We start from the raw sequence: 57,671 nt of genomic DNA on the forward strand, positions 1-57,671 counted from the left end.
CTCGCGACCTGGACCGGCGCATGCCCGACCTGCCACCAAACCGTGAAACCGCTACACCGCAACAACTATCGACAAACCTAACAAAGCACTACTAGAGCGGATCCGGCGGAACTGCGTGGATCATGCCCTCGGCCCTGCCTCGACCAGAATCCGGAATGGCTTCCGTGGTTCGAGAACGGCAGCTCGGGCCTTGTGCACTGGTCGACGACGCGACGCCCGCGGGCCAAGGTCGGGTGACAGCGCGGCAAGTCACTAGAATGGCGCGCGTCCGACCCGAGGGTGGCCGAAGCCCTCCAAGGAACGTTCGACGAACTCGAACTTTGACATTCCAGTGTTCCACAGGCCTGTGAGGTAGAGCCGCTGTGTCGGAAGCGTTGACCTGTTACGCGTACTGGGGCGCACGCCGCGAGACGGCGGAGCAGATCGCCGATCGGCTGCGACGATTCCTCCGCGGGATGACCGCGGTGAATCCCACGATGTTCGACACGTGGTACGTCGACGACCCGGGCGTGGTGGATGACCGGCCGCTCCGGCTCGACCTCGACTCGGCCGACTTCGTCGAACTGGTCGAGGCGGGCCGGAACCGTGACGGGGCGGCGGTGTTCGAGGAGCTCGGGTTCCAGTTGGTCAGCTGGGGCGCGGGCGCCGGCCCTCGCGCAACCCACTTCCGAGCGGTCGTCGGTAACCACAGCCCTGGTGGTGGGCCGAATGCGCTGGTGTTGCGGCTGGGGACCGCCGGGGCCGGCGCCGACCCCGGCTTCCGGGGTTCGGTCGTCGACGTGCTCGGCCGCGTGGCGGAGTGCTGGGAGCCCGATTGGGGGTTCGTCGGGAACCCGGGGTTGAGGTCGCTGCAACGCCCTGCTCCTCCCGGCACGGTGTACGTGGGGTACGCCCAGTACCTGTCTTCGGGACGTGCGGAGCTCGTGGCAGGTGGGGACGTCGGCGCGTCGTCGCGCACCACTTCGGGTGGAGGGCTGGTCCTGTCCCTGCTGGATCCGGACCGGGATGGCGTGCCGTCGGACTCGGAGGTGCTGGAGCTCAGGAAGCGCCTCGAACGGACAGGAGCCTTGCGATCCATCGGCAAGGAGCGTGCGGTCTTCTGACTCCGATCCAGGGGCCGATGGTGCGGTGTCGTCGTCATCCTGCGCGTCAGCCCTTCACGGCCCCCGCGGTGAGGCCCTCGGTCAGGAACCGCTGCCCGAACGCGTACATGACCGCCACCGGGATGCTGATCAGCAGTGACGCCGCGGCCAGCTGCCCCTGCGGCACGACGTCACCGAAGATCATCGACTGCATGCCGACGGGCAGCGTCTTGTAGTCGTCCTTGGTGATGAACACGAAGGCGAACAGGAACTCGTTCCACGCGTTGGTGAGCGTGAACAGCGCGACCGCCAGCAGGCCCGGCTTGGCCAGCGGCAGCACGATCCGGATGAACGCCCCGAACCGCGTGCAGCCGTCGACCAGCGCGGCCTCCTCGAGGTCGGCCGGGATCGACTTGAAGTAGCCGACGAGCAGCCACGTCGCGAACGGCAGGGTGAACGTGGGGTAGGCGAGCACCAGCGACCACAACGAGTCGTTGAGCCCGATCCCGCTCATCATCTGGTACAGCGGGATGAACAGCAGCGCGCCCGGCATCACGTAGGTGAGCAGGATCGTCACCGTGAAGCTCTCCGAACCCCGGAACTTCAGCCGCGCCAGCGCGTAGCCGGCCAGCGCCGCGCAGACCAGGGCGATCACGGTGGACGCCACCGACACCAGGATCGTGTTGACGTACCAGGTGCCGAACGCCCTGCCCGTGAACAGGTTGGTGAACTGCTCGGTGCTCCACGGGGTCGGCCAGAGGTCGTCGGTGCGCGCGACGATCTGGTCGTCGGACTTGAAGGCCGTGACCGTCATCCAGTACAGCGGGACGAGCACGAAGCCCAGCAGGCCCACGAGCGCGATCCCCGTGCCGCCGCCGCCGACCAGGCGCGCGGCCCGCCGGTTGCCCCGCGCGGTGAGCACGGAGACGACCCGTCCGACGGCGGCCGCGAGCACCACGAACACGCCCAGCACCAGCGCGGCCTTCCACACGATCCCCGGCGACGCCCAGACCAGCACGAGCACCGAGAAACCGACGACCACCCAGGGCAGCGCTCGGCGCTGAGCGGGCGTCAGCCGCCTGCGCCCCAGGTCGCCCGTGCCCGGCGAGTCGCCGCGTCGCATCATCCGCACGAGGATCACCACGAGGACGGCGATGACCGGCAGCATCACCAGCGTGACCGCGGCGCCTGCACCCAGTTGCAGCTGCTGGATGGCCTTCGAGTAGGCCACCATCACGTACGGGGCGGTGGCGTCGCCCGGTCCGCCCTGGGTCATCAGCCAGATCAGGTCGAAGTTGTTGAACGTCCAGATCGACGACAGCAGCACCGTCACGATCATGATGCTGCGCAGTCCCGGCAGCGTGATGTGCACGAAGCGCTGCCACGGCGACGCGCCGTCCACCACCGCCGCCTCGTAGAGACCGCCGTCGATGGCCTTGAGCCCGGCGAGGAACGTCACCGTGAAGAACGGGACGCCCTTCCAGACGTTGACCAGGATGACCGCGGGCATCGCGAGCGCGGGATCGGACAGCCACTGCGCGGGCCAGGAGTCGACGAGCCCGATCGCGGCGAGGGCGGGCCCGATGCCCGAGTCGGTGAGCAGGACGTTCACGCTGCCGAAGATCGGGTCGAACAAGGACCGCCAGGTGAACGCCGTGACGACCGTCGGCACCACCCACGGCAGCAGGATCACCCCGGCGAGGATCGTCCGGCCGCGGCGCATGTGGTGCAGCATCAACGCCGCGATGAGACCGAGCGTCACCTTGAAGATCTCGGCGTACGCGGTGAAGACGAACGAGTTGAGCACGCCCTTGTGGAACACGGCGTCGTCGATGAGGTCGAGGTAGTTGCCCAGCCCGACGAAGACCGTCTCCGCACCGTGGCGCTCCGTGGTGCTGGTGACGACCGAGCCCGCGATCGGGTACAGGATCAGGCCCGCGACCAGCACCAGCGTCGGCCCGATGAACACCGCGGCGAGGCGCCAGTCGCGCCCGAGCAGGCGCTGCGACGCGGTGAGCGAGGACGACGCGCCCGGCGCCGGACGGACCGGCGCCGGGCGCGGACGCAGCACCGTCACTGCGGGTAGCCCTGCTGCTCGAAGACCTGGACGATCCGGGCGTGGGTCGAGGCGACGGCCTCGGCCGGCCGGGTGCCCTGGATGACCGACTGCATCATGTCGGTCAGCAGGTAGGCGGCGGTCGCGGCTTGCTCGCCGGGGCTCGGGGCCTGGGGGAACGCGTAGCCGGTCTTGGTGGTCAGGGGGAGCGGCACGCGGGTCTGCTCCCGCAGCGCGGGGAAGGCCGGGTCACCGCTGGTGTAGTACGGGTCGGAGTCCCACACCTTGTCCCACGCGGGGTTGACCAGGCACGGTGCCCCCTTCGCGACACCGAGCAGCGCGCTCCCGCCGACCATGAACTTCGCCACCAGCTTGGCGAGGTCGGGGTTCTTCGCACCCTTGAACACGACGAACGAGTTGGACTCGCCGAACGCGAGCGGCCGGTCGATCGCCGGCCCGGTGGCGCCGTTGAACGGGTGCGTGTTGGCGTAGACCGGGTTGTTCTTGGTCTTCGAGTCGGCGTAGACGCTGAACTGGTTGAGCGTGAGCCCCAGGATCTGGGCCAGCCAGTTCTCGTTGTTGCTCGAGTCGGTCCAGCTCCCGATCCCGGGTGGCAGCATCGGCGCGTACTTCGGGTTCGTGTAGATGTCGCCGATGAACGTGACGGCGGCGACGGTCTCCGGCGAGTTGAACACCACCTTCGTGCCGGTGTTGTCCGCGATCGCGCCGCCGTAGCAGTTGATGACGTTGGTGATGAAGCCGTTGGCGTCGCCGGAGCGGTTCACGGTGAGGCCCCAGCCGAACCGCCGCTTCGCCGGGTCGGAGACCTCCAACGCGTTGTCGCGCAGCTCCTCCCACGTGTAGTGGGGCTTGAGCGGGAGACCCTTCTCCTCGTACCAGTCCTTGCGCAGGTACATCGCGGTCGCGATGAAGTGGTAGGGGATCGCGAACCAGCGCCCGTCGAACACGCAGAAGTTGGTCGCCTCCGTCGCGGGCTCACCGTAGAGCGCGCGCATCTCCTCGACCACGTCGGTGACGTCGGTGAGGTGGCCGAGGTTGTGGAGCTGGCCGACGAACCGCCGGTCGCTCAGGAAGGCCAGATCGCGGCTGGTGCCCGCTCGCACCTCGGCGTCCATCTTCGCGACCATGTCGCCGGCGTCGCCGGAGACCAGGTCGTTGTGGATCGTGGTGCCGGTGGCCTGCGCGAAGGCCTGCAGCGACTTGTCCAGGGCCTGGTTGGCGGTCTCCGAGTACAGCTTCTGCGAGAGCATGCCCACCGACCCGCCGCGGAGCGCGGCCGCCTGGTCGAGCAGGGCTTGGGGGACTTGGACGTCGACCTGCGGCGCGGTGGGGCCGCTCCCGCAGCCGGCGAGACCGAGCACGCCCAGCGCGCTCATCCCGAGGAACGCGCGCCTCGATAAGTCCGTTTTCTCTGCCATGACCACTCCTCTCGCGTCCGGTCGGGCGGACGCGTACCGACGGGGCGACGTTGCGACCGGCGGGACAGCGGGGCGAGCGCCGCGCTGCGGGGCGTTTCACGCGGCGAACGAGGCCGATCTCCTGATGACCACGTGCCGATCGGCGAGCCTGTGCACCGCCGGCCGGTGCGGCGTGGGTCCGGCGCCGATCAGCCCCGGCCGGATCGGCGGGATCGCAGGTTCTGCCATGCCTCGTCCGTCCTCGTCATCGGTTCCGGATCTCGGTCGTGCAGTGCGCTAGCGCGGCGGGGCGGCCCGCTTGGTCCGCTGCTCCCTCTCCGCGAGGAGCGTGGAGTTGTTGCTCAGGTGCCTGCGCATCGCCGCGCGGGCACCTGCCGGGTCGCGCGCCACGAGCGCCTCGTAGATCTCCGTGTGGTCGGCGGTGGCGCTGCGCAGCGCGGCCGGCGCCTCGTTGGTGATGCGTCGGCTGGCCGTGCCGAGCCAGCGGGCGGAGTACATGATCCGGTCGAGGATCCGGTTGTCGGCCGCCCGGCAGATCTCCATGTGGAACTCGTGGTCGACCTCGAGGTAGGCGTCGGGGTCCGCCTCGAGCGCCGACATGCGGTCGATCCCGTCCCTGAGCCGGTTCAGCGTCCCGTCGGTGATGCCGGCCGCGGCCATCGCGGCGAGTTCGGGCTCGAGCAGCATGCGCAACTGGTGCAGCTCCTGGAGCAGCTCGCCGACGATCTCCGCGGGCAGCCACTCGACCAGCAACGGGCTCAGGTAGTCCCACTCCGCGACGGGGCGCACGACGACGCGGCGGCCCTGCGAGACGGTGACGATGTCGAGCGAGGCGAGGATCTTGAGCGTCTCCCGCGCCACCACGCGGGACACCCCGAACTCGCGGGAGATGTCGAGCTCCGACGGGGCCCGGCCGTCATCGAGGTCGCCGCTGACGATGCGCCGGGTCAGGTGTGCCGCCACCTGCACCGGGAGAGTCCGGACCCTGACAGCTTCCGGAGACTCTTGTCCCCTTTGCATGTCATCAGCTTATAGGACAAGTTGGACACCGCGACAGTCCGTTCACCTGCACTACCCGGCGGCGGGAGAGAAATGCGGATCGTGAACGTCACGACGGCGGTGGTGGCCTACCACGGTGAGGCCACGCTGGTGCGGATCGACACCGACGAGGGCCTCAGCGGGTTCGGCGAGGCCAATCCCGATGCGGGCGCGGGCGCCGTCGTCGGGATGATCGACTTCCTGACGCCCCTCCTGATCGGCGAGGACCCGCGCAACGTCGAGCGGTGCTGGGAGAAGCTGCGGCGCAGCAGGGTCTTCGCGGGCGCCCAGGGCGGGGTGTCCGTGATCGCCCTCTCCGGGATCGAGATCGCGCTGTGGGACCTCGCGGGCAAGGCCGCGGGCCAGCCGGTCCACCGGCTGCTCGGCGGGAAGTTCCGCGACCGGATCCGCCTCTACGCCGACTGCGGCGACGGCGACGACCCGGCGGGTTCGATCGCGGGGTGCGTCGACCGGGCCCAGCGGATGGTGGCCGAGGGCTTCACCGCCATCAAGTTCGACGTCGACGACCTGCACCACCCCGCCAAGTTCGACGCCTTCAACCACACGATCAACGCCGCCGAGCTGCGATCGATGGTGGCGCGCGTAGCGGCCGTGCGGGAGGCGATCGGGCCGGACGTCGACCTGGCCATCGACCTGCACGCCCGCTACGACGTGCCGAGCGCGTGCCGGATCTCGTGGGAACTGGAGCCGTTCGACCTGATGTGGCTCGAGGAGCCGCTGCCGGCGGAGAACGTCGACGCGCTGGTGCGGGTGCGCGCGCAGACCCGCACGCCCATCTGCGCGGGCGAGAACCTGTACCTGCGGTGGGGATTCCGCGAGCTGCTCGAACGCGGCGCCGTGGACGTCATCGAACCGGACGTGCCGAAGTGCGGTGGCCTTGCCGAGGCCAAGAAGATCGCCAACCTGGCGGAGCTCCACTACGTTCCCTTCGCGCCGCACCTGGTCTCGACGCCGCTGGGCACGATGGCCACGTCGCACCAGTGCGCGGCGATCCCCAACTTCTTCGTCCAGGAATGGCACGCCCTCGAGGAGCGCGCGGTGTGGGACAGCTACGTCCACGCCCCCGACGGAAGCGGCTCGATCGTCAAGGACGGCTACATCACGATTCCCGACACCCCCGGCATCGGCGTGGAGCTCGACATGGACGGCGTCCGGGCACACGCCGTCGCGGGCTACGGGGTGTTCGAGTAGCGGAGCCGATCACCGAGTCCCGCGGGGTGGTGTCCGAATTCTGCGGATCACTGCTGTGCTCGCGGGGATTAACGAGCCGTTGCGGCAGGTCGGGAGCTTCTTCATCGATTTCGCAACCTATTCCTGGTGGTGGTGACTGCTCGTCGTGGATTCACTCGGTCGGCTGTGTCTCCGGTTGCCGGGTTTCCGCTTCAATGGCACCGCACCGCTGTGCCGGCGGTGGGGTGATCGTTCTGACATCCGGGGGGATGTCCATGCTGTTCGGTTGGGAATCTCTGACGTTGTAGTCGTTGGCGTGGGCGACAACGGCTCGTCCGGGTGGCTCCAGGGTCTTTTTCCTGTGGTCGCGTCCTGGCATGTGTCGGCTGATTCGACGTGCCACGTCGGTTTCGGCTGGTTCCTTCATGTCCGGCTTCGCAGTGCGCGCGATTCGCGTATCGATCGAATTCAGGATGTGGGGGAGCGGTGACGGAACCGGGCACGATTCGGATGGGCCGGACTCGCTGGTTGGCTTCGGCGTGCGCCTTGCTGGTGGCGGCGAGCCTGCTGCAACCGGTGACGTGGGCGCGTGCGGCGGCGGGCGAGGTGCCCGGGGTGACGGCGGGGGCGGGACCGGTCGACAGGCCGGCGCCTTCGTCCGCACGTCCGGACGAGGCGGTGCCGCCCGAGAAGTGGCCGCCGGTCGTGCCCGCGGGCGTCAAGGCCGGTGGTGAGCCCGTGCGACTGTCCACTGAGGACTGGGGGCGCGTGCGCAAGCCGGGCCAGGCCGCCGCGGACAACGCCGAGGAGGTGTTCGCCGGAGTCCTGACGCGACCGGGGTTCGCGCTGGGTGACACCTCGCTGGTCGCCTACTTCGACGTGCGGGAGGACGACCGGGCGTGGTCGTCGTGGCGGGCGCGGGTGTTCGACGCGGCCACGGGCGCCGAGCAGTCCTCGACGGTGCTGCCGCGCTCGGAGTTGCAGACCCCGTGCGGCGCGGTGCGCCAGTTCTGCCGCACGTTCGGCGCGGGCGAGGGCTGGGTTCTCGATCCGGGCAAGGAGTACTTCGTCACGCTGGCGGCCATCCTGGACGAGGGCGGCGAGCTCGTGTCCGCGCCGGGGCCGAACACGCGTCCGCGCACGACGGTCGTGCCACCGGAGATCCCGGTCGAGCAGACGTCCGGTTGTGGCTGCGGGTCGGCGTTGAGCACGACCGCCGCGCGGCAGGCGTTCCGCGGTGACGGCGTCAACACGGCGACCGGCGCGTTCACCCGGATCGAGCCCGATCTGGTGATGGCGTCGTTCGGCGTCCCGTTCTCCTCCACGCGCGTGTACTCCTCGACGTTGACCGCTCCGGGGCTGTTCGGGCCGGGGTGGGCGTGGTCGTACGGCATGCGCGTGACGCAGACCGACGAGGGCGCGATCGTGCTGGCCGACGACGGCGCGAGCGTGCTGTACCGGCTGGTCGACGGCGGCTACCGGCGTCCGCCCGGTGTGCGTTCGACGTTGCGCAAGACCGACGCCGGCTGGGAACTGGTCACGGTGGGCCAGCAGGTGTACGGGTTCGACGCGCAGGGTCGCCTGGTGTCGATCCGCACGCCGCGCGGCGTGGGCGTGACCCTCGCGTACGGCGAGCAGGAGATCACGGTCACCGACCCGTCCGGTCGGGTGGTGCGCGCGCGGGTCGAGGGCGGTCTGATCCGCTCGATCACGCTGCCCGACCACCGCAAGGTCCAGTACGAGTACGACGAGGCCGGCAGGTTGGCGGTCTACAAGGACGCCCGCGCCGGCCAGTGGCGCTACGGCTACTCCGCCGAGGGTCGACTGGTCGACGTGACGGACCCGCAGCCGCACCGGACCACGTTGGTGCGCAACGAGTACGACGCGTCCGGGCGGATGGCGCGGCAGCTCGACGCCGTCGGCAACGCCACCGCGTTCGCCTGGAACGCGGACGAGCAGGAGGCGACCACGACCGACGCGGACGGTGTGATAGTCCGCGACGGCTATCGCGGCAACGTGCTGCTCTACACCAGGCGCGGGGCCGGTGACACCGACAACCACCGCTACGACGGCTCGCTCAACCGCAACCTGCTCGTCAACGGCAGCCACAACCAGCACGAGTCGCAGCACGACGCCATCGGCAACCCGACTCAGCGCACCGCACCGCAGGGCTTCGACGAGAAGACGAAGTACGACGAGCGCAACAACCCGATCGAGTTCGTCGACGCCAAGGGCAACGTCTGGAAGAACACCTACAACGAGTTCAACGAGCTGATCCGCAGCACCGACGCCGAGAACCACTCGATCAACCACGCCTACGACGAACGTGGCCTGCGGACCACCACGACCGACCAGCGCGGCAAGGTCACCCGCTATGAGCACATCCCGCCCGGCCAAGCCAACTCCGGGCTGCTCGCGGCCGTGACGTCACCGGAGGGGCGGCGCACCGAGGCGAAGTACGACACCACCGGTCGCCGGATCGCCTCGACCGACCCGCGCGGGACGGTGCCGGGCGCCGACCGTCGGGCGTTCACCACCGAGTACCGCTTCGACGCGCAGGACCGCGTAGTGGAGGTGTCCGAACCGGGCAAGCACCACTCGTGGCGCACGAACTACGACGAGGTCGGCCGGGTCACCAGCACCGTCAACCCCGAGCACGTGAAGGTCGAGTACCACTACCTCGCCAACGGGCGGCTGGCGAAGGTCGCCGATCCGCGCAAGACCACCTCGATCACCTACACCAACGCCGGGCGTCGAGCCGCGGTGCGGATCGAGATGGGGCGCGGTGAGCAGGACATCGTCACCGCCTACCGGTACAACGCCAAGGGCCTGCTGCACCAGACGATCTCACCGCGCGGCAACGTGCCCGGCGCGGTCGAAGCGGACTTCACCACCACGTACCGCTACGACGCCAACGACAACCTCGTGCGCATCTCCCGCCCGTACCCCGGCGGTCAGGTCGTCCACAAGGACATCAAGGTCGACGAGCTGGACCGCACCACGTCCACAGTGGACGAGTTCAACAAGCCGTCGGAGTTCCAGCGCGACAACACCGGCCAGGTCACCGAGAGCAAGGACGCGCTGGGCCGCAGCCTGACCATGGGCTACGACCGCAACGGCCGCCAGACCGCGAACACCGACGCCGGGCGCAACACCACGAAGACCACCTACGACGAGGCCGGCAACAAGATCCGCCAGGAGAACGCCACCGGCGGCGTCACCACGTGGACCTACACCGACGACGGCCTGCTCGCCGGCGTCACCGAACCGCGCGGCAACGTCGAGGGCGCCGACCGCGAGCGGTTCACCACGCACTTCGAGTACGACCTGGCGGGCAACCGCACCAAGGTCGTCGACCCCCTCGACCACACCACGGTCTCGACCTACGACGCCAACAACCGGCTCACCTCGGTCACCGACGCCAACGACCACACCACCCACTACCGGTACCGCGAGGACAACCAGATCGAGAGCGTCCACGCCCCCGACGCCCGGTTCCACCCGCACGCGCCGCACGTCGACGCCACCGTCTACAGCTACCACGCGGACGGCCTGCTCGCGGCGATCCGCGACCCCAACCACCACGTCCGGCGCATCGACTACGACCGGGCCGGACGTCCCACCAGCACCACCGACCCGCTGGGCCGCCGCGTCGAGGCCACCTACGACGTGGAGAACAACCTCGTCGCCGCGCTCACCCGCGGCGAGCACGAGTGGATCAGCGACGCCGAACGGGCCAAGCGCACCATCGTCGACACCTACGACATCGTCGGCCGCCGCACCGAGCGGGCTCTGGGCAACAGCGGACCGAAGTACACGTGGGCCTACGACGCCAAGGACCGCGTCACCGGCTACGGCGACCCGCTCGGCGTGCGCAAGGTGTCCTACGACGACGAGGACCAGATCACTCGCGTCACCCGCGAGGAGGCGGCGGGGCGCAGCGAGACGTTCGACTACGACTACGACGTGCGCGGCAACATCACCGCCCGCGCCTACCCCGACGGCACCCGCGTCACCAGCGGCTACGACGCCGACAGCCGGCTGTCCGAGCTGACCGTCAGCGGCGGCGCCGCGGGCCCGGACGCGGCCACGTGGCGGTTCGGCTACGACGTCGCGGGCCGTCGCACCAGCACCACCCTGCCCCAGGGCACCGGCCTGGTGGAGCGGCGAACCTACGACGACGCCGGCCGGCTGACCGGCATCGGCACCGATCGCACCCCGGGCACCGGACCACCGGTCGACGTGCAGGACCCGATCTCGGCCTACCGGCTCGACCTGGACCCCGTGGGCAACCCGATCAAGGTCACCACGACCCGCGGCGGGGTGTCCGAGGCCGTCGCCTACGCCTACGACCCGGCCGACCGCGTCACCTCCGCCTGCTACGCCGCCACCAGCTGCGACCGGCACGCCGAGGCCGCCGGGCGCATCGACTACAGCTACGACCTCGTCGGCAACCGCCTGACCCAGAAGCGCACCGGCACCGCCGGCAGCGACACCACCCGTTACCTCTACGACGCCGCCGACCAGTTGCGCAAGCGCATCGTCACGCCGCAGCACACCGGCAACCGCCCCGACGGCGAGGCGAGCGGTTGGCCCAGCACGGTCACCGACTTCGACTACGACCTCAACGGCAACCAGACCAAAGCAGGTCGGGACACGTTCGCCTACCACCTCGACAACACCCTGGCCAGTGCCACCACCGGGGGCCGGACCACCGCGTTCGCCTACGACGCCACCGGCCTGCGCCTGACCGCCACGTCCGGTGAAGGCCAAGCGGCCACCACCCAGCGCTGGAGCTGGGACGTCAACGGCACGCTGCCCCAGATCGCCCTGGACACCACCAGCAACGCCGCTGGTGCGGTCACGGAGCGCCGCGGCTTCACCTACGGCCCCGACGACGAGCCACTGGCCCTGCTCGACCCCACCACCGGCGCGCACGCCTACACGCACGACTGGCTCGGCGGCGTGGCCAACATGCTCAGCCCCAACGGCGTCCCCGAGGCGGGCTACGACTACGACCCGTTCGGCAACCCCCGCGAGGGCGACACCCTCAAGCCCGGTGATCCCTCCGGTCCCGCGAACCCGCTGAAGTACACCGGCGCCTACCAGGACTCCACCTCGGGCGAGGGCAACTACTACCTCCGCGCCCGCAACTACAACCCCGACACCGGCCGCTTCACCAGCACCGACCCCATGCCCCAACCAGGGCCGGCCATCTCCGCCTACGCCTACGCCGAGAACAACCCGCTGTCCTACACCGACCCGACCGGCGCGGTGGTCGACGCGGGCGGCGGCAGCGGCTCACCGTCCGAGACCGGAGCCGCCCAGCCCACCGGACCCAGCCCTGAGGACGTCGCCAAGGCGCAGCAGATCCAGAGCAAGAGCCTGCTCGACGTCATCCTGGAGGCGGGCGGCCAGATCCTCATGGAGTTCCTGGGGATCAACGACATCATCAACTGCCTCAAGGGCGACATCGGCGCCTGCGTCTCCATGGTCATCGGCGCCCTGCCCTGGGGCAAGATCTTCAAGGCCAAGAAGATCGCCGAAGCCATCTTCCGCGCCGGCAAGGCCGTGGTCACCTTCTTCCAGGAGATCAAGTGGGCCCGCGCCATCATCCAGGGCGCGGAAAAGGCCGCCGAAGCCGCCAAGGCCGCCGCCGCTGCCGCCGCGAAGGCCGCCGCCGAGAAAGCCGCCAAGGCGCGCGCGGCAGCGGAGGCGGCCGCCAAGAAGGCCGCGGCGCAGGCGGCGGAACGGGCCAAGGCACTGGCCGCCAAGGCTAAAGCGGCGACGAAGAAGAAAGCGCCCGAATCCTGCCCGGTGCGGCGCAAGCACAGCTTTACGGCCGGCACGCGCGTTCTCATGGCCGACGGCACGACCAAGACGATCGAGTCGGTCACGCCGGGTGACGCGGTGCGCGTCACCGACCCCGCCACCGGACGTACCGAGAACCGACAGGTGACCCGTGCGATCCGCACCGACCACGACAAGGAGTACGTCGACCTCGTGGTCCAAGGTGGCGGGGCGGAGCACAAGATCACGACGACCGCCAACCACCCGTTCTGGTCCGTGGCACCGGGCCGCTGGACCGACGCGGGCGACCTGCGCGCGGGCGACCTGCTTCGCACCGCGACCGGCGCCCGTGCCCGGGTCGGCGCCGTCCGCGCCCACAGCACCGCGCAGCGGACCTTCGACCTGACGGTCGACGACGTCCACACCTACTACGTGCTGGCCGGCCCCATCTCCCTCCTGGTGCACAACGTCGACGAGTCGCGGCTCTGCGACCTGACGCTCGGTCCGGGGCCGAACGCCAGGGAGGGTGTCGCGCTGCCGGGTGGTGACAAGGACGCGCCGGGCGTGCAGGATCTGACGAATGAGGCCGGAGACCGGCACGGGTGCCACACCTGTGATGCGAGGACACCTGGCACCAAGGCGCAGCCCGGCCGGCCGCAGGGCAACTGGATCACCGACCACCAGGGCGCGACCAGGTTGGTCGAGGACGCTCCGTTCGACACCTTCCAGACCGGGTACCCGCACTGCTGGCCCTGCGCCCGGCAGCAGGCCGGTGTGGTGACGCAGATCAACCGGGGAAACTATGACTTTCCAATCGAGCCCTGACGAGTCGCTCATCGGGCGGGCGACGTTCTTCGTCGACCACGGGCTCATCATGATCGAAGATCCCGAGAGCGCGTTCCTCCACGACCTCTGGGATCCGGCCGCCGAGTACGTGAGCGCCGGTCCGGATTCCGTCTACCTCTCGGTGCAGCCGTCCGTGGACGGGCCGGTCGAGATCGGGATCTTCAGGTCCGAGGCGGGCCTCGTGGACGGTGTCACGTATTTCGACGGCGAGATCGTCACGAGGTCCGGCCGGTTCGTCATTCACGATGCCAACGACGTGATGTGCTTCACCGTTCGTCAACCCAGTGGTCGAGCGAGGGTCAGGGTGAACGTGGACGAGCCCGGACTCGCCAGTCGAATGAGCGTGGCGTTCTTCCTCGAATAACCGAACCTTGTCACCGTGGTCGGCGGCGGGCCTGGGCCATCCCGGCGCGCGGTGCCGGCGGGCGTCGGCGATGCTGTGGGCGTGGAGTACGTGTCCAGAGTGCCGCGACCGCCGTTGGACGGGCTGATCGACGACCTCTACTACCTGGAGGGTGCGCCGCCGTACGCCCGGCTGACGCTGCCGCCGATGCCGGCCGGGTTGCTCATCGTCAACCTCGGGGCGCCGTTCCGCATCCGCGGCGGCGCGGAGGTCGCGACGGCCGAGTACGCCGACGGCTGCGTGGTCACCACGCCCACCCGCGCGTTCGAGTTCGGCTATCCACTGTGGACCCGGTCCGTCGGCGTGCACTTCAAGCCGTGGGGGTTGGCGCCGTTCCTGCCGATGCCCGCGGTCGAGTTGTGCGACCGGCCGGTGACCGTGGAGCAGGTGTGGGGCCGGCCCGCCATCGCTCGGCTGCGGGACCGGCTGGCCACGGCGGACGGACCGCACGAGATGCTGACGCTGCTCGAGGAGGAGCTGATGCGCCGGCTGTGCGAGACCGCCGGCCTGGGATTGGTCCGCCACACGAGCAGCGTCATCGCGGCGACCGGCGGGGCCGTGGCGATCGGCGACCTGAGCGCGGCGGCCGGTGTCAGCAGCACTCATCTGGCACGGCGGTTCAAGGAGGTCGTCGGCGTCACGCCGAAGCGGCTGGCCCGCACCCACCGCTTCGCCACCACCGTGCTCTCGATCAACCCCGCCGAACCGGTCGACTGGGGCGACCTCGCCGATGGCGCGGGCTACTTCGACCAGGCCCACTTCGGCCACGAGTTCCGGGCGTTCACCGGGCTCACGCCGACCCGGTACGTCGAAGTCCGGCGGCGGTTCCTGCGCGAACACCCCGGCCACGCGCTGGACGGCTGGCCGCTGCCGGCCGATTGATTTCTTACAAGAGCGACCGCTCACGGCAGGCTAGTTTTGAGCCCACCCCGAAGCAGAGGAGAGTCCCGTGGGCAAGGTGGTCCTGTACAGCTCGGTGTCGGTGGACGGCTTCATCGCGGACGAGGCCGACCAGCCCGGACCGCTGTTCGACTGGCTGTCCAACGGTGACGTCCCGCTGGACGAGAGCGGCGTGCTGAAGGTGTCGCAGACGTCCTACGACTACACCCGGCCGTACTGGGACCGGATCGGGGTGACCGTCGTGGGCCGCCACGTCTTCGACCTGACGGACGGCTGGGACGGGAAGCCTCCGGGCGGGATCGACCACGTGGTCGTCGTGACGCACCGGCCGCAGCCGGAGGGTTGGGATCCCGCGGCGCCGTTCCACTTCGTCGACGGCGTCGAGGCAGCGGTGGCCAAGGCGCAGGAGCTCGCGGGTGACCGCGTGGTCGAGGTCGCTGCCGGCGACGTCGGTGGCCAGGTGCTCGCCGCGGGTCTGGTCGATGAGGTGCGCATGGACGTCGTGCCCGTGGTGTTCGGGTCCGGCAAGCGCTACTTCGGGTCGGTCGACGCGCAGCACCTGCTGGAGGATCCCGACGTGGCGATCCAGGGCAACCGGGTGCTCCACCTGCGTTATCGGGTGCGCCGTTGACCAAGCCGAGCGGGTCCGCGTCCACTGTGGATGGTTACGTGAGATCTGGGCTGTGTCTGCGCATCGCCGTACTTGGTCGGGCGGCCGCCGATCGCCTCAGCACCTCCCTGCGGCAGGGGTTTCCGTCGTACATCGCTGCCTGTCCGGTCAGCGGCCTTCGTCCTCGGTGAGCTGTGCGAGCAGGGCGAAGCCGTGCTGATCCACCGGGATCGCGGTCGCGGAGAGCAAGGCCACCGCGGTGCCGGCCGCGAGGTCCAGGCCCAGCCAGCTGCGGAAGCCGCCGGTGCCGCCGTTGTGCCACGTGATGGCGCGCCCGTTGCGCTCGATCGCGAGCCACGCCGCGCCGATGCGCACCACCGGGCCGGTGAAGTTCTCGACGGGGTGCAGGGCGGCGGTGCCGGGCGCGGTGCCGTCGAGGAGGGCTGAGGCGAGGCGGGCCAGGTCGTCGATGCGAGCTCGGATGCCTCCGGCCGGTCCCAGCGCTTCACCCGTCCACGGCTGACGTTTGCGGCCCACCTGGTCCGGCTAGGGGTCCGCGAAGACCAAGGTGGGATCACCATGTTCGTGGTCGTCATCGTCTCCACGCTCCTACCGGTCGCCGGGCTCCTGCTGGACGGGAGGACTGGCCTTGGCGGCCAAGGGACATGCGCAGGCCACGCCTACCTGTCCGTCACCGGCCAGGCCGACACCGTCTCGGAGGCGGTCACCGTGAACCGGCCGGGCACGGCAGCGCCGAGGCTCACCTGTGTGCTCCTCGCTCGATCGCCTTCGCGACCAAGCCAACAGGGTGTGGAATCCGGTGTGGTGTAGTGGTTCAGTGATCGCAGGGCTGTCCATGAGCGCGGTGGCCGGCCTGCGGCGTGGAACTCGTCCGTCGCGTGCCAGGTGGCGTCATCTTCTCCGCGTCACGACCGGTCGACCTGCCGGTGTCGCTCGCCAGTTCCGCTGCAACGAATGAGGAAGTGATGTACTACCTCAGCATCTCGAAGCACTCACCGTTCGAGCGCGCGCGTGCGCGTTCCGGGGGTGAGTGGGGCTGGACGTCGTTCGACGAGGTCGGGCAGGTCTTCGACGGTCGGGAACTGACTCTGCGGGACTACGTCGAGGTCGAGGACCGCTATGTCTGCGCGGTGCGCACGGTCATGGAGTCGTTCGGTGCCCATCAGGCGGTGTTGCGGCACGTCTTCATGGATGAGCTTCCGTCGGAAGAACTGGGTGAGCTGTACAACGGGCGTGTCGTAGGCCGACAGGAGGTCGAGCTCCTGGTCCGAGCCATGCTCAGGGGAGCGGCTTACCACACCCACCTCGACCTGGGCGGCGGGGTGGGTGTACAGGTCAGCTTCGACTTCTACCTCAACGTGTATGCGCCGGGCGAGCTGTCGGCGCTCGTCGAAGTCGTCGGTGAGTGCGGGCTCTACGTCGACTACTTCGAGGAAGAGGGTGATCCGGACGACGACGAGATCCCACCTCCTCGGGCGGACCACGGCTTCTGGGCTGCGGTGCGCGATGCGGTCGGGCCATCCGCCGGGCCGGTGTTGCTGATGGAGCGGCGCGCCGGCGGGCGTTACGGTGAGGATTGGTACCTGGTTGGTGCCGAGGATCTGGACGACGTGGTGTCCGGGCTCAGGGTCGGCGCGGAGGTGTTGGTCTATCCGGATCTGGAGGTGACCGCCACGACGCCGGGCGAGTTGGTCGAGTCGGTTGCTTCGTCGGTGGGGTCGTTGTCGGCCATCGTGCTCTTCCGCCGTCCGCGGCCGGTGCCGCGGTTGGACTACCTGAGGTTGAGCGCGGGGCTGGGTTCGACGGTCCCGGAGGCGTTCGTGGAAGCAGAGGGCCTCGGGTACTTCCTGGACCCCGACCTGGAGGCCACCGACAGCCGCTGCGTGCGGGCGACTGTGTGATCCGGAGCCGCCCGGCCATGGGGTTCGGACCGGCGGGCGTGTCACCGCGGTGATGCTGTGGCGGCGAGAGTCTCGTCCGAGCAGATCTGGCAGCGTGGTGGTATTCGCTGAGGATGCCGTGCACTCATTGCCGTCGGCGGCCGCCGAGTCGAGTGACGGCTGCTTGGCCGGTGGCCGGCTGTGGCAGCGGTTTCGGCGTTCCGGCCGCACTTGATGACCAGGTGCGTTCCGCTGGCAGTGGCCTTTCCGACCCGATATTGGTGACGAAGGCTCCAGTAGACCTACCAGTAGAGTGTCGGCCTTTGCTGAACGTCACTGACGAACCCCACCGACCGCGCCGTGGTCGCCACCATCGTCGACGACGAAGGCGACATGACCCGCCTGACCGTGGCCGGCGAGGACAGCACCAACGGCAGCGTGGACGGCACCTCGCCGACGGTCACCGCCGTAGCCCGGTACGAGCACCTCGAACCGGGCTACGCCGTGACCGGCGACGTTGACTGGGAGTTGCACAGGACATGACGTGTCGGAACTTGAGTCCGCGAACACCGCTTCGATCGCGTTGCAGGACATACGGGGCTTCAGCCGCTGGTGTACAGCTCTTCGGCGCAATGATCTTTCGGGGGTGTTGGATTGGTTGATCGACTGCCGGCTTGGATGCCCGACTGGAGCGGTGCTGGACGCATTGCGGAAGAGGTCGACGTAGTGGCATTGAGGGCGGTGGTTCGCTCGCTGATCAATGTGGTGTTCACCGATGACACGGCCCTGCTCGACTCCTTGGGTGGTTCCCTCGAATCATCTCTTGTCACGCCACTGGGCATCCTTTCGGAAGTTTACGAGAGTGGCGATCTGGTGGAGCTGATCGTCGCGGCCAGGCTCGTGAAGAGGTCGGCAATTGGCCATCTGGGCGGGGCGCCAACAGGCCTGGGAATGCTGATCGAGGCTTTGCCGGATCCCGCGGGAGCGGGGTAGCTTCCGTTGCATCGCCCGAGTACGCAGGAAGGGCTTGGCAGGCAAGTACCGGCCGTTGATCGCTCATCTCATGTCCACGCGGCAGTGGGGGACAACAGCGGCTCGGCCAATGGGCAGTCGTGGCGTGACGCCGACTGGTTCCTCGCGCCGGCCGTGCCTTCGTCGGGAAGGCTCATTCAGGGGTGGGTCAGGCCGTGTCGGTCGTCGTCGGTCCACTCGGGGGAGCGGCCGGTCTCGGTGCAGTACTCGGCCCAGGTCTTGCGGTGCTGGGTCGGTGGTGCTGCCCTGGTCCAGTACGTGACCTGGCCGTTGTAGCGCCACGCGCCTGTCGCCGGTCCGTACTGGCTGATGAGGGTGCCGGTGCGTTCCAGTCGACCGAGGGCGACGCCGAAGCGGACGCTGGATGCGGTGTAGGCGCGGGAGCCGAACATGGAATGTCCCTGTTCGGCGACGTGCGCGGCGAACAGGTCGGGGAAGCGGGTGCGCAGGCGGTGCTCGACGATTCCGTACTCGAGGAAGGGGTCGTCGGGGTCGATGCAGTGGTCGAGTGGTTCGAGCAGGTCGTCGGTCACGCCTTCCTGCACTTCGCTCGGCGGTTGGACCGCCTTGCGGGTGGTCAGCCATTCGTGGTCGCCGTGCGCCTGCCGGTTGGTGCAGCGGTACTGCAGCACGCCGTCGGGCAGCCTGCGGGGAGGCAGCACGTCATCGGCGGTGAAGCACTTCGGACACGTGATGATCAACGGTATTCCTTCGGGATGCCCTCGACGAGGGAGCGTTCGGCCTGGTCGGGTGCGCAGCCCTGTTCCCGGGCCCACCGGGCGAGCAGGATCGACATATCGCACTCATCGCGATCCGTGCCCGACCGTTACAAGCAGGGGCAGAGTCAGCGGTCGACCACACCCAGTTTGGTTCGCACGTGGCCGATCAGGATGCCGTCGGTGGGGGTGGACCCGGGTGACCCTGGTTGCCGGCTCACGCGATCGTGGTGGCGGGAGGGGTCGCAGGGGGTTGGTCGTGCGGCTACATTGCTTGACAATCAACAGCACTCGGCGTGAGGACTGCTGATGTCGACCACCGCCACCGTTCGTCCACCTGGGACGTACCCCGGTGCGTTGCCGTTCTTGGGGCACGCGCTGCGGATGAAGCGAAGTCCTGGCTCGTTCCTGCTCGAACTCCAGTCGGGCGAACCCGTCACGCGGATCCGGCTGGGGCGCAGGCCGATGTACGTGGTCAACGACCCGGAGCTCGTGCGTGACGTCATGCGTCGACCCGACGTGTTCGCCAGGGGTGGTCCGATCGCCGATCGGTTCCGGCAGATGTTCGGCAACGGGTTGGGGATCTCGGACGGGCCGTTCCACCGGCGGCAGCGACGGTTGGTGTTGCCGGCGTTCCACCACGGGCGGATCGCGGACTACGCGGCGGTGATGAGTGCGCACGCGGAGGAGAGGGCCGACTCCTGGCGCGACGGCCAGCGGGTCGAGGTGCACGAGGAGATGGACGAGCTCGCGCTGGCGAACATCGTCCGGGTCATCGTCGCCGACGGCGCATCGCTGGATCGGGCGCGGTTCATGGCGGCGACGTCGGTGGTGCTGGGTGGGTTGTTCCGGCGGATGACCGCTCCCGCTGTCCTCACCAGGCTGCCGACGCCGGGCAACCGTCGCTACCGCGGAGCGGAGGAGTTCCTCCGGCGGACGATCAGGGCGGTGGTCGACGACTACCTGGCGACGCGGACCGACCGGGGCGACCTGCTGTCGAAGATGGTCCTCGCCGGCGACGACGGCGAGCCGGCCATGGACGACCGGCAGCTGCACGACGAGGTCATGACCTTCCTGATCGCGGGCAGCAACACGGTCAGCAACACCCTGTCCTGGGCCTTCCACGAGATCGGCGCCGACCCGGACGTCGAGCGCCGCCTGCACGACGAGGTCGACCGGGTGTTGGCCGGAAGAACGGCCACCTACGAGGACATCGACCGATTGGTCTACACCCGACGGTTGATCACGGAGACGCTCCGCCACCGGACGCAAGGCCTGTTCCAGAGCCGTTCCACCACAGTGGACACTCGACTGGGCGACTACCACCTCCCCGCCGGGGCGGTCGTGCTCTACAGCGCGTACGCGCTCAACCACAACCCCCGCATCCACGCCGACCCCGAACGCTTCGACCCCGACCGGTGGCTGCCCGAACGCGTCGACCCACTGGCGCGCGCCGCGTTCCTGCCGTTCGGCATCGGGCTCCACGGGTGCGTCGGCGAAGGACTCTCCCGGGCGGAGCTGGTCCTCTCCCTCGCCACGATCGCGGCGCGGTGGCGGCTGGTTCCCGTGCCCGGCCACCGCGTGCGGCCGAAGCCCGCCGTCACGATGCCGGTGAACGCGCTGCCGATGATCGCGCACAGCCGCGGCGTGCGGCCTCGTGCCGGTGGCTCCGCGGCGCGGGGGGAAGAACCGATCCACCCGGGCTGATGCACTCGATCGGGGCCAACCGGGCGACGACGGCGGTTCGCGGCGTCCGGGCGCGGTAGCGTCCCGTGGCGCAGGCTGTGGGTCATCTCCAAGAGGAGAAGCCGTGGGCAATTCCCGCCTCGAACTGTCTCCAGTGGTCGCGACGACGATGTTGATCCGCAAACCACTGGCGGAGGTCTTCCGGGCTTTCACCGATCCCTCGATCACGAGCAGGTTCTGGTTCACCCGGAGCAGCGGTCCGGTGGAACCGGGAGCCGAACTGCGGTGGACGTGGGACATGTACGACTTGACGGTCACCGCACGGGTCAAGGAGTTCGAGCAGGACCGCCGGTTCGCCATCGAGTGGCAGAACGGCCCCCGCCCGACGACGTTCGAGATGCGCTTCGCGGCGTGGTCGGACGACGTGACCCGCGTCGACCTCACCGAGACGGGGTTCGGCGGCGCCGAACCCGACGAGATCGTCACCTGGGCCCTGGGCTCGATGGGCGGGTTCACCGAGGTGCTGGCCGCGGCGAAGGCGCTGCTCGAGCACGGCATCGTGCTGACGCTCGTCGCCGACCGGCATCCCGAGGGCATCGGCGGGAGCTGAGCGCGCCGTCGAAGGCCCATCCAACGGAGGGCGGAGTCCACCGTGCTGCAGTCACAGCTCAGGTCCCCCGGCACGGCGGTCGGCGCCACGCCCCGCCGCGGTGGGACGTTGACGATGGTCGGCGCGGGGGACGTCGACAACCTCGACCCGGCGCTGGCCTACCACACCGTGACGAGGGGCATCCTGCGCGCGTACACCCGGCAGCTCGTGGGGTACGTGGCCAGTCGGGACCGGGTCGAGGCGGGGACGCTCGTCGCCGACCTGGCCACCGAGGTGCCGACCGCGGCGAACAGGCGGCTCACCGGGGACGGCACCCACTACGCGTTCACCCTCCGCGGCGGGGTTCGGTGGGACGCACCGGGCGGCGCCCGCCCGGTCACGGCGTGGGACGTGGTGCGCGGCATCAAACGCCTGGCGCACCCGATGGCCAACAGCCCGGGACTCGCCTACTACCTCAACGCCATCGAGGGCATGGCGGAGTTCCGCGACGTGCTCGCCGACGCGCCCCGCACGGTCGAGGCGGTCGCGGACCGGTTGGAGCACACCGGGATCAGCGGTGTCGTCGCGCTCGACGACACCGAGGTCCGCTTCACCACGCGCTACCCGATGTCGGACTTCCTCAACATGCTGGCCCTGCCGTTCGCGTCCCCCGCGCCGGAGGAGTACCTGTTCGTCGCGCCGGGCAGCCCGGAACTGGCCGTGATCTCCAACGGCCCCTACCGGATCACCGCCTACCGCCCCGGCGAGCGGATCGAGTTGCGCCGCAACCCCGCCTGGGACGCGGCGACCGACGACCTCCGGGCCGCGCACCTCGACGGCATCGAGATCAGGCAGGGCTTGGACGAGCGCGAGTCGCACGACCTCGTCGCCCGCGGCGAGGCCGACATGCTCTGGGACGTCCAGCCGCTCACCGAGGAACTCCCCGCGCTGCTCGCGGCGGACGACCCGCGCCTGGAGGTGTGCCCGGCCGGTCTGCTCAGCCCGTACGTCGTGGTGAACTTCGCGAGCACGGCCGAGGGCGGCGCCACCGGCAAGCAGGCCGTCCGCACCGCCCTCCAGTACGCGGTGGACAAGGCGTCGGTGTCACAGGTGTGGGGCGGACCGCGGCTCAACGACATCGCCGACCAGGTCCTGCCGCCGCTGTGCCTGGCCCACCGGGAGAGCCGCCCGCACGCCACGGACGGTGGCCGGGGCGATCCCGAGCGGGCACGGCGGCTGCTCGCGGAGGCGGGCTACCCGGACGGCCTCACCCTGCGGCTGGTCTACCGCGACCGCGACATCCACCCGGCCACCGCCGAGGCGGTGCGGGCGGGCCTGGCCAGGGCGGGCATCCGCGTGCGGCTCGTCCCGGCGTCGATCAACGAGCTGTTCTCGGCGTACCTGTCCTCGTCGGCGTCCGCACGGCCGGAGGACTGGGAACTCGCGCTCACCGGCTGGGAGCCGGACTGGTACGGCAACAACGCCCGCACCTACCTCCAGCCGCTGTTCGACAGCCGTGACGTGCCGCGCGACGGCGACTGGGGCTCGAACTTCGGCCGCTACCGCAGCGAGCGCGTCAACGAGCTGCTCACGGCGGCCCTGACGTGCGCCGACGAGGAGCGCGCCGGCGAGCTGTTCCGGGAGGTGGAGGCGCAGGTGCTGCGGGACGGCGCGATCGTCCCCGTCCTGTTCGCCCACCAGTACTGGTTCCACTCCACGAGGGTGCGGAACTGGTTGCCGTACCCGGTGCTCAACGGCGATCTCACCAACCTCTGGCTGGCGGACGGGAACGAGTCGGAGTGATGCGGGGTGACCTGGGGATTCCGGCGACACCTTCGCGTGAAGCTGACCAGGGATCCTTGGGGCCACCCCAGTGCTCTGGTAGGCAGGAATCACCGCGCAAACCGTGCCCGGTAAGGGTTTTCGGCCCGTTGGAGGGGTGATGCAGCAACCGCGCTTGCTTTTACCGACGGCGTGGTCGCCGCGGCCTCTTCGCGAGTGGGACTGCCGCTGCGGCTGGCCGACTTCTCGCGCCGGGGCTTCAGGGTAGACCGCCCGGCGCAGCGCGCCGTCCTGGAACGGCACGCGCGGAACTTCCTCGGCGGGTTCAACCTCGCGGTGCGGTCGTGGCGCCGACCGCACGAGCCGCTGAGCCGGGTGGACGGTGAGGAGCGCGGGTTCGCCTACGAAGGCGCCGCGATGTTCGCCGGGCTGCTCGACCTGGCCACCGGCGGCCGGGCGGGCGCCCTCGACCGGTTGCTCGCCGGGCCGGGGAACGCGTACGCGCACCTGGTGCACGTCGGCGCCGGGTGGTTGTTCACGGCGGCGCGCGTGCCGGTGCTGCCGCGCCTGCCCCGCACCCCGCTGCTGCGGTGGCTCGCCGTCGACGGTTCGGGGTTCGGCGAGGTGTACTTCGGCGGCACGCGGGCGTTGCTGCGCCGGGCTTCGCGCGCACCGGGGCCGGTGTGGCAGGCCCGCCTGGCCGGCTGCGGGCGGGCGCTGTGGTTCGCCGAGTCCGCCTGCCCGGCGGGGGTCGCCGACGTGATCGACCGCGCGCCGGCCGTCGCGCGGCCGCACCTGTGGAGCGGTGTCGGGCTCGCCGCCGCGTACGCGGGCGCGGTGGACGGATCGGCCCGCGCCGAGCTGATCGACCGCGCCGGACGGCACCGGGCGCACTTCGCGCAGGGCGTCGTCTTCGCGGCGGGCGCCCGGGTCCGCTCGGGAGTCGTGCCGCGGCACACGAGTGAGACGTGCGCGCAGGTGCTCGGCACGACCGCCGAAGCAGCCGCGCGCTGGGCCGACGAGGCCTGCGCGGACCTGCTCGATGCCACCGACGTGCAGGCGTACCTGGAGTGGAAGGCGCGGCTGCGCGACCGGATTGCCCCAGAAACCTGAGCCGACCGCTCGCCAGGGAGGACCGATGGGTGTGACGGTGACCGCTGCCGCGCGCAAGATTTTGTCCGTGATCGTCGTGGTGGCCACGTGCGCCGCCGCCGGCCTGATGGTGGTGCGGCCGGGTCTCGGCGAAGAGACCGCCGCCGCCCGGTTCGGGTTCACCGCGCTGGAGCTCAACGAGACGCCGGTCGGCGCGCGGACCGAGCGCGCCGTCGCGCCGGAGCTGCACGACATCCGCGGCTGGATCTCGTCGGTGGGCGCGGCCGTCGCGCTGGCGGACGTGCGCGGCACCGGGCGGGCGGCCGACGTCTGCCTCGTCGACCCGCGCGACGATTCGGTGACGTTGCGCCCGGCGCCGATCGGCGGTGGTGTCCCCTACGCCCCGCTCGCGCTGCGGCCGGACGGCCTGCGCTACGACTCGACGATGGCGCCCATGGGCTGCGTCCCGGCCGACCTCGACGAAGACGGCGACGTGGACTTCGTCGTGCACTACTGGGGCCGCTCGCCGGTCCTCTTCGTCAACACCGGCGGGACCGGCGCGCCCACCCGGTTCCGGGCAGACGAGCTGATCGAGCCGATGGCGGTGTGGAACTCCGGCACGCTCAACGTCGGCGACATCGACGGCGACGGCCACCTCGACATCCTGGTGGGCAACTACTTCCCCGACGGCGCGCGCGTCCTCGACCCCACCGCGTCGGACGAGACCCGCATCCGGATGCAGGACTCCATGTCCTCGGCCCGCAACGGCGGCGTGAACCGGATCCTGCTGACGCGGCCGACGGGTGTCGCGGACCGCAGGCCGGCCGTCGTGGACGCCAGCGTGGCCCTGACCGGCGACGCGGCCCAGTCGTGGACGCTGGCCACCGGGTTGCAGGACCTGACCGGCGACGGCCTCCCGGAGATCTACCAGGCCAACGACTTCGGGCCGGACCAGCTGATGGTCAACCGCTCGGTGCCCGGCGCGGTGCGGTTGCAGGAGGTCACCGGCGCCCGCGACCTGGTGACGCCGAAGTCGGAGGTGCTGGGCCGCGACTCGTTCAAGGGCATGGGCGTCGCCTTCACCTACCCCGGTGGCGCCGGCCTGCCGATGATGGTCGTCAGCAACATCACCGTCCCGTACGGCCTGCACGAGAGCAACTTCGCGTTCGTCCCGGACGGCGCGCCGGACGACCTGCTGGCGGGCGAGGTGCCCTTCACCGAGCGCAGCGAGGCGCTGGGCCTGGCCCGCGCCGGCTGGTGCTGGGACGTCAAGGCGGGCGACTTCGACAACGACGGCGTCGACGAGCTCGTCCAGGCCAACGGCTTCCTCAAGGGGGAGGTCAACCGCTGGCCCGTCCTGCAGGAGTTGGCGATCGCCAACGACGAGCTGCTGCGCCACCCGGCGGTGTGGCCCCGCTTCGGCCCGGGTGACGACCTGTCGGGCCACGAGCCGAACCGGTTCTGGGTCCGCGACGCGAGCGGCCGGTACTTCGACCTGGCGGACCGGGTGGGCGCGTCCTTCCCCGACAACACCAGGGGACTTGCCGTCGGCGACGTCGACGGCGACAACCGCCTCGACGTCCTGGTGGCCAACCAGTGGGAGGACTCCGTGCTGCTGCACGGCGTGAAGGGCGGCCCGGCGGCGGACCTGCGCCTCGTGCGCCCCGGCGCGGTCGGCGGCGGGTTCGTCGACGCCATCGGCGCGCAGGTGGAGCTGCACCACCCCGACCGCCCGCAGAAGGCGCAGCTCTACCCGGCGAACGGGCACAGCGGGGTCTCCGCCGCGCAACTGCACTTCGCGCTGCCCGGAGGAGGTCCGGTGCGGGCCACGATCACCTGGCGGGACGGCTCCGGCACGCACCGCGCCGACGTCCTGGTCACGCCGGGGCACCGCACGGTCGAGCTCGGCCCCGGCGCGACGGCGGTGACCCGATGACCGCGACCCGCCTCGACGGCGCCTCACTGGACGAGCGGCCGCTCGTCGCACCGGGGAAACCCGGGCTGACCCCCGATCAGCGCCGGGTCAAGGCGTTGACCCGGTTCGCCGTCTCGATCACCGCGTTCAACGTCCTCGGGCACGTGTTCCTCGGGTTCGAGCAGGCGCCCGTCACGCCGGTCGTCGCCGTCCTCGTGAGCTACGCGTCCGCGCTGTGCTTCGAGGCGCTCGACGCCTGGGCGTTCGGCAGGCGGGCCGAGTTCGCCAAGGGCAGGCGGGCGTTCGTGGTCTTCCTGCTGCCGGCCCACATCACCGGGCTGGCGACCGGGATGCTGTTGTGGGGCAACGCCTCCCTGTGGCCCTACATCTTCGCCATCCTGGTGGGCAACGGGTCGAAGTACCTGGTGCGGCTGCGCGTGCGCGGCAGGCTGAGGCACGTGCTCAACCCGTCCAACACGGGCATCGCGGTGGTGCTGCTGCTGTTCCCGTGGGTGAGCATCGCGCCGCCCTACCACTTCACCAGCAACACCTCGGGCGCGATCGACTGGCTGCTGCCGCTGGCCGTGCTCGCGGCGGGCACCGTGATCAACGTCAAGCTGACCGGCCGGATGCCGCTGATCGCGGGCTGGCTCGGCGGGTTCGTGGCCCAGGCGCTGCTGCGCTGGTTGCTGCTGGACCACCACCTGCTCGCGGCGCTGGCGCCCATGACCGGGCTGGCGTTCATCCTGTTCACCAACTACATGATCACCGATCCCGCCACGTCCCCGGCCGGCAGGCGCGACCAGGTCGTCTTCGGCGTCACCGCGGCGGCGGTCTACGGCCTCCTCGTGGTGTCGGGGATCTCGTTCGGGTTGTTCTTCGCCCTGGTGATCACCTGCGTGCTGCGCTGCCTCGTCCTGCTCCTCCGCACCGGCCGTCGCGGCACGCCGGGGGCCACACCGTGAGCGGTCGGCCGCCGATCGCGGTGGTCGGCATCGCGTGCCGCTACCCCGATGCCGAGGGTCCCGCCGAACTGTGGGAGGCGGTGCTCGGCCGCCGCCGCGCGTTCCGCCTGCTGCCCGACCGGCGGCTCGGCGCCGGGTACCGGGGGTCCGAGCCCGACCAGACCTACGTGACCCACGCGGGCCTGCTGCGCGGGTGGGAGTTCGACCGGCACCGGTTCGAGGTGCCCGGCCCGTTGTTCCGCGCGGTCGACCAGACGCACTGGCTCGCGTTGCAGACCTGCGCGGAGGCGCTGTCGGACGCCGGTTTCCCCGACGCCGACGGGCTCGACCGCGACCGCGCGGGCGTCGTGCTGGGCAACTCGCTCACCGGGGAGTTCTCCCGCGCCGCCCAGTTGCGGCTGCGCTGGCCGTTCGTCCGGCGGGCCGCGGTTGCCGCGCTGTCGGGCGCGGGCGTGCCCGACAGCCAGGCCGAGCACGCCGTGGAGCTGCTCCGGGACCTGGTCCGGGAGCCCTTCCCGGAGCCGGGTGACGAGACGCTGGCCGGCGCCCTGTCCAACACGATCGCCGGCCGCGTCTGCAACCACTTCGACCTGCACGGCACCGGCTACACCGTCGACGGCGCGTGCTCGTCGAGCCTGCTGGCGGTGATCACGGCGTGCCGCTCCCTGGCGTCCGGCGAACTGGACTTCGCCCTCGCGGGCGGGGTGGACCTGAGCCTGGACCCGTTCGAGCTGGTCGGGTTCTCGCGGCTGGGCGCGTTGGCCGAGGGCCGGCGGATGAGGGTGTACGACGCGGACCCGACGGGCTTCCTGCCGGGTGAGGGCTGCGGCGTGGTCGCGCTGATGCGCGCCGACGACGCCCACCGACGAGGGCTGCGGGTGTACGCCCTGGTGTCCGGGTGGGGCATGTCCTGCGACGGGTCGGGAGGCCTGACCCGGCCGGAGGCGTCGGGCCTGGCGCGCGCGCTGGACCGGGCGTACGCGATGGCGGGCGTCGACCCCTCGGCGGCCGGCCTCGTGGAGGGGCACGGCACCGGCACCGCCGTCGGCGACCGGGTCGAGCTGGTGGCGCTCAACCGGGTGCGCGCCGGTGCGGCCGCGCGTGCCGCGCTCGGCTCCGTCAAGGCCAACGTGGGCCACACCAAGGCGGCGGCGGGCGTGGCCGGGTTGATCAAGGCGGTGCTCGCCGCGCACCACCGGGTGCTGCCGCCCACGACCGGGTGCGAGGACCCGCACCCGCTGCTGGTGGACGCCGACAGCACCCTGCGCGTGCTCGCCGGGCCCGAACCGTGGCTGGACCGCACGCCGGTCGCGGGTGTGTCCGCGCTGGGGTTCGGCGGCATCAACGCGCACGTCGTGCTCTCCGGGTCTGGTGAGGCCGGCACCGGCGTGGTGCCGGAGCCGATGCTGCGGTGGAGCAGGCCGTTGCCGACGCACGAGATCGTGCCGCTGACCGCCGAGGACCGTGACGACCTGGCCGCCCAGCTGGCGGTCCTGGCGGCCAAGGCGGGCTCGTTGAGCGCGGTCGAGCTGCACGACCTCGCGGCCACGCGGCACCGGCTGGCGGCGCCCGATCCCGCGTTCCGCTGCCTGCTCGTGAGCGATTCCCCCGAGCGGCTGGCCAGGGCCGCGGACCGGGCGGCGCGCCGCGTGCCGGGCTGGGAGTCGCCCCTGCTGGTCGACCGCGACGAGGGCTTCGTGCTCGCACGGCGGGCCGCGCGTCGGATCGGGCTGCTGTTCCCGGGTCAGGCGGCCCCGGTGCGCGCCCGCCTCGACGACTGGGCGCGCGACCTGACCGTGCCCGAGATCGCCGAGGACCTGCGGCTGCACGACGGCGCGACGGCGACCGCCATCGCGCAGCCCGCCATCGTCCGGCAGTCCCTCGCGGCCTTGGCCCTGCTGGCCGAGCTGGGGTGCGACGCGGTGGCCGCGGTCGGGCACAGCCTCGGCGAGATCACCGCGCTCGTGTGGGCGGGTGCCCTGTCCGCCGAGGAAGGGCTGAGGCTGGCCACCGCCCGCGGGCGGGTGATGGGTGAGCACGGACGTGCGGGCACCGCCATGGCGAGCATCGGCCTGCCCCTGGCCGCGGTCGAGGAACTGGCCGGGAGCACGCCGGTCGTCGTGGCCGGGGTCAACGGCCCCGACCAGGTCACGATCGCGGGCCGGACGGCGGACGTGCACCGGGTGGCGGAACGCGCGTTGCGGGCCCGTGCCCGGGCGAAGGTGCTCGCGGTGTCCCACGCGTTCCACACCGAGGCGATGCGCCCGGCCGCCGCGCCCTTCGCCGAGGAGCTCCGGCGGGTGCGGCTGGGGCCACCGCGCCGGACGGTGTTCTCCACCGTCACCGGTCGCCCGCTGGACCCCGACACCGACCTGCGCTCGCTGCTGGTGGACCAGCTCACCGCGCCGGTCCGGTTCGCCGACGCCCTCGCCGCCCTGACCGCGACGTGCGACCTGCTGGTGGAGGCCGGGCCGGGCACCACGCTCACCTCGCTGGCGACCGGGTTCCCGGCGGTCTCGCTGGACCCGGGCGGCTCCGGGCGGGAGCACGCGATCGCGCGCGCCGCGCTGGCCGCGGTGTCCGCGTGCGACCTGGACCGGTGGTTCGGCGACCGGGCCCACCGCCACCTCGACCTCGACACGCCCATCACGCTGCTGGCGAACCCGACCGAGACCGAGGTGGCGCCCACCACGCGGGCGCCGGAGCCCGAACCGACCGCGGGCGCGGACCCGTTGCGGCTGCTGCGGACCCACCTCAGCCGCACGCTGGAGCTGCCGCTGGCCGGCATCCGCCCGGACCGCAGGCTGCTCGCCGACCTGCACCTGAACTCGTTGCAGGTCGTCCAGCTCGTCGCCGAGGCCGCGGACCTGATGGGCAGGCGCGTGCCCGCCCTGCCACCGTCGCTGGACACGATGACGGTCGGCGAGCTGGCCGAGCTGGTCGCGAGCCGGCCGCCGGTCGACCAGGCCCCCGACGCGGTCGACGGCGTGCGCCCGTGGGTGCGGTCGTTCGAGCACCGGTGGGAGCCGTGGACCGGACCCGTGCCCAGCACCGCGGTGCGCTGGACCGTGCCGGCCGCCGCGCCCCGGTGGCTCCACGACGCCGCGAGGGCGCCCGAGGTCGCCGGCGCGGCCCACGACGGCCTGGCCGTGTGGCTGGCCGACGACGCGGGCACCGGGGCGGTGGCGGACCTGCTGCGGTCCGTCGCCGCGCACCGGCCGGACGTGCTCGTCGTGCTGCACCACGGCCACCCGGCCGCTGCCGCCGTGGCGAGCAGCGCCGCGATCGAGATCGCTTCCTGCACCGCGACCTCGATCGAGCTGCCGGCGGACACCGTCGACGTCGACCTCCGCCTGGCCGGGATCGGCGGACGGCTGCGCGTGGACCCGACCGGCGGCGTGCGGCGTTCGGTCACGAGGGTGCGCTCGGCGACGCCGGGCGGGCCGCTGCCCCTCGGCCCGGGAGAGGTCTGCCTGGCCTCCGGCGGTGTCGACGGCATCACGGCGCGCTGCGCGGAAGCCCTGGCCTCGAGCACCGGGTGCACGCTCGTCTTCGTCGGGCGATCGCCTCGCGAGGCGGCACGGGTGCGAGCCGGGCTGGCCGCCCTCGACGGGCGGGTCACCGCCCACTACGTCGAGTGCGACGTCACCGATCCGGACCAGGTGCGCACGGCGGTCGCGGCGGCGCGGGCGCACGGCCCGGTGCGCGCCGTCCTGCACGGCGCCGGCGTCAACGTGCCCCGCGCGCTGGACGCGGTCACCGGGACGACCCTCGCCGAGGCCGTCGCACCCAAGGTGACCGGGCTGGACAACCTGCTGGCCGCGGTGGGGGAGCCGCCCGCGCTGGTGGTCGGCTTCGGGTCCATCATCGGCCGGCGCGGCCTGCCGGGGCAGGCCGAGTACTGCGTCGCCAACGACTGGCAGCGCGCGTACCTGGAGCGGTGGGCCGCCGCGAACCCGACCTGCCGCACCAGGGTGCTGGAGTGGTCGGTCTGGAGCGACGTCGGCATGGGGTCGCGCATGGGCGTGCTGGACTCGTTGCGCGACCGGGGCATCGCACCGGTCGAGCCCGCGGCCGGAGTCGCGGCGCTGCTGGCCGTGCTGGCCGACGAGGACGCGCCGGTGACGCAGCTGGTCGCCGGGAGGTTCCCGGACGGCCCGACGCTCTCCGTGTCGGGTCCACCGGCCGAACCGCTCCGCTTCTCCGCCGACCTCCTCGTCCGCGTCCCGGGGGTGGAGGCGGTGCTCGCGCCCGTGATCTCCCTCAGCGGCGACCCCTACCTGGACGACCACCGCGTGGACGGCGTCCCGGTGCTGCCGGCTGTCGTCGGCCTGGAGGCGATGGCCCAGGCCGCCGCGGTCGTGGTCGGTGAACGGGAGGCCTGGGAGTTCACTGACGTCGAGCTGGCCGCCCCGGTGATGGTGAACCCGCACGAGCCGCGTGCGCTGCGCGTGGCGGCGCTCGCCCGTGACGAGTTCGAGCCCGCGGTGGACGTGGTGCTTCGGGACGGTTCCGACGGCTTCGCCACCGATCGCTTCCGCGCCGTGATCCGGTCCGCCCCGCCCGCGCCGCCCGGCCGGGCCCCGACCACCGCACCGCCACGACGTGCCGGGCCGCACCCGTTCTACGGGCAGCTGCTGTTCCACTCCGGACGCCTGCGCGGCCTGGTCGACTACGAGCACCTGTCGGCCTTCCGGGTCCGGGCGTGGGTCCGGTCCGGTCAGGAGCGCTGGTTCTCCGAGCACCACGCCTCCCGGTTGCTGCTGGGCGACCCGGGCGCGCACGACGCCGGCATCCACGTGCTGCTGGCGTGCCTGCCCCACCGCAGGGCGCTGCCCGTCGCCGCCGAACGGGTGGTGGTGTGGCAACGGCCCACGGGCCTGGTGCTGGTCACCGCGGAGGAGCGGGTGCGGGAGGGCGACGACTACGTCTACGACCTCTGGCTGTCCGATCAGGACGGTGCGCCCGTCGCGCGGTGGGAGGGTTTGCGGCTGCGCGCGTTCGGCGACCGGGCCTGGCCCGGACCGCTGCCCGTGCCCCTGATCGGTCCGCTGCTGAGCAGGCGGCTGTCCGAGCTGGGCATCGCCGACCGCCTGGAACTGGTGAGCACCGACGACGACGTGGTCGCCGACGGGGGCTCGCCCGTGGGTGTCGGGTGGGCCCACGACAGCCGGACGGCCGCCGCGAAGGCGCTGCTGGACCTGGGGTTGCCCGGTGACGTCGACGTGGTCGCCGACCGGGCCACCGACGACGGGCTCCTGGTCGGCGGCACCGCCGCGGCGGAGGTCGTCACGTTCGTCGGCTCGCGGTGCGTCGCGGTCGCCGTGCCCCGGAGGTGTGACAACGGTGCGTGAGTACCACTGGCGGCACGTGGTGACGTTCGACGAGACCAACCTCGTCGGCAACGTCTACTTCGCGCAGTTCCTGCACTGGCAGGGGCACTGCCGCGAGATGTTCCTGGCCCGGCACGCGCCCGGGGTGCTCAAGGAGCTGAGCGGCGGTGGTCTCGTGCTGGCCACCACGTCGTGCTCGATGGAGTACTTCGGGGAGTGCTTCGCCTTCGACGAGGTCGTCATCGCGATGACCCTGCGCGAGCGCTGGCGCAGCGGGCTGCGGATGGCCTTCGACTTCCGGCGCGACGACCGGCTGGTGGCGCGCGGCGAGCAGAGCGTCGCCTGCCTGCGCCGCGTCGGGTCAGGGGTCGAGCCCGTCGCCGTCCCCGACGAGCTGGTCACCGCGCTGGCGCCGTACGAGTTCGTGCGCGGCACGGCGTGAGGGCCCGTCCTCCGTCGCCGCCGGGTGCTCCTGCCCGACGCGGTCGAGCGAGCTCCCGACGGCGGCCAGCGCGGTCAGGTAAGAGCTCTCGTCGTGGCGCGGCACCATCTCGTCCTCCGAGCTCCCAGCCGAAGTGGCTATCGGAAACTGAACCGCGTTCGACGCTACTCCAGGGGGCCGGTCCGGCGTGCTGCCACGAACGGGTCGACTTGGCCCGGAGGTCGTCCGGGGTGTCGCAACGTTGTGTATCCGTTCAACACCAAGGGATTACCCGACACACGCCTGTGTTGTGAAGTCGTGCATCGACGCGACCCTCGACCTGGACCATGGCTATCGGAACACATAGCTTGTGTCACTTGTGGACGGTCTCGCCCACTTCCTCGTGCGAGACAGACGCTGGAGGTAGAGCAGTGAGCAATCCCCGGGAGACCTACGAGTCGCTGAACCTCGAACCGAAACCCATCCGACCGCACATCCTCGCCGCGGCGACCGTCGTGTTCGGCGAGGACTACTACGCGGGCCGGCGCGAGACCATCAACCTGTCCGGCTTCGTCCAGCTGAACAAGTGGCCCATGCCGGGGTTCGAGCACCGGGTCGACGAGAAGGGGTACGCGGAGTTCGAGACGGAGCTCATCAGCGCGCCCGAGGTCGGCATCAAGGGCTTCAGCTACGAGCTCGACGACCGCATCCAGGTCCTGTCCAACCCGTTCCTGCCCAACACCGGCCACGTCCGGCAGATCGTGCCGGGCAAGAACTTCCCGGCGGAGTTCTACATCCGCCGCTTCGGCATCCTGGAGACCAGCACGCTGCGCCTGGCGCACCGCAACGTGATCGACATCCACGGCGTGGTCGACCACGTGCCGCCGTTCAAGAAGCCGCTCACCGGACCGTACCTGGGCAAGCCGCGCGGTGACGGCCCGTTCGAGGTCGTCCAGGCGCCCAACGTGGCCCGCGGCACGACGTTGCCCGAGGCGTGGTACCCGGCCGACGACGAGAACCAGCCGGTCGGCATCACGCCGACGGTGTTCTTCGCCCCGAGCGCGGGCCCCTGCATGTCGATGCTGGTCGACCCGTCGATGATCATGCAGGTGTCGCTGGAGGGCCGGATCGAGGTCGAGGTCGGCGGCAAGACCGTGCACGTCGACCTGGCGGGCGACCACCGCAAGGCCGCCGGCACGGAGATCCTGCTGTTCGGCCCGGAGAAGCACGCCGAGGGCACGGGCGTCCTGGCGCAGATGGCGCGGCTGGCCGTCGTGGGCCACTGCCCGGAGCTGGGCGGTCGGGTCATGCTGCGGGCGAGCTGGCCGCGGGTGTCCGGCGGCACGCTGGGCGAGGGTTCCGAGGAGAGCCTGAGCCGCGTCAGGTTCCCGGGCGAGCTGCACCTCGACGCCGAGTTCGAGCTCATGACGCCGCAAGCCACGCTCTACGCGGCGAACTCGGTGCACGTCAGCGGAAACCTCACCGACATGGGCGCGACCGGCACGGAGCTGTCGATGAGCGGCGTGGACGCCCCGCTCGTCACGACCGAGGACGAGGTCAAGGCCCGGCTGACGGGCGTGCGGCTGGTCATGCGCGACGCGTTCGTCGGGGAGCACGCCGCGGTCAACGTCTGACAGCGCACCGGCGGTTTTCCGGACATACTCGTGTTCCTCCGGACGGCCGTTCGGGGAACGCCTCGCCAGGAAGGCGCCCATGGACCAACGGCTCCTAGTCATGCACCAGGTGATGCTCGCGGACCGTCCTCGGCTGAGCGCCTACGACCGGGCACTGGCGTCGGTGATCACGGCAGGTGACGTGATCGCCGACGTCGGCGCGGGCACGCTGGTGCTGTCGATGCTGGCCCTGCGGCACGGCGCCGGGCACGTCTACGCCGTGGAGGCCGACCCGGCGATGGCCGCCGTGGCCGAGCGGATCATCGCGGACAACGACCTCCACGACCGGGTGACCCTGGTCCAGGGGGACGCACGGGTGGCCAGGCTGCCGCGCCGCGCCGACGTGATCGTCTCCGAGATGATGGGCAACCTCGGCCCGGAGGAGCAGATGGCCGAGATCCTGGACGCGGTGGCCAGGCACAACCTGCGCCCCGGCGGCGCGGTCGTGCCGCGTCGCCTCAGGACCGAGCTGGTCGCCATCGAGTTCGACGGCGAGGGCTGGGGCACCTGGGGCGACGTCGTGCCCGGCTACCGCTTCGACGCGGTGCAGGACTTCGTCGAACCGCACGCGCAGTTGCACTTCTTCCAGCGCGAGCCGCGGTTCCTCAGCGCGCCCGTCGAGCTCTGCGACGACGTGATCGGGCAGGGCTCGACGGGCCGGCCCCGGCGGGAGGTGCGCCTGCCGGTGCGGCGGGAAGGCTGCCTCCAGGCCGTCATGGGGTACTTCACCGCCGAGCTGGCCGATGGCGAGTCGCTGTCGAACTACCCCTCCTACCCCGGCTGCAACTGGGCGGTCTGGGTGTGGCCGCTGCGGCACACGCGGGTGCGGGAGGGCGACGAGCTGCACGTGAGCGTGGTGCCGCCGAGCGGGCGGGGACGTGCGCGTGACGCCACGGCCTGGACCCTGGACTGCCGCATCGCCCGGGCGGTGAGGCGGTGATGCCGTTCGCGGCGGGCACCGTCCGCGACATCCCGGTCCGCGGCTTGAAGCTGTGCGGCTTGACGTGGACCGGCGAGTTCCTGATGTTCTCCGAAGCGGTGTCCAACCGCATCATGGCGTTGGACCCGTACAGCGGCGACGTGGAGCGCGAGATCCCGTGCCCCGAGGTGCGCACCGACCTGACCACCGTCGGCGGCAACCTCGTGCAGGTCGTGGGCGACCGGCGGGCGCTGCGCGTGATGGACCCCGAGTCGGGCGACGAGCTGGGCGAGATCTCCAACCCGAGGCCGGGCAACGTGCTGTGCGGGCTGGAAGCCACTCGTCACGGCATCTGGATGGGGTACGAGGACCTGCGCCGCATCGACCTGCGCGGCTACGAGGACATGGACCTGGTGGACACCTTCGCCGTCTCCGGGAGGCCGGCCGGCGTCACCGTGTCGGACAACTACCTCGCCTACGCCGACCACGCCGCGTCGACCATCACGATGGTGGACATCGACGAACGGCGCGAGGTGGCCTCGTTCTCGGTCGCGGGCAACCCGACCGGGATCACCTGGGACGGCACCCGGATCTGGTACTGCGACTACACGACCTTGCAGCTGCGGGCCATCGAGGTGCCGGGTGTCGACAAGGGGTGAGCGCGACGGGGACGTCCCTCCCGGGGCGTTCGCGCTCGCGGCGCGGTTGGGCGAGGTCCTCCTCGTCGTCGCGGCGACGCTGGCCCCGCTCCTCGTCACGGGTCCGCTCGTGCTGCTGGCGCAAGGGGGTCGGGCGGCCCGGCGGCACGTGTGGGCGAGGCTGACGACCCTGCTGATGAGGCTGGGCCCCGCGTTCGTCAAGGCGGGACAGGTGCTGGGCACCCGGCGCGACGTGCTCCCGCCCGGGATGTGCGACGAGTTGGCGACGTTGCAGGACGCGGTCGCGCCGATGTCCCCGCGGCAGGCCCGGGAGGCGTTCGCCGAGGTCTACGGGGACGAGCTCGACACCCTCTTCGCCGAGGTGGACTACTCGTCGGTCGCGAGCGGCAGCATCGCGGGCGTCCACCGCGCGCGGTTGGCGTCCGGTCCCGAGGTGGCCTTGAAGCTGCGCCGGCCCGGCGTCGACCGGGTGATGAGGCTGGACCTGGGCCTGATGCGCCGCGGCGCCGCGCTGGTGGCCCGGTTGCCGCCGTTGCGCGGTGTCCCGGTGCTGGAGGTCGTCGACGCCATGTGCGCGGCGGTGCTCGGCCAGCTGGACTTCGAGCGCGAGGCGGCCGGCCTGGCCCGCCTGCGCGTGGAACTGGCCGTGGTGCCACGGGTCTGGGTGCCGCGGGTGGTGCCCGAGGCGTGCCGACCGCGGTGCATCGCCATGGAGTTCATCCCCGACCTGGACGTCGACGCGGCGTCGAGGTGCTCGCCCGCGGCCCGCCGGAAGTTCGCCGCGTCCGGGCTCACCGCGATCTACGAGATGTTGTTCGTGAACGGTTTCGTCCACTGCGACCTGCACCCCGGCAACCTGTACTTCACCGAGTCCGCCCAGGTGGTGGTGCTCGACGCGGGGTTCAGCGTCCAGCTGACCGAGCGGTTGCGCCTGCTGTTCGCCGACTTCTTCCTCAACATGGCCGTCGGTGACGGCGACAAGTGCGCCGCGATCGTCGTGGAGAGCGCCGCCGAGGTGCGGGCGGACGCGGACCTGACCGGGTTCCTCGACCGGATGGCCGACCTGGTCCGGCGCAGCCACAAGCTGCCGGCCCGGGAGTTCAGCCTCATGGCGTTCGCGACGGAGATGTTCGACCTCCAGCGCGGGCACGGCATCCACGCCGCGCCGGAGCTGATCTTCCCGCTGCTCTCGTTGCTGGTCATCGAGGGCACCATCCGCGACCTCGACCCGGAGGTCGACTTCCAGGAACTCGCCCGTCCCGTGCTGATGAAAGGTCGGTTCAGCGCGCGCTGACCCGGTGGCCGAGGCCGCCCCTTCCGCGGCCACGCTGCGGTTTACAGTAGTGAGATGGCAGGCAAGCGGACGTACAACCAGTACTGCGGACTGGCGTCGGCGCTCGACGTGGTCGGCGAGCGGTGGACGCTGCTGATCGTGCGCGAGCTGCTGATGGGCCCGCGGCGCTACGTCGACCTGCTGGCCGACCTGCCCGCCCTGGGCACCAACCTCCTCGCGGAGCGGTTGAGGTTCCTGGTGGAGCGGGGTGTCGTGGAGCAGGTCGACCTGCACGGCACCGGCTCACGGCTGGCGTACCGGTTGACCCCGGTGGGGCAGCAGCTGCGGCCGCTGGTGGCGGGGCTGGCCCGGTGGGGGATGCGCTTCGTGGGGGAGAAGTCCGACTCGGACACCGTGCGCCCGCACTGGGGTTTCCTCGCCGTGGAGGCGATGCTGCGCCCGGAGAGGGCGACCGGGATCGACGAGCGCTACGAGTTCCGGGTGGACGACCACGTCTACCACGTCGAGGTGCGCGACCGCGTGCCACGCGCGGTGAAGGGTCCGGCGGTCGAGCCCGCCATGGTGGCGACCACGGACGCGGCGACGTTCGTGCAGATCGGTTCCGGCCTGCTGACCCCGCTGGCCGCGATGGTGACCGGACGGCTGTCGCTGGTCGGCGACCCCGACGCCGTGCTGCGCTGCTGCGACCTGCTGGGGCTGGAGGCCGGGGCGCCGTCCGTGCCGGCCCTCTGACCGGTGCCGGGTCGGTCAGTTCAGGACGTCGTCGAGCCTGATCGCCTTCAGCCTGCGTGCCCGGAAGTCGCAGTACCACAGGCTGTAGCCGTCCCAGGCCATCCCCGTCGGCGCGCCCTCGACCCTGGCCGTGCCGGTGATCTGCCCGGTCCGGGTGTCCACGGCACGCACCAGGCCGGCTTCGAAGTCCCCGTAGACCACCGTCCGGTTGACCACGGTGAGGCCGGACGGCGAACCCTCGACCGGGAGCTCCCGCCGCACGGTCATGGTCTCGAAGTCCCGCAGCTGCACCACCGCCGGCTCGCGCAGACCCATCCACACGCCCTCCGCGGACGTCTCCGTGCCGCACAGCCTGCCGCTGGGCGGGTCGACCGGCTTCGTGCCGACGACCTCACCCGTCCCCGGGTCGACCAGCACGATCCGCTTGGGTCGCCCGCCGACCTGGCACAGCACGCCGTCGTGGTGGGTGAGGTCGGCGCGGACGCGACCGCACTCCAGTTCCCGCACGACCTCGCCGAAGCCGGGGTGGATCGCCCAGATCCGGCCGGCGTCCTGGTCCGAGTGCCACAGCAGGCCGTCGAACCAGGTGAGGCCGCACGGGTAGCTCCCGGGCGTCGGCAGCGAGCGCACCACCGGGATGGTCGTCGGCGCGGTCACGGCGTCGGCTCCAGCCACAGGTTGGACAGGTCGAACCACCGGTCGATCGTCGGCATCGGGATGGCGTTGCGGACCCGGCTGCCCTTGAGGTGCGGGATGGTCGGCGCGTGCTCCAGGATCGGCACGATGGCCGCGTCCCTCATGACCAGCTCGTCCACCCGGTGCCAGATCCCGTGCGCCCGGTCCTCGTCGACGGTGGCGAGCGCCTCCTCGATCAGCTCGTCGACCTCGGGGTTGCTGTAGCACCCGTAGTTGCTGGTGCCCCTGGCCCGGTTGGTCTGGAACATCGGCTGGAGGAACGCCCGGCCGTTGTTGCCGAACCAGTCCGGCGTCCACGACGGGGACGTCAGGTCCCACGCGCCGGCCTCGGCGTTGGCCGGGTCCTGGAGGTAGGCGTAGTAGTCGGCGTGGCCCATCGGCAGCAGCTCGACGGTGATCCCCGCCCGTTCCAGGTCCGCCGCGCAGGACTTGGCCACCTCCGGGTTGGCGTCCACGTCGCGGTGCAGGAACGTCAGCGTCAACCCGTCCGGGTAGCCGGCCTCGGCCAGCAGCGCGCGGCACCGCTCCGGGTCGCCCCGGTCGCCCGGCGTCGGGTACAGGTCGAACGGCTCGTACCCGACGTTGCCGGGCGGGATCGCCGAGCGGGCCGGCCTCATCACCGTGCCCGCCGCGAGCTGGTCGTAGATGTCGAGCACCGCGACCTTGTCGAAGGCCCACGCGAGCGCCCGGCGCACCTGCGGCCTGCCCAGCGCCCCGCCGTTGTTCGGGCTCGCGGTGTTGAACACCAGGTACGGGTTGAGCGCGTAGCCGAGGTCGTTGCCGGGGTCGGTGGGGTTGGCCTCGTAGGGCTCGGTGACGGGTGAGGCCCACGACAGGTCCGCCCCACCCGAGGTGATCACCTGGCCCACCCGCACCGGATCGGCCCGCTCCATGACCACCTCGACGGCGTCGACGTGCTGGTTGCGCACGTCGTCGGCGGCCTTGTCCCACACGGGGTTGCGCTCCGCCCGCAGGTACCTGCCGTGGTCGTAGCGGACGATCCGGTAAGGGCCGTTGGAGCGGACCTCGCGCCGGAACTCGTCGCTGTCGGGGACGAGCGCGTCGTACTCCACCGGTGCGGCGGAGGCGAACGGCACCGCCAGGATGTGGACGAAGTCGGCGGCCGGGCGGATCAGCTCGAACACCAGCGTCCAGTCGTCGAGCACCCTGATGCCGCTGATCTCGTGGCCGTTCTGGAAGTCCGCGAGCTCGGCGGCGGTCGCGTCGGCGTGCGGCACGGCCGCCCCGTACGCCGCGGCGAACTCGGCCAGGCCGCGGATGGTGCTGGTGAAGTAGCGGATCGCGCCGGCGCCGCACACCGGGTTGCACATCCGCTTGAAGCCGCGGACGAAGTCGTGCGCGGTGACCTCGCGCGGCGGCGTGGTGTCCCACAGCACGCCGCGGCGCAGGCGGACGGTGTACGTCAGGTGGTTCACGCTCAGCCCGGCGTTGTACGTCGACGGCACCTCGACCGCGACGTCCGGCACCGGCGTGATCGCGCGCCAGTCCTTCAGGTCCTTGACCGCGGGGTAGGTGAACAGCTGCCGGGCGAACAACCGGGTGATCTGGTGGCCGAGCGCGTAGTAGGCCGACGCCGGGTCCAGGTGGTCCATGCTCCCGGGTCCGTAGAGCCGGAGGGTTCCCCCGCGTCGCGGTGCGCTGTCGCTCATGCTGGTGACCTCCGGGTCAGGACATCTCGTCCGCGAGTCGGGCCATCACCTTGAGCGCCCGATCGATCTCGTCGTGGTCGTTGAACAGGTGCGTGCAGACCCGGGCCGCGTAGTGCATGTGCGGCGAGCCGGGCACCTCGAACTCGACCCACCTGATCCAGATCCGGTGCTCGGCTTCCAGCCGGTCGACGAACGCCATGACCTTGTTGATGTTCCAGGCGTCCTCGGGCGCCCGGAACGGCTTGAAGGCCACCACCGGCGCGTGCAGTCGGGTGTCGTGCAGCGGGGAGTACAGGGCGGACTCCCCGAACAGCTCCACCACCCGCCGCTTCGCGTGCCAACCCAGCTCCAGGGCGCGCTCCTCGATGCGCCCCCGGCCGATCCGGTTCCACAGCTCGCACGCCTTGGCCAGCGCGGCGGCGCGGCCGATGCTCGCGCTGCCCGCGCTCTGCAGGTAGTCGCCCATGTTGCAGGTCTCGACCGACGTCGTGGTGCGCTTGGGCATGTCGCCGACGAGCGGGTACCACGTGGAGATCACCGGCCAGAACCGCGGCAGCGGCAGGGGGTTGTGCTCGGGGAAGACCTTGTTCCGCACGTAGAGCAGGCCGGTGCCGAGCGGGCCGCACTGGAACTTCGAGCCGGAGCCCGCCAGGAAGTCCAGGCCGAGCTCGCGCAGGTTCGCCCGCACCATGCCCGGCAGCAGCGCCGCGTCGGCGATGGTGATGACGCCGTGCCGCTGGGCGAGGTCGCACAGCGCGCGGATCGGCATCCGGGTGCCGGTGTACAGCGTGGTCGCCGCGAAGGCCATCACCTTCGTGCGCGGGGTGAGCGCCGCCTCGAACGCGGCGACGATCTGCTCGGAGGTGACGTCCGGGCCGGACGGCAGGGTGACCAGGTCGACCCGCACCCCGAAGCGGTTGTGCGCCAGGTTGAAGTTCGACAGCACGGAGAAGCACTCGTGGGACGTGGTCAGCACCGCGTCGTCCGGGCCGAGGTCGAGGCCCGCGACGATCCGCGAGATGCCCTCGGTGGCGTTGTGGCAGATGACCAGCTCGTCCTGGTCCACGCCGAAGTCCCGGGCGATCTGCGCCCGGTACTCGGGGTAGAGGCTGGGCGGGTAGATGTTGGCCAGGCTGCCCGCCCACTCCCTGGTCACCCGGTCGTAGGTCTCGACGACCTCGTGCGGCATCGCGCCGATCGTGCCGGTGTTCAGGTGCGTGGCCGTGGGATCGAGCGCGAAGAGGTCGCGGATCGCCTCCCACGACGCGGTGGCGAGGCTGGTGTCGAAGTCGATGGTCGCGGCCACGGTTCGTCCCCCTTCGTACGACCGCCCGGATGCCGGTGGGAACCTCGGGACGTCACGCGGTCGCGGTCGCCCGGGCGCCCCCGCCCTCGGGGACGTAGTCGTTGTCCGCGTACCAGTCGCCGCGGCCGCCCGGGAGCAGGTCGAGCACGTTCCACACCGGGTTCAGCAGGTCGATGCCCCGCTCGGCGCCGTCGAAGTGGTTCGCGGGCTGCGAGTAGAAGTGCCGCACGGCGTCACCCTCGGCGCGCAGCACGCTCACCATCGGCCGCTGGTTGCCGTCGCGGCGCTCGGCGTTCAGGTCGGCGTTGAAGGTGGTGCCGTGACTGGACAGGACGCGCAGCCCGTCCCACCCCCGCCGGTCCGCCCACGCCCGGAGCTTGGCCGGCGGAGCCTTGGCGATCACGACGAACGCCGTGTGCCGGGCCAGGTGCACGGCCACACCGCGCAGCGCGTCCACCCACATCGAGCACATCGGGCACGCCTCGTCCTCGTCCGGGTGGAACATCAGGTGGTAGACGAACAGGGTGTCGTGCTCGCCGAACAGCGCGCGCAGCGGCGTCCGGACCGGCCCGTCGAGCCCGTCCTCCGTCAACTCGTAGTCGCGGAGCACCGGCCCGGGCGGCATGGCCCGGCGCGCCGCGGCGACCGCCTCCACGTGGTCCCGCAGCGCTCGTTCGGCCCTGGCGAGCTGCGTGCGGGCGGCCTGGTACTCGGGGCTCGCGCCCTCCGGCCAGATCGGCAGGACGGGTTGGCCGTTGGTGCCGCTCATCGTGCCCCTTCCGTGTCCGAGACGGGTCCATCCACAGTGGACTGGGCGAGGTCGGTCCCGCGCACGGGCTGCCGGGCGCCGTGCACAAAGGGTTGCCCATCGGCGGTGCGCGGCACAACCACCGAGCCTTGCCCGATGGGGTGATTCGACGTCGTCGGGTCACGCAGGTCCTCGGGCAGGACGTCGGCGCGCAGCAGGTGGTCGAACCGGTCGGTGGCGGTCGTCCTGCCATCGCGCGCGTCGAGCCACTCGGAGACCAGGCGCCTGCCCTCGACGTAGGTCACGGTGTAGGCGCGCCAGAGGGGATCGGTCAGGAACTCCACCATGTGCCTCGCGCGCTGCTCGGGGATCAGCAGCCACCGCGTCAGGTGGGCCACGACGTCCTCGGCCGACGCGCCGCGGTCGTGCAGCATGATCGCGGCGTCCTGGCGGACGCCCATCAGCTTCCACCAGGCGCGCATCACCGCCTCCACCCGCTCGCCGTCGACCCGCACGCCCTGCGCGGCCAGGACGTCGGAAGTCCAAGCGCCCCAGCCGTCACCGACGGACGCCGCGAGCGCCAGCTCGGCCATGCCCTCCGCCACGAGGCACCGCGGCGTGTTGACCACGACGAGGGTGTGCTCGCCCTCGCCGCACCGCCGCACCAGCCCGGACTCCTTCAGGCAGTGGTCGGTGTGGTGGCCCGGGTAGGACTCGTGCGTGGCCAGCAGGGGCAGCGCGGCGAGGTTGCGGCCCGCCCGCGAGTCGAGCAGGACCAGCGAGCGGTAGTCGCCGAGGTAGCGGTTGAAGGCGTTCCACGGCTTGTCGTGCACCACCTCGTAGCGGACGTGCTCGCCTTCCGGCAGGCCGTACCGCTCCCGCACGAGCGGGCGCACCGCGTCGGACACCGACTGCACCGCGAGCAGGAGGTGGTCGGGGCCCACGGTGTTGGCCTCGTGGAACCGCTCCAGCCGGGTCCGCAGGTCGCCGCCGCCGGGGAGCAGGGCGCGGATCTCGTCGTGCGCCTCGGCGTAGCGGTCCTGCTCGCCCACCTCGGCCTCGACCTGGAAGCAGGCGCGGACCTCGGCGCGGAACGGCACCGGTCGGCCGGCCAGGCGTTCGGCGGAGCACCTCATCGCGGCCAGGTGCGCGTGCAGGAAGCGCTTGCGCCGGGGGGAGAGGTCGCCGTCCGCCACGCGGGCCATGACGTCGGTGGCCTGCCGGGCGAGTTCTCCCGGCGTGGGCAGCGGTTCGTCGCGCACCTGCCGGTGCAGCGCGGGATCGCCGAACCAGCAGTCCACGAAGCCCTCGACCAGCCGGCCGAGGAGCAGGCCGATGCGCAGGTACTCGCGCACCTCCGGTTCGTACATCGCCGCCTCCCGGATCGGCACCCGCCGTCAACGTAACGGGAGACCGAGGGGTCGGCACGCGGGAGCGGCGCGGGCCCACCGCCGCGTCGTCCACTCGATCAGGTGGCTTTAGGAACATATAGCCGCTGTTACAGTCGAAGCGGATCGGCGACCAGACCGTCGGGAGGTTGGCCTGTTGTTCGAGTCGCTAGTGGACCGGATACGCCCCGAGGTGCTGGACGTCCGACTGGACGAGGGTTTCTGCCGCGAGGTGGCCGACGTCTACGACCGCGCGCCGACGTGGGCGCTCGACTCGGACCTCGCCCACGGCTACCGCGTGCTCCAGCGGGTGAGCGCCTGGCAGTTCGCCTTAGTCCTGGAGCACGGCATCCGCGTCGAGCCGTGGCGCGGCGCCGGGCTCCCGTACCGCGAGTCCGCCGAACTGCGCCGGTCGGTGCGCGAGACCCGGGTGCTCAAGCTGCACCTCACCGAGGACGGGCACGGCTCCTTCCCCTGCCCGGCGGACCACCCGATGCGCGGACCCGCCGGGGTCGAGGTCGACGGCGTGCCGTTGTGCCACAACGACGTGTTCCGGGTCGTGCACGACGTCTTCGGGCACGTGGCGTTCGACCAGGGCTTCGGCCCGCGCGGCGAGTTCACCGCGACCTACCTGCACTCGCGGATGTACCCGGTGTCCGCGCGGGCGGCGCTGTTCACCGAGCAGATCGGCCAGGTCTGCTGGTTCTTCTACGGCCCGCACCTCCGGGACGCCGCCGGTGCGCTCCGCTCGCCCGGCGCCCCGGGCTACGTGCCCGCCCGGGACCGGCCGTACCCCCAGCAGAAGGTGTTCGCGTTCGACCGGCGCTACCTGGACCGGTTCGACGCGCTGTTCGCCACCGAGGAGTCGCGATGAGCCAGGTCCGCCCGGGAGCGCTGCCCACGACCGTGCGCGACGACTTCCCGTTGCTGTGCGACGTGGACGCGCCGGTCTACCTCGACAACGCCGCCACCACGCAGAAACCCCAGGCGGTGCTCGACGCCGTCGTGGACTACTACCGCACCGCGAACAGCAACGTCGGCCGCGGCTACCACCGGCTCGCGATGACGGCGACCGACCGCTACGAGGGCGCGCGGGCGTCGGTCGCCCGCTTCCTCGGCGCGCGGCACGCGGACGAGGTGGTCTTCACGGCCAACACCACCGACTCCACCAACCTCGTCGCGGACGTCGTCGGCAGGCGCGTCGTCGGCCGCGGCGACCAGGTGGTGGTCAGCGGGATGGAGCACAACAGCAACCTGCTGCCGTGGCGGCGGTTGTGCGAGCAGGTCGGCGCGGAGCTGGTGGTCGCGCCCACCGGCGCGGACGGGCGGGTCGACCTGTCGGCCTTCACCGCGTTGTTGGGGCCGAGGGTGCGCATCGTCGCCGTGGCGCACGTGTCCAACGTGCTGGGCACCGTCAACCCGGTGCGGGAGATGGCCGCGGCGGCGCACGACCGCGGCGCCCTCGTGCTCGTCGACGGCGCGCAGGCGGTGGCGCACCTGCCGGTGGACGTGCGGGAGCTGGACGCGGACTTCTACTGCTTCTCCGCGCACAAGGTGTACGGGCCGATGGGCGTCGGCGTCCTGTACGGCAAGCGGGACCTGCTCGCGGACCTGCCGCCGTACCGGGTCGGCGGCGGCACGGTCAAGGGCGTCAGCCACGTCGAGCCGGTGCGCTACGTCCCGACTCCGGCCCGGTTCGAGGCGGGCACGCCGAACGTGGCGGGCGCGGTCGGCCTGGCGGCCGGGCTGGACTACCTGCTCGGCCTCGGCGTGCCCGCGGTCCGCGAGCACGACGAGAGCCTGGTCGAGGCCGTGCTGGGCGCCGTCGCGGACCTCGACGACGTCGTGGTCGTGGGCGACCCGGGCGCCATGCCGTGCGGCATCGTGTCGCTGTCCGTGCGCGGGATCCACCCCTACGACGTCGGCAGCCACCTGGACGCCCACGGCATCGCCGTGCGCTGCGGGGTGCACTGCGCCAGCACGTTCCTCGACAGCCTCGGCCTGGTGGGGACCGTGAGGCTGTCCTTCGCCGTCTACAACACGCTCGCGGAGATCGAGTACCTGCGGTCGGTGCTGAAGACCGCACGGCCCGGCCCGTGGACCGCCGACCACCCCACCGAGCGCTTCCTCTGACCGCACCGACCCCGAGGGGTTCCATGAGCGCCACCGAGCTCGACCACGTCCGTTTCAAGGAGGGCCAGCGCCTCCACTGGGATGCCATCAGCGCCGGGTGGCTGTCCGTCGCCGACACGTTCGAGAGCGGCGCCCGGGTGGTGACCTCACGCCTGCTGGAGCTGGGCGGGGTGGGGCCGGGCAGCTCCGTCCTGGACGTCGGCACCGGGGTGGGTGAGCCCGCGCTCACCGCGGCCGCCGCCGTCGGCCCGACCGGCCGGGTGGTCGGCGTCGACCTCTCACCCGCCATGATCGACCTGGCCCGCCGCCGGGCCGACGGGCTGGACAACGTGGAGTTCCTGGTCGGGGACGTCGAGTCGCTCGACCTGCCCCGCGGCGGTTTCGACGTCGTGCTCGGCCGGTGGAGCCTGATGTTCCCGCCCGACCCGGTGCGGGCGTTCCGCTCGGTGGCCGAGGTGCTCAGGCCCGGCGGGGTGCTCGCCGCGTCGACCTGGGGCCCACCCGAGACCGCGCCCATGCTCTCCCTGGGCTTCGGCGTGCTCGTGAGGTGGCTGGACCTGCCCGCGCCACGGCCCGGGCCCGGTCCGTTCAGCATGGCGAACCCCGAGGTGGTGTCTCGGCAGCTGACCGCGGCGGGTTTCACCGACGTGTCGGTCACCGAGGTGCGGGTGCCGTTCGAGCTGGACTCGGCGGAGTCCTACGCCCGGTTCACCGAGGCCGTCACGCCCCTGGAGATCCGCGAGACGGCTCGCGTCCTGCTGGGCCCCGACACGTCCGCGCTGTGGGCCGACGTCGCCGCCTCGGTCGCCGAGCACCGCCGGGCGGACGGCTCGATCTCCTTGCCCAGCACCGCGTTGTGCCTGCGCGCGACGGCTGCGCGCGGATGAGCGGCCCGATGCGATTCGACACGAAGCTGGTGCACGAGGGCCAGCGGACGCGGTTCGGCCACGGCGACGTGATCCCGCCCATCCACGTCGCGGTGACCTTCGACGCGTCCGCCCAGGACCCGGCGCGGTACTACTACGCGCGGGGGGAGAGCCCGACCCGGGAAGACCTGGAGACGTGCCTGGCGGCGTTGGAGGACGTGCGGTTCGCGCTGGCCTTCTCCTCCGGCCAGGCGGCCGGGGAGGCCGTGCTGTCCCTGCTGGAGCCGGGCGACCGGGTGGTCGCGTCGGACGACGTCTACGGGGGCACCTACGGGTTGTTCGAGCTGTGCCGCCGTCGCGGGGTGGACGTCCGGCAGGTCGACCTGTCCGACGCGGACGACGCGGCCGCGGCGCTGTCCGGTGGTGTCGACCTGGTCTGGGTCGAGACGCCGACCAACCCCGTGATGAAGGTCGCCGACATCGGCGCGATCAGCGCGGCGGCCCACCGCGCCGGCGCGATCGTCGTGGTGGACAACACCTTCGCCAGCCCGGCCCTCCAGCAGCCGCTCGCCGCGGGTGCGGACCTGAGCCTGCACAGCACCACCAAGTTCATCGCCGGCCACTCCGACGTGCTCGGCGGCGCGCTGGTGCTCGACGACCCGGCGCTGCACGGACGGCTGCTCGAACACCGCACCGTCGTCGGCGGCGTGCCGGGGGCGTTCGACTGCTACCTGGTGCACCGGGGCCTGAAGACGCTGTCGCTGCGCGTCGCGCGGCAGGTGGCCAACGCGCGGGCGGCGGTCGAGGTGCTGACCGCGTCGCCGCTGGTCGCCGCCGTGCACTACCCGGGGCTGCCCGACCACCCGCAGTTCGAGCTGGCCGCGCGGCAGATGTCGGCGCCCGGCTCGATGGTCAGCTTCGAGTACCTCGGCGACGTGGGCGAGCTGCTGCGCCGCACGGAGCTGTTCGCGGCGGCGGTGAGCCTGGGCGGGGTGCGGTCGCTGATCGAGTGCCCCGCCTCGATGAGCCACCGGCCGGTGCCGCGCGAGGTCCGGGCGCGGGCGGGGATCGCGGACAACCTGGTGCGGCTGTCGTTCGGCATCGAGGACCCGGCCGACCTGGTGGAGGACCTGTGCGCCGCGATGGCGGCGGCCTCGTACGCGGAGAGGAGTGCGACGCGATGACCGCGACGGTGCTGCTGGACGGCGGGCTGGCGACGGAGCTGGAGCGCGCCGGGTTGCCGGTGCGCCACCCGTGGTGGACGACCAAGGCGTTGCTGACCGACGCCAACCGGACGGTGCTGCGCGGGGTGCACGAGCAGTACCTGCGGGCCGGCGCTCACGTGATCACCGCCGCGACGATGCGCTGCAACGAGCGGGCGTTGCGCGCCAACGGGTTGGACGCGGCGGGCCTGGGCTGGATGGTGCACGCCGCGATCGGGGTGGCGCAGGCCGCACGCCGCTCGGCGGAGGCGCCGGACGCGCTGATCGGGGCGTCGATGGCGCCGGTCGAGGACTGCTACCGCCCCGACCTGGTGCCACCGGACGACGAGCTGCGCCGCGAACACCTCTGGTTGGCCACGGAGTTGGCGCGGGCCCGGGTGGACCTGGTGCTCGTGGAAACCATGAACACCCTGCGCGAGGCGCGGATCGCACTGGAAGCGGTGCGGTCGGTGGGGATCCGCGCGTGGGTGAGCTTCGTGTGCGCGGACGGCGCCACGCTGCTCTCGGGAGAGGACCTGGGGAGGGCGGCGCGCGCGGTCGAGGAGGAAGGCGCGGACGCCGTGCTGGTCAACTGCACGCCGTTCGCCGAGACCGAGCGCTGCCTGGAAGCGCTGCGGGCCAACTGCGCCGGCGCGATCGGCGCGTACCCGAACCTGGAACAGCGCACCGGCGCGCACGCCGACGGCCCGTTGCCCACGGCCGTGGACCCAGCGGGGTTCGCGGACGCGATGAGCCGGTGGCGGACCGACTACGGCGTGGACGTGCTGGGTGGGTGCTGCGGCAGCACCCCGGCCCACATCGAGGAACTGCGCAAGGCGATCGGGGAGCGGTCACCGCGCATGGCCGGCGGACGACAGCGCGAAGTCCTCGACCCGCACGGCGGGCATGGCGGTCCGGAACTCCCGGTCGCCCCACTCCCTGGGTAGCGCGGGCTCCGTGCGGCCGATCTCGGCGACGCGGGCCAGCAGGTCGACCGGGCTCTCGTCGAACCGGAAGTCGGGCGCCGTGCCCACCACCTCGCCGCCCTTCACCACGTGGACGCCGTCCCGCGTCACGCCGGTCAGCAGCAGCCGGGACGGGTCCACCTCCCGCAGGTACCACAGCGAGGTCACCAGCAGCCCGTGGTCGGTGCTCGCCACCAGGTCGTCGAGCGTGCGGTCGGTGGGGCGGCCCGACAGCACCAGGTTCCCGATCCGCGGGGTGAACGGCAGGCCGGCCGTCCGCGCCGAGTGCCGGGTGGCGACCAGGTTGGCCAGCGAGCCGCCGCTGATCCACTCGGTGCGCCGCAGCGGCGTGCCGTTGTCGAAGCAGGACGACCCCGGACCCGGTGCGCGCACGACGGTGAAGGGCAGGCAGCCGAGACCGGGCGCGGCGGGATCGCTCGCCAGGGTCAGGTGCGCCTCGGTGAGCCGCTCGCCGAGGCGGGTGCCGCCGTCGGGTCCGCTGAAGACCGTGCCGCCGTCCAGCGCGTCCTGGAGGTCGGCGGCGCGGTGGAGGTGGATCATGAGGTCGGCGACGCAGGACGGCGCCAGGATGACGTCGTAGCGGCCGGGGGACAGATCGACGCGGTGGCGCGAGGGGTCGAGCCGGGCGGCCAGGCCGGCGTAGCGAGCGAGCAGGTCCGCCTGCGACGGGTCGGCCAGGTCCGAACCCGTCCACGCCGAGGCGGTGCGGTCGGCGCTGTGCGCGGTCAGGTCGAGCACGCCGCCCGGTTGGGCGTGGTGCAGGCGCAGCCCCGAGGACGACGCGAGGTAGGTCGAGCGCACCTCGTGCTCGGCGTAGCCGGACGAGGACTCCCCTCGGGACCGTGCTTGCTCGAAGACCTCCGCCAACTGCGCCACGACCCCGGCCAAGGCCGCGACGGACGTCCCGGTCGGGGGCTGCGACCACTGCCGTTCGGCGGCGGGCGGCAGGGGGTGCGCGTCGGGTGCGGGCGCGGCCCGGCGTGCGATGGCCCCGGCCTCCTCCACCGCCGCGCGCACCGCGTCCTCGTCCAACGCGCCTTCGCGGGAGACGACGCCGATCCCCGCCCCGGGCGCCGACTCGATCACCGTGAGGGCCCGGCTGTGCACGACGCCGTTGCCGGTCACCGCGTTGTCCGCCCACCGCAGGTGCGCGGTCGAGGTCTCGTCGACGATCGCGATCCGGTCACCGGGTGCGGCCAGCGCCGACTCGGCGAGGTCCTGGGGCCTCAGCACGAGTCCGCCGTGTTCCGCACGCGCACGCCCTGGAACACCGCGGTCGGGCAGCCGTGGCTCACCGCGGCCGCCTGCACCGGCTGGCCCTTCCCGCAGAGGTCGGCGCCGAACAGCTGGTAGGTCCCCTCGCCGCCGACCACCGACAACGCGCCCCAGAACGCCCTGGTGTCCGACTGGTAGGCGACGCCGCCGAGCTGGCCGGCCAGCTCGCCGCGGTGCACGCGGTGCGCCCGCTGGGCGGTGAACTGGAAGTTGTCCCGCCGCGCGTCGATCGACCAGCTGTCGGACCCGACGAGGTAGATGCCCTCGTCGACGGCCGAGATCAGCTCCTCGGTGGTGGGACCGCCGGGAACGGGCGCGAGCGAGACGTTGGGCATCCGCGTGATCGCGGGCCGCAACGCCGACTCGGCGAACGCGCAACCCAACGAGCGCGTCGCACCGGCGGCGCGGGCCGTGCGGCGGTCGTACTGCGAGCCGACCAGCACGCCCTCGCGCACGAGGTCCCAGGACTGCGCGGCCACGCCCTGGTCGTCGTAGCCGACGGTGGCGAGCCCGTGCGGCGTGGTCCGGTCGGCGGTCACCGTCATCAGCGACGTCCCGTAGCGCAGCTCGCCCACGTCGCGCGGGCGCACGAAGCTGGTGCCCGCGTACGAGGCCTCGTGCCCGAGCACGCGGTCCAGCTCCGTGGCGTGCCCGACCGACTCGTGGATCGTCAGCCACAGCTGCGACGGGTCGACGACCAGGTCGTACGCGCCGGGCCGCACCGGTCGCGCGTCCTGCTTCCCGCGCAGCAGACCCGGCAGGGCGGCCAGCTCGGCGTCCCAGTCCCACCCCTCGCCGAGCAGGTACTCCCACCCGCGCCCGGTGGGCGGCCCGACCGTGCGCAACGCCGTCGACCCGCCGGCCACCACCACCTGCGGGTGCACGCGCACGCGCCGCTGGGCGGTCGACGTGCCCGCGAGGTCGGCGTAGAACTTGTCCTCCTGCACGGCGACGACCTTGGCGCGCACGTGCGCGACACCGGGGGCCGCGAGCAGCCTCGCGCTCCAGTCCGCCAGCAGGTCGGCGCGCTCGGCCTCGGGGACGGAGAACGGGTTGACGCGGAACCCCGACGACCAGGCGCCGTCGTGGACGGGCTCGGGCACGGGTTCGTCCTCCCGGCCGAGGGCCGCGCAGGACTTCGCCGTGTCGACCGCCTGACGGGCGGTCTCACGCGCCGACCGCGTCGTCACGTCACCCGAAGCGGCGAACCCCCAGGCGCCGTCGCGCCACACCTGCACCGACAGGCCGGTGACCGCGGCGTCGTGCGCGGACCGGACGGAGCCGTCGAACAGGACCAGCTGCCCGGTCCGCACGCGGGCGAGCCGGAACGACGCGTGCCGGGCGCCGAGCCGGCGGGCGGTGTCCAGCGCGACCTCGGCGAGCAGGCGGGCGGCGTCCGCGCAGAATGGTCCGACCATGTCGCCGAAGCTAGGGCAAGACCGGGCGGAGGCGAACTCGTTGACACGAAAGGATGAAGTGCGGGGCCTGTGGATCTGGCGCGCCGCATGGTGGCGGCCGCCGAGGAGTCCCGGCGGCCGCGTCGTGCACCTGCTCATCGTCCTCGACGGGCTACAGGCTGCCTGCCAGTTCCGTGCCGGACGCGCTCGGGTCGTCACTGAGGTAGAACTCCTTGACCGCGGCGGCGAATTCCTTCCGGCTCACGTAGCCGTCGTGGTCGGTGTCCAGCTTGTCGAACGCGGCCCGGGACTCGCTCTCGGACATGCCGGCCTGCTTCTGCGCCTTGGCCATCTCCTCCTTGCTGATCTGGCCGTCGTTGTCGGCGTCCGCGGCGTCGAAGGCGGCCAGGGCGAAGGGCACGGCGACGTTGTCGACGAAACCCGGGTCCTCGGACGCGGCGTTCCACTCGTCCTTGCTGATGGCCGAGTCGAAGTCCTTGTCGGTGTGCTGCTGGATCCCCGTCCACATGTCGTTGGCCAGCTTGGTGAGCCTGGCCGCTTCCGGCGAGCCCGGCGTCGCGCCGAGCGCCTTGCGCCACTTGTCGGCCAGCGCGGTGATGTCGCTCTGGTCGATCCGGCCGTCCTGGTCGGCGTCGAGCCGCTCGAACGCCTTGTCGTGCTTGCGCTGCATGAGGTCACTGGTCATCTGTTGTCTCCTCCACTCGACGCACCGCCCGCGGCGTTCGGCGCCTGGGCGGGTGCTCGGCACAGTCGGGTCAAGCCAGGTGATCGACGTGATCACCGGCCGGCCGTGGCCCGCGTGACGACGGGCCGAGCCGCTCCACGTGCTGCCGCAGTCCCTCCAGCGCCTCGCCCCAGCCGGCCGCGTGGCTCTCGCGGGAGGCCCCGGCCCGCTTGTCCTCCGGGATGTCGAGGGTGTCGAAGCCGCTCTCCACGAGCCGGACCAGGCTCCCGTCGCCCTGCGGCGCCAGGTCGAACTCGACGAGCGTGGCGTTGTCCTCGGTGGCCACCTCGCCGGGGTGCGCGCTGGCCCAGAGGTAGGCGAAGCGACGCGGCGGGTCGACCGTCTTGACCGTCGTGGGGAACTGCCCGTTCTCCCCGTGGTCGAGGTGCATGGTCCCGCCGGGGCGCAGCTCGATCCGCGCCGGCGCGCCCGAGCCGAACCACCGACCGACGTGCTCCGGTTCGGTGAGGGCCGCCCACACGCGCTCCACCGGTGCGGAGATGAAGACCTCGCGCTCGATGCGGTCCGAACTCATGACCTCGTCCTTCCCTGGTGCTGCTGGTCGTGTGGTGATGGCGGATCGGCGTGTCCGGCCCTCGTCACGGTGTGCCCACCGGCTGTGCCGCGGCTTCGGAGGTGGCCAGCCCGGTGCGGGCGACCACCTTGGTGATGTGCCCGCGCACCAGCACCTCGCCGGATTCCTCGCTGTGCCTGGCGATCGCGTCGGCGTGCGCCTCGCCCACGTACCGCGTCGCGATGCGCCGGGCCCAGGTCCGCACCTCCTCGCGCTCGTCCTCGACCCGCGCTTCGCCTTCGAGGAGGACGAACGCGAACGGCGGCCGTTCGTCGTCCACGCAGAGGGCGAAGCTCGGCCGGTGGCGCAGCGCCCTGCCCTTGACCGTCTCCGGACCCGTGAAGAACAGCACCTCCGGGCCGTGCACCAGGAAGGAGATCGGCGCGACGTGGGGCCGGCCGTCGGCGCGGACGGTGGCCAGCTTGCCGGTGCGCGTCCCGTGGCCGATGAACGCCCGCCACTCCGGGTCGGACATCTCGCGCATGCCGCCGCTCACGTCGTACCCACCGGTTCATCGGGACGGGTCGTGGACCGGAGGCGAGCGGTGATCAGGAGGTACTCCATCCCCGTCCGCACGGCGTCGTCGTAGACGTCCAGCACGCGCGCCATGTGCTCGACCGTGTCGGCGCCGTACTCCCGGGACAGCCCGGCGGCGTCCTCCTCCAGGGCCTGCCTGGTCAACTCCGTGGTGCGCGAGGTGCTCGCGGTGATGTCGAGGACCTCCAGGAGGTCGAACCCGGCCGCGTCGAGCAGCGCCGGCAGCTCCGCCCGGGGCGGTGCCGTGATCAGCATCCGCTCCTGGAGGTCCCGCCGCTGCCGCGCGCTGAGCGGCCCGCACTGGGCCACGTCGGTGAGGGCGATGCGCGATCCCGGCCGCAGCACCCGGGCCGCCTCGCGCAGCACCGCGGCCCGGTCCGGCATGTGCGGCATGCTCTCCAGCGCCCACGCGCCGTCGAAGCTGTCGTCCGGGAACGGCAGCGCGGCGGCGTCGGCGAGTTCGAAGGTGACCCGGTGCTGCAGGCCCTCCTCGTGCGCGGCGGCGGTGGCCGCGCTCACCTGGCCCGGTGCGATCGTCACCCCGGCGACGTCGGCGCCGGTCGTGCGCGCGAAGCGGAGGGCCGGGTGGCCCACGCCGCACCCCACGTCCAGCAGGCGCTGCCCCGCGGTGAGCGGGACGCGTTCGATCATCAGGTCGGTCAGCCGTTCCTGCGCCAGGTGCTTGTCGCTGGTGTCCTGCGGACCGGTCCAGTAGCCGAAGTGCAGGTTGGAGCCCCAGATCAGCTCGACGAGCGCGGTGGTCCGCTCGTACATCTGCGCGACCTCGGCGTCCAGTGCGCTGGTGTCGGTCATCCCGGGCTCCCGGTGGCGGTGGTCACACGGACGTCCACAAGCTATCAGTTTCTCAACTGACCGGGCCTGGTGTGCGACCTGCCCGGAGGGGTGATGGAGACATTTCACCCGCTAAGGGGACAAGTGTTCGCGGTTCACCCGTCCGGCTACAAGGGACGGTCGGAGCGCGGAAGGTGGATGACGTTGTAGTTAGATCCGGTGCGAGGACGTCCTCGCACCGGAAGGGGTTCGGGTCGTGTCCAGCCCAGCCAGTCAGGAGGCCGACGAGGTCGGCGGGATCTACGACGGGATGAGCGACCTCGTCGAGATCTACCACGGCAACATCCACCTCGGCTACTGGACCGGTGACGACGACCCGGCCACCCTGGCCGACGCGTTGGACCGGATGACCGACCTGGTGGCCGGCACCCTGGCGCTCGCGCCCGGTCAGCACCTCGTCGACGTGGGGTGCGGCGTGGGCATGCCCGCGATCCGCATCGCGACCCGGTTCGGCGCCCGGGTCACCGGGATCACCAACAGCGCTTGGCACGCCGGGGAAACCGCCCGTCGCGCGGCTGCCGCCGGCGTGGCCGACCTCGTGACCGCGCGGCAGGGCGACGCCGAGGCGCTGCCGTTCCCGGACGCCGCCTTCGACGCCGTGCTCGCCTTCGACTCGTTGCCCAACGCGGTCGACAAAGGACGGTGGCTGCGGGAGATGAGCCGGGTGCTGCGGCCCGGCGGCCGGTTCGCCGTCACCGAGTACACCGCCGAGGCGGCGCTGACGCCGGCGGACCGCGAGGTGCTCGCGACGCACGCGATCTTCGACCCGCCCACCGCCTCGGCGCTGTGCGCCCTCGTGGCCGACGCCGGGCTCGTGGTCGACGAGCGGCAGGACTGGGGCACGCGGGTCCGGCGCACCTACGACGAGGTGGCGGCGGTGTTCCGCGACCGCGGTGAGGACCTGGCCGACTCCTATGGGGCGGAGCGGATCCGGGTGTTCGAACAGGGCTTGGCCCCGGTGTTCGAGGTCGGGCGCACCAGCCTCGGCTACCTGCTGGTGGCCGGGCACAAGCCCGGATGACCTCTTGCGCCGATCAGGTCGTTCGTTGACGCGCTTGGCTGAAAGGCACCCGATGACTACCGACTACGTTCCCAGCAGCGCCGAGGTCGTCGCGTTCTACGACAACGCCCTGCCGCTGATCGCCCGCCTGGCCGGCGACAACGTCCACTACGGGTACTGGCACTCCCGTGAGGACACCAGCACGTTGCACGAGGCGATGGACAACCTGACCGACGTGATGATCGAGCGCCTGGCGGTGACCTCCGGTCAGCGGGTGCTCGACGTGGGGTGCGGGCTCGGCGCGCCCGCCCTGCGACTGGCCCGTGCGACGGGGGTGGAGGTGGTGGGGATCTCGACGAGCGGGGAGATGGTCCGGGAGGCCACCTCGCGGGCGCGTGCGGCCGGCCTCGACGGGCAGGTGCGCTTCGAGGTCGCCGACGCGGAGGACCTGCCGTTCCCGGACGGCTCGTTCGACGCGGCGTGGGCCATCGAGTCCTTGGTGCACATGGCCGACCGGCCGCGGGTGTTCCGCGAGGTCGGCCGGGTGCTGCGGCCGGGGGGTCGGTTGGCGTTGACGGACTTCTACGAGCGGATCCCGTTCACCGGCGAGCGGTTGCGGATGATCGAGGAGTACCGCCGGGCCGCGCTGAACACGCCGTTCCACCGGCTGGAGGAGTACCCGCCGATGCTGCGGGACGCCGGCCTGCACCTGATCGAGTACCTGGACATCAGCGAGCGGACCGACCGGCACTACCCGATGCTGCTGGAACGCCTGCGCGCCCACCGCGACGACCTGACCGCCGAGTACGGGGCCGACACGGTCGCCGCCCTGGACTCGGTGTTCACCAACTGCGCCCGCACCGGCGAACCCCCCTACATGCTGATGACCGCGCAGCGGAGCTGACCCGGGTTCGGTGAGGTGGTGCTTCAACGTGTCGCCGTGCCGAAGGATCGTGTGGCCGGCAATCCACGGCACGGTGGAGCAGATGGCCGTTCTCGGCTAGGACCGGCTGGGCTTGGGGTGGTGGAAGGCTTCGATGACGGATTGCACCCGCAGGGCCGTGGCGAAGTCGGCCAGGTGGGGCGAGGGGTTGCCGCGGACGGCGGCGGCGAACAGGGACAGTCGGGTGGTCTCGGAGCCTCGTGGGCCTGGTGGGGTGGTCGGTTGCCAGTCGCCGCCGTCGGAGGTGAGCAGGTCGCCCCAGTTGCGCAGCAGGTACGAGCGGTCGGTTCCCCAGAGGGTCCACTCGTAGGTCTCGGGTCCGGCGGCGCCGGAGAAGGCGGAGACGTGGACGGGGGTTCGGCCGGCGCGGAGGTGGGCGCGTGCGGCGGTCTCGCTCGCGCGCGGATCGGTGGGCAGGTCGATTCCGACGTCGACGAGGTCCAGTGGGCCCAGCAGGCGGTCGGTCAGGTAGACGAAGTGGGACAGGACTTCGCGAACGAACCCGCCTTGGTCACGGCCCGCCAACCAGGCGGCGTCCGCCTGGAACGGTCGTGGCCACTCGGGGAACGACAGGCGGATGTCGATCCCGGTGACCTCGCCGATCTCGCCGGCGGCCAGGCTTCGCTCCACTTCGAGCACGGCGTGGCGGTCGGACAGGGCGAAGTTCACCGCGCCGACGGCACCGCGCTCGGCGGCAGTGCGCACCATCCGGCGCCCGTCCGCCAGGTCGATCGCCAGCGGCTTCTCGCAGAAGACGGCTTTACCGGCGCGCATCGCGGCGATCGCCAGGTCCGCGTGGAACATCGGCGGGGTGGCGATGTACACGGCGTCGACGTCCGGAGATCGGATGATCTCCCGCGCGTCGGTCGTGAACGTGACGGTCGGGTAGGCGGCCCGCACGCGGTCGATGGCGGCGGGGTCGATGTCGGACGCGCGGACGACGGTGAACCCGGGGTGGGCGACGGCCGCGGCGAGCATCTCGACGCCCATCGCGCCGAGCGCGACGATGCCGAGGCGGAGGGGATCGGGCCGGTCTCTCCGAGATCGCATGCCGCAAGCCTCGGCGTGATGATTGCTAACGTCAATCTACAATGTGTGGATGCAACCGTTAAGCGTTGACTTCATGGATGACCTGCGTCGGTTGCGCGTGCTCCGGGAGTTCCGCGAACGCGGGAGCATCACGGCCACCGCCGCGGCCCTGCACCTGACCCCGTCGGCGGTGTCGCAGCAGATCGCCAGGATCGCCCGCGACGTCGGCTTCGAGGTGCTCCAGCAGGTCGGGCGGCGGG

48 protein-coding genes (1 of these 48 running past the window's edge) are annotated in these 57,671 nt (G+C 71.7%); 30 read left to right on the forward strand and 18 right to left on the reverse strand.

Annotated features, from left to right (window positions below; translation table 11 throughout):
* Positions 1-362: 362 nt before the first annotated feature.
* Positions 363-1,103: an Imm52 family immunity protein gene (locus tag ACZ7GX_RS14480; protein ID WP_498776606.1), complete on the forward strand. Its 741-nt coding sequence runs from the start codon at positions 363-365 to the stop codon at positions 1,101-1,103.
* 46 nt (positions 1,104-1,149) lie between these two features.
* Here the strand turns inward: ACZ7GX_RS14480 and ACZ7GX_RS14485 are convergent, their stop codons facing one another.
* The 4 genes from ACZ7GX_RS14485 to ACZ7GX_RS14500 all read right to left on the reverse strand — a co-directional run bounded on the left by ACZ7GX_RS14485 (position 1,150) and on the right by ACZ7GX_RS14500 (position 5,546).
* A complete protein-coding gene (locus ACZ7GX_RS14485; protein ID WP_498776608.1) occupies positions 1,150-3,153 on the reverse strand; it encodes an ABC transporter permease in 2,004 nt (667 codons plus the stop codon).
* Positions 3,154-3,155: 2 nt separating this feature from the next.
* Positions 3,156-4,577 (reverse strand): ABC transporter substrate-binding protein, encoded by a 1,422-nt coding sequence (locus ACZ7GX_RS14490; protein WP_498776610.1) that lies wholly within the window; start codon positions 4,575-4,577, stop codon positions 3,156-3,158.
* Between the two features lie 96 nt (positions 4,578-4,673).
* On the reverse strand, positions 4,674-4,805 hold the full coding sequence (locus tag ACZ7GX_RS14495; protein ID WP_498776612.1) for a hypothetical protein: 132 nt from the start codon (positions 4,803-4,805) through the stop codon (positions 4,674-4,676).
* A gap of 48 nt (positions 4,806-4,853) precedes the next feature.
* Positions 4,854-5,546 (reverse strand): FadR/GntR family transcriptional regulator, encoded by a 693-nt coding sequence (locus tag ACZ7GX_RS14500; RefSeq protein ID WP_498776614.1) that lies wholly within the window; start codon positions 5,544-5,546, stop codon positions 4,854-4,856.
* A gap of 123 nt (positions 5,547-5,669) precedes the next feature.
* Here ACZ7GX_RS14500 and ACZ7GX_RS14505 point away from each other — a divergent pair, with 123 nt between their 5' ends.
* From ACZ7GX_RS14505 to ACZ7GX_RS14525, 5 genes are all read left to right on the forward strand, one after another.
* On the forward strand, positions 5,670-6,827 hold the full coding sequence (locus ACZ7GX_RS14505) for a mandelate racemase/muconate lactonizing enzyme family protein (RefSeq protein ID WP_498776616.1): 1,158 nt from the start codon (positions 5,670-5,672) through the stop codon (positions 6,825-6,827).
* Between the two features lie 489 nt (positions 6,828-7,316).
* Entirely contained in the window at positions 7,317-13,421 is a 6,105-nt protein-coding gene (locus tag ACZ7GX_RS14510) for an RHS repeat-associated core domain-containing protein (protein WP_498776618.1), read from the forward strand.
* Positions 13,399-13,806: a hypothetical protein gene (locus ACZ7GX_RS14515; protein ID WP_498776620.1), complete on the forward strand. Its 408-nt coding sequence runs from the start codon at positions 13,399-13,401 to the stop codon at positions 13,804-13,806. Before ACZ7GX_RS14510 ends, ACZ7GX_RS14515 begins: the two co-directional genes overlap by 23 nt.
* 99 nt (positions 13,807-13,905) lie before the next feature.
* Positions 13,906-14,727, forward strand: a complete 822-nt coding sequence (locus ACZ7GX_RS14520; protein WP_498776838.1) for an AraC family transcriptional regulator — start codon at positions 13,906-13,908, stop codon at positions 14,725-14,727.
* A 67-nt stretch (positions 14,728-14,794) separates the two neighbouring features.
* On the forward strand, positions 14,795-15,376 hold the full coding sequence (locus ACZ7GX_RS14525; RefSeq protein WP_498776622.1) for a dihydrofolate reductase family protein: 582 nt from the start codon (positions 14,795-14,797) through the stop codon (positions 15,374-15,376).
* Positions 15,377-15,523: 147 nt separating this feature from the next.
* Here the strand turns inward: ACZ7GX_RS14525 and ACZ7GX_RS14530 are convergent, their stop codons facing one another.
* Positions 15,524-15,892 carry a serine hydrolase gene (locus tag ACZ7GX_RS14530; protein WP_498776624.1) on the reverse strand — a complete coding sequence of 123 codons (369 nt, stop codon included), beginning with the start codon at positions 15,890-15,892 and terminating at the stop codon, positions 15,524-15,526.
* A gap of 344 nt (positions 15,893-16,236) precedes the next feature.
* Here ACZ7GX_RS14530 and ACZ7GX_RS14535 point away from each other — a divergent pair, with 344 nt between their 5' ends.
* The 3 genes from ACZ7GX_RS14535 (at position 16,237) to ACZ7GX_RS14545 (ending at position 18,249) form a co-directional block, all read left to right on the forward strand.
* Positions 16,237-17,277 carry a hypothetical protein gene (locus tag ACZ7GX_RS14535; protein ID WP_498776626.1) on the forward strand — a complete coding sequence of 347 codons (1,041 nt, stop codon included), beginning with the start codon at positions 16,237-16,239 and terminating at the stop codon, positions 17,275-17,277.
* 339 nt (positions 17,278-17,616) lie between these two features.
* Positions 17,617-17,799 (forward strand): hypothetical protein, encoded by a 183-nt coding sequence (locus ACZ7GX_RS14540; RefSeq protein WP_498776628.1) that lies wholly within the window; start codon positions 17,617-17,619, stop codon positions 17,797-17,799.
* A 111-nt stretch (positions 17,800-17,910) separates the two neighbouring features.
* The gene (locus tag ACZ7GX_RS14545) at positions 17,911-18,249 is read left to right on the forward strand and encodes a hypothetical protein (RefSeq protein WP_498776630.1); all 339 of its coding nucleotides are present in this window, start codon (positions 17,911-17,913) and stop codon (positions 18,247-18,249) included.
* A 176-nt stretch (positions 18,250-18,425) separates the two neighbouring features.
* Here ACZ7GX_RS14545 and ACZ7GX_RS14550 read toward each other — a convergent pair whose 3' ends face one another.
* Positions 18,426-18,989 carry a zinc ribbon domain-containing protein gene (locus ACZ7GX_RS14550; protein WP_498776632.1) on the reverse strand — a complete coding sequence of 188 codons (564 nt, stop codon included), beginning with the start codon at positions 18,987-18,989 and terminating at the stop codon, positions 18,426-18,428.
* Positions 18,990-19,313: 324 nt separating this feature from the next.
* Here ACZ7GX_RS14550 and ACZ7GX_RS14555 point away from each other — a divergent pair, with 324 nt between their 5' ends.
* From ACZ7GX_RS14555 to ACZ7GX_RS14615, 13 genes are all read left to right on the forward strand, one after another.
* The gene (locus ACZ7GX_RS14555) at positions 19,314-20,711 is read left to right on the forward strand and encodes a cytochrome P450 (protein WP_498776634.1); all 1,398 of its coding nucleotides are present in this window, start codon (positions 19,314-19,316) and stop codon (positions 20,709-20,711) included.
* 103 nt (positions 20,712-20,814) lie between these two features.
* The gene (locus ACZ7GX_RS14560) at positions 20,815-21,300 is read left to right on the forward strand and encodes an SRPBCC family protein (RefSeq protein ID WP_498776636.1); all 486 of its coding nucleotides are present in this window, start codon (positions 20,815-20,817) and stop codon (positions 21,298-21,300) included.
* Between the two features lie 42 nt (positions 21,301-21,342).
* On the forward strand, positions 21,343-23,082 hold the full coding sequence (locus ACZ7GX_RS14565; RefSeq protein ID WP_498776638.1) for an ABC transporter substrate-binding protein: 1,740 nt from the start codon (positions 21,343-21,345) through the stop codon (positions 23,080-23,082).
* A gap of 195 nt (positions 23,083-23,277) precedes the next feature.
* Positions 23,278-24,174: a DUF1702 family protein gene (locus tag ACZ7GX_RS14570; RefSeq protein WP_498776640.1), complete on the forward strand. Its 897-nt coding sequence runs from the start codon at positions 23,278-23,280 to the stop codon at positions 24,172-24,174.
* A 25-nt stretch (positions 24,175-24,199) separates the two neighbouring features.
* A complete protein-coding gene (locus ACZ7GX_RS14575) occupies positions 24,200-26,089 on the forward strand; it encodes a CRTAC1 family protein (RefSeq protein ID WP_498776642.1) in 1,890 nt (629 codons plus the stop codon).
* On the forward strand, positions 26,086-27,033 hold the full coding sequence (locus tag ACZ7GX_RS14580) for an enediyne biosynthesis protein UnbU (RefSeq protein ID WP_498776644.1): 948 nt from the start codon (positions 26,086-26,088) through the stop codon (positions 27,031-27,033). Before ACZ7GX_RS14575 ends, ACZ7GX_RS14580 begins: the two co-directional genes overlap by 4 nt.
* Positions 27,030-32,387: an SDR family NAD(P)-dependent oxidoreductase gene (locus ACZ7GX_RS14585; RefSeq protein ID WP_498776646.1), complete on the forward strand. Its 5,358-nt coding sequence runs from the start codon at positions 27,030-27,032 to the stop codon at positions 32,385-32,387. Before ACZ7GX_RS14580 ends, ACZ7GX_RS14585 begins: the two co-directional genes overlap by 4 nt.
* Positions 32,380-32,808 carry an acyl-CoA thioesterase gene (locus ACZ7GX_RS14590; protein WP_498776648.1) on the forward strand — a complete coding sequence of 143 codons (429 nt, stop codon included), beginning with the start codon at positions 32,380-32,382 and terminating at the stop codon, positions 32,806-32,808. Before ACZ7GX_RS14585 ends, ACZ7GX_RS14590 begins: the two co-directional genes overlap by 8 nt.
* A gap of 410 nt (positions 32,809-33,218) precedes the next feature.
* Complete coding sequence (locus ACZ7GX_RS14595) at positions 33,219-34,421, forward strand: DUF6004 family protein (protein ID WP_498776650.1); 1,203 nt, start codon at positions 33,219-33,221, stop codon at positions 34,419-34,421.
* A 79-nt stretch (positions 34,422-34,500) separates the two neighbouring features.
* Positions 34,501-35,400 carry a class I SAM-dependent methyltransferase gene (locus ACZ7GX_RS14600; protein WP_498776652.1) on the forward strand — a complete coding sequence of 300 codons (900 nt, stop codon included), beginning with the start codon at positions 34,501-34,503 and terminating at the stop codon, positions 35,398-35,400.
* Positions 35,400-36,038, forward strand: a complete 639-nt coding sequence (locus ACZ7GX_RS14605) for an NHL repeat-containing protein (protein ID WP_498776840.1) — start codon at positions 35,400-35,402, stop codon at positions 36,036-36,038. Before ACZ7GX_RS14600 ends, ACZ7GX_RS14605 begins: the two co-directional genes overlap by 1 nt.
* Positions 36,022-37,332 (forward strand): ABC1 kinase family protein, encoded by a 1,311-nt coding sequence (locus ACZ7GX_RS14610; protein ID WP_498776653.1) that lies wholly within the window; start codon positions 36,022-36,024, stop codon positions 37,330-37,332. Before ACZ7GX_RS14605 ends, ACZ7GX_RS14610 begins: the two co-directional genes overlap by 17 nt.
* 54 nt (positions 37,333-37,386) lie before the next feature.
* Positions 37,387-38,064 carry a winged helix-turn-helix transcriptional regulator gene (locus ACZ7GX_RS14615; RefSeq protein WP_498776654.1) on the forward strand — a complete coding sequence of 226 codons (678 nt, stop codon included), beginning with the start codon at positions 37,387-37,389 and terminating at the stop codon, positions 38,062-38,064.
* Between the two features lie 15 nt (positions 38,065-38,079).
* Here ACZ7GX_RS14615 and ACZ7GX_RS14620 read toward each other — a convergent pair whose 3' ends face one another.
* Genes ACZ7GX_RS14620 through ACZ7GX_RS14640 form a run of 5 tightly spaced genes read right to left on the reverse strand, consistent with a single transcriptional unit; the run spans position 38,080 to position 43,875 of the window.
* Positions 38,080-38,721, reverse strand: coding sequence for an NHL repeat-containing protein (locus ACZ7GX_RS14620; RefSeq protein WP_498776656.1), 642 nt, complete (start codon positions 38,719-38,721; stop codon positions 38,080-38,082).
* Complete coding sequence (locus ACZ7GX_RS14625) at positions 38,718-40,430, reverse strand: ABC transporter substrate-binding protein (RefSeq protein WP_498776658.1); 1,713 nt, start codon at positions 40,428-40,430, stop codon at positions 38,718-38,720. The genes ACZ7GX_RS14620 and ACZ7GX_RS14625 overlap by 4 nt, the downstream gene beginning before the upstream one ends.
* A 16-nt stretch (positions 40,431-40,446) precedes the next feature.
* On the reverse strand, positions 40,447-41,736 hold the full coding sequence (locus ACZ7GX_RS14630; RefSeq protein ID WP_498776660.1) for an aminotransferase class V-fold PLP-dependent enzyme: 1,290 nt from the start codon (positions 41,734-41,736) through the stop codon (positions 40,447-40,449).
* A gap of 52 nt (positions 41,737-41,788) precedes the next feature.
* On the reverse strand, positions 41,789-42,505 hold the full coding sequence (locus ACZ7GX_RS14635; RefSeq protein ID WP_498776662.1) for a DUF899 family protein: 717 nt from the start codon (positions 42,503-42,505) through the stop codon (positions 41,789-41,791).
* A complete protein-coding gene (locus tag ACZ7GX_RS14640; RefSeq protein WP_498776664.1) occupies positions 42,502-43,875 on the reverse strand; it encodes a DUF885 domain-containing protein in 1,374 nt (457 codons plus the stop codon). The genes ACZ7GX_RS14635 and ACZ7GX_RS14640 overlap by 4 nt, the downstream gene beginning before the upstream one ends.
* A gap of 154 nt (positions 43,876-44,029) precedes the next feature.
* Between ACZ7GX_RS14640 and ACZ7GX_RS14645 the strand changes: the two genes are divergently transcribed.
* The 5 genes from ACZ7GX_RS14645 to ACZ7GX_RS14665 are packed head-to-tail and all read left to right on the forward strand — an operon-like array spanning position 44,030 to position 49,020.
* The gene (locus ACZ7GX_RS14645; RefSeq protein ID WP_498776666.1) at positions 44,030-44,746 is read left to right on the forward strand and encodes a crotonobetainyl-CoA--carnitine CoA-transferase; all 717 of its coding nucleotides are present in this window, start codon (positions 44,030-44,032) and stop codon (positions 44,744-44,746) included.
* Positions 44,743-46,005, forward strand: coding sequence for an aminotransferase class V-fold PLP-dependent enzyme (locus tag ACZ7GX_RS14650; protein ID WP_498776668.1), 1,263 nt, complete (start codon positions 44,743-44,745; stop codon positions 46,003-46,005). The genes ACZ7GX_RS14645 and ACZ7GX_RS14650 overlap by 4 nt, the downstream gene beginning before the upstream one ends.
* Positions 46,006-46,028: 23 nt before the next feature.
* On the forward strand, positions 46,029-46,892 hold the full coding sequence (locus ACZ7GX_RS14655) for a class I SAM-dependent methyltransferase (RefSeq protein ID WP_498776670.1): 864 nt from the start codon (positions 46,029-46,031) through the stop codon (positions 46,890-46,892).
* Between the two features lie 8 nt (positions 46,893-46,900).
* Positions 46,901-48,055, forward strand: a complete 1,155-nt coding sequence (locus tag ACZ7GX_RS14660) for a trans-sulfuration enzyme family protein (protein WP_498776672.1) — start codon at positions 46,901-46,903, stop codon at positions 48,053-48,055.
* Positions 48,052-49,020 carry a homocysteine S-methyltransferase family protein gene (locus tag ACZ7GX_RS14665; RefSeq protein ID WP_498776674.1) on the forward strand — a complete coding sequence of 323 codons (969 nt, stop codon included), beginning with the start codon at positions 48,052-48,054 and terminating at the stop codon, positions 49,018-49,020. The genes ACZ7GX_RS14660 and ACZ7GX_RS14665 overlap by 4 nt, the downstream gene beginning before the upstream one ends.
* Here ACZ7GX_RS14665 and ACZ7GX_RS14670 read toward each other — a convergent pair.
* From ACZ7GX_RS14670 to ACZ7GX_RS14695, 6 genes are all read right to left on the reverse strand, one after another.
* Positions 48,925-50,292, reverse strand: coding sequence for a metallopeptidase TldD-related protein (locus ACZ7GX_RS14670; RefSeq protein ID WP_498776676.1), 1,368 nt, complete (start codon positions 50,290-50,292; stop codon positions 48,925-48,927). The genes ACZ7GX_RS14665 and ACZ7GX_RS14670 overlap by 96 nt on opposite strands.
* On the reverse strand, positions 50,286-51,752 hold the full coding sequence (locus ACZ7GX_RS14675) for a TldD/PmbA family protein (RefSeq protein WP_498776678.1): 1,467 nt from the start codon (positions 51,750-51,752) through the stop codon (positions 50,286-50,288). The genes ACZ7GX_RS14670 and ACZ7GX_RS14675 overlap by 7 nt, the downstream gene beginning before the upstream one ends.
* 151 nt (positions 51,753-51,903) lie before the next feature.
* Positions 51,904-52,437 carry an EF-hand domain-containing protein gene (locus ACZ7GX_RS14680; RefSeq protein WP_498776680.1) on the reverse strand — a complete coding sequence of 178 codons (534 nt, stop codon included), beginning with the start codon at positions 52,435-52,437 and terminating at the stop codon, positions 51,904-51,906.
* A gap of 70 nt (positions 52,438-52,507) precedes the next feature.
* Entirely contained in the window at positions 52,508-53,011 is a 504-nt protein-coding gene (locus tag ACZ7GX_RS14685) for an SRPBCC family protein (RefSeq protein WP_498776682.1), read from the reverse strand.
* Between the two features lie 64 nt (positions 53,012-53,075).
* Positions 53,076-53,546: a PPOX class F420-dependent oxidoreductase gene (locus ACZ7GX_RS14690; RefSeq protein ID WP_498776684.1), complete on the reverse strand. Its 471-nt coding sequence runs from the start codon at positions 53,544-53,546 to the stop codon at positions 53,076-53,078.
* On the reverse strand, positions 53,543-54,400 hold the full coding sequence (locus ACZ7GX_RS14695) for a methyltransferase domain-containing protein (RefSeq protein WP_498776686.1): 858 nt from the start codon (positions 54,398-54,400) through the stop codon (positions 53,543-53,545). Before ACZ7GX_RS14695 ends, ACZ7GX_RS14690 begins: the two co-directional genes overlap by 4 nt.
* Before the next feature lie 235 nt (positions 54,401-54,635).
* Here ACZ7GX_RS14695 and ACZ7GX_RS14700 point away from each other — a divergent pair, with 235 nt between their 5' ends.
* Positions 54,636-55,460, forward strand: a complete 825-nt coding sequence (locus tag ACZ7GX_RS14700) for a methyltransferase domain-containing protein (protein WP_498776688.1) — start codon at positions 54,636-54,638, stop codon at positions 55,458-55,460.
* Between the two features lie 52 nt (positions 55,461-55,512).
* The gene (locus tag ACZ7GX_RS14705; RefSeq protein WP_498776690.1) at positions 55,513-56,343 is read left to right on the forward strand and encodes a class I SAM-dependent methyltransferase; all 831 of its coding nucleotides are present in this window, start codon (positions 55,513-55,515) and stop codon (positions 56,341-56,343) included.
* A 96-nt stretch (positions 56,344-56,439) separates the two neighbouring features.
* Here ACZ7GX_RS14705 and ACZ7GX_RS14710 read toward each other — a convergent pair whose 3' ends face one another.
* Positions 56,440-57,432 carry a Gfo/Idh/MocA family protein gene (locus ACZ7GX_RS14710; protein ID WP_498776692.1) on the reverse strand — a complete coding sequence of 331 codons (993 nt, stop codon included), beginning with the start codon at positions 57,430-57,432 and terminating at the stop codon, positions 56,440-56,442.
* A gap of 73 nt (positions 57,433-57,505) precedes the next feature.
* Here ACZ7GX_RS14710 and ACZ7GX_RS14715 point away from each other — a divergent pair, with 73 nt between their 5' ends.
* A protein-coding gene (locus tag ACZ7GX_RS14715; protein WP_498776694.1) for a LysR family transcriptional regulator crosses the window boundary here: on the forward strand, positions 57,506-57,671 show its 5' end (the start). Its footprint extends 743 nt past the window's final position; the window shows 166 of its 909 coding nt (coding positions 1-166); it begins with the start codon at positions 57,506-57,508; its stop codon lies beyond the right edge, outside the window.

Source organism: Actinosynnema sp. NPDC037264 (assembly GCF_055603705.1).

What these genes read in the sequence shown, in the direction of transcription:
- ACZ7GX_RS14605 (WP_498776840.1), top strand. Translation starts at nt 35,400, where the DNA reads ATGCCGTTCGCGGCGGGCACCGTCCGCGACATCCCGGTCCGCGGCTTG.
- ACZ7GX_RS14625 (WP_498776658.1), bottom strand. Translation starts at nt 40,430, where the DNA reads ATGAGCGACAGCGCACCGCGACGCGGGGGAACCCTCCGGCTCTACGGA.
- ACZ7GX_RS14510 (WP_498776618.1), top strand. Translation starts at nt 7,317, where the DNA reads ATGGGCCGGACTCGCTGGTTGGCTTCGGCGTGCGCCTTGCTGGTGGCG.
- ACZ7GX_RS14505 (WP_498776616.1), top strand. Translation starts at nt 5,670, where the DNA reads ATGCGGATCGTGAACGTCACGACGGCGGTGGTGGCCTACCACGGTGAG.
- ACZ7GX_RS14575 (WP_498776642.1), top strand. Translation starts at nt 24,200, where the DNA reads ATGGGTGTGACGGTGACCGCTGCCGCGCGCAAGATTTTGTCCGTGATC.
- ACZ7GX_RS14600 (WP_498776652.1), top strand. Translation starts at nt 34,501, where the DNA reads ATGGACCAACGGCTCCTAGTCATGCACCAGGTGATGCTCGCGGACCGT.
- ACZ7GX_RS14655 (WP_498776670.1), top strand. Translation starts at nt 46,029, where the DNA reads ATGAGCGCCACCGAGCTCGACCACGTCCGTTTCAAGGAGGGCCAGCGC.
- ACZ7GX_RS14635 (WP_498776662.1), bottom strand. Translation starts at nt 42,505, where the DNA reads ATGAGCGGCACCAACGGCCAACCCGTCCTGCCGATCTGGCCGGAGGGC.
- ACZ7GX_RS14665 (WP_498776674.1), top strand. Translation starts at nt 48,052, where the DNA reads ATGACCGCGACGGTGCTGCTGGACGGCGGGCTGGCGACGGAGCTGGAG.
- ACZ7GX_RS14705 (WP_498776690.1), top strand. Translation starts at nt 55,513, where the DNA reads ATGACTACCGACTACGTTCCCAGCAGCGCCGAGGTCGTCGCGTTCTAC.
- ACZ7GX_RS14695 (WP_498776686.1), bottom strand. Translation starts at nt 54,400, where the DNA reads ATGACCGACACCAGCGCACTGGACGCCGAGGTCGCGCAGATGTACGAG.
- ACZ7GX_RS14680 (WP_498776680.1), bottom strand. Translation starts at nt 52,437, where the DNA reads ATGACCAGTGACCTCATGCAGCGCAAGCACGACAAGGCGTTCGAGCGG.
- ACZ7GX_RS14685 (WP_498776682.1), bottom strand. Translation starts at nt 53,011, where the DNA reads ATGAGTTCGGACCGCATCGAGCGCGAGGTCTTCATCTCCGCACCGGTG.
- ACZ7GX_RS14515 (WP_498776620.1), top strand. Translation starts at nt 13,399, where the DNA reads ATGACTTTCCAATCGAGCCCTGACGAGTCGCTCATCGGGCGGGCGACG.
- ACZ7GX_RS14660 (WP_498776672.1), top strand. Translation starts at nt 46,901, where the DNA reads ATGCGATTCGACACGAAGCTGGTGCACGAGGGCCAGCGGACGCGGTTC.
- ACZ7GX_RS14580 (WP_498776644.1), top strand. Translation starts at nt 26,086, where the DNA reads ATGACCGCGACCCGCCTCGACGGCGCCTCACTGGACGAGCGGCCGCTC.
- ACZ7GX_RS14650 (WP_498776668.1), top strand. Translation starts at nt 44,743, where the DNA reads ATGAGCCAGGTCCGCCCGGGAGCGCTGCCCACGACCGTGCGCGACGAC.
- ACZ7GX_RS14490 (WP_498776610.1), bottom strand. Translation starts at nt 4,577, where the DNA reads ATGGCAGAGAAAACGGACTTATCGAGGCGCGCGTTCCTCGGGATGAGC.
- ACZ7GX_RS14495 (WP_498776612.1), bottom strand. Translation starts at nt 4,805, where the DNA reads ATGGCAGAACCTGCGATCCCGCCGATCCGGCCGGGGCTGATCGGCGCC.
- ACZ7GX_RS14675 (WP_498776678.1), bottom strand. Translation starts at nt 51,752, where the DNA reads ATGGTCGGACCATTCTGCGCGGACGCCGCCCGCCTGCTCGCCGAGGTC.
- ACZ7GX_RS14615 (WP_498776654.1), top strand. Translation starts at nt 37,387, where the DNA reads ATGGCAGGCAAGCGGACGTACAACCAGTACTGCGGACTGGCGTCGGCG.
- ACZ7GX_RS14710 (WP_498776692.1), bottom strand. Translation starts at nt 57,432, where the DNA reads ATGCGATCTCGGAGAGACCGGCCCGATCCCCTCCGCCTCGGCATCGTC.
- ACZ7GX_RS14555 (WP_498776634.1), top strand. Translation starts at nt 19,314, where the DNA reads ATGTCGACCACCGCCACCGTTCGTCCACCTGGGACGTACCCCGGTGCG.